Annotated in this window: 58 protein-coding genes and 2 pseudogenes (1 of these 60 only partly in view); 24 read left to right on the forward strand and 36 right to left on the reverse strand. The window is 51.3% G+C overall.

The genetic code is table 11. The features are described 5' to 3' along the window. The 8 genes from D3261_RS02520 to D3261_RS02555 all read right to left on the reverse strand — a co-directional run. Window positions 1–1046, reverse strand: partial view of an AAA family ATPase gene (locus D3261_RS02520; RefSeq protein WP_120068491.1) — the 5' portion only. 196 nt of this gene lie to the left of the window's left edge; the window shows 1046 of its 1242 coding nt (coding positions 1–1046); the start codon lies at window positions 1044–1046; its stop codon lies off the left edge, out of view. 782 nt (window positions 1047–1828) lie between these two features. Then, window positions 1829–2104 (reverse strand): hypothetical protein, encoded by a 276-nt coding sequence (locus D3261_RS02525; RefSeq protein ID WP_120068494.1) that lies wholly within the window; start codon window positions 2102–2104, stop codon window positions 1829–1831. A 65-nt stretch (window positions 2105–2169) separates the two neighbouring features. Beyond that, window positions 2170–2646: a TRAM domain-containing protein gene (locus D3261_RS02530; RefSeq protein WP_120068496.1), complete on the reverse strand. Its 477-nt coding sequence runs from the start codon at window positions 2644–2646 to the stop codon at window positions 2170–2172. Window positions 2647–2649: 3 nt separating this feature from the next. Next, window positions 2650–2940, reverse strand: coding sequence for a PadR family transcriptional regulator (locus D3261_RS02535; RefSeq protein ID WP_120068775.1), 291 nt, complete (start codon window positions 2938–2940; stop codon window positions 2650–2652). Window positions 2941–3046: 106 nt separating this feature from the next. Continuing rightward, window positions 3047–3781, reverse strand: a complete 735-nt coding sequence (locus D3261_RS02540) for a hypothetical protein (protein ID WP_147464881.1) — start codon at window positions 3779–3781, stop codon at window positions 3047–3049. A gap of 104 nt (window positions 3782–3885) precedes the next feature. Next, window positions 3886–4326, reverse strand: a complete 441-nt coding sequence (locus D3261_RS02545) for a hypothetical protein (RefSeq protein ID WP_120068501.1) — start codon at window positions 4324–4326, stop codon at window positions 3886–3888. Next, window positions 4319–4900, reverse strand: a complete 582-nt coding sequence (locus D3261_RS02550) for a hypothetical protein (protein WP_233553837.1) — start codon at window positions 4898–4900, stop codon at window positions 4319–4321. Before D3261_RS02550 ends, D3261_RS02545 begins: the two co-directional genes overlap by 8 nt. Before the next feature lie 135 nt (window positions 4901–5035). Then, on the reverse strand, window positions 5036–5692 hold the full coding sequence (locus D3261_RS02555) for a hypothetical protein (RefSeq protein ID WP_120068507.1): 657 nt from the start codon (window positions 5690–5692) through the stop codon (window positions 5036–5038). A 198-nt stretch (window positions 5693–5890) separates the two neighbouring features. Here D3261_RS02555 and D3261_RS21000 point away from each other — a divergent pair. Next, window positions 5891–6315 (forward strand): annotated as a pseudogene (locus D3261_RS21000) (transcriptional regulator). Window positions 6316–6462: 147 nt separating this feature from the next. On the opposite strand, the gene D3261_RS02565 reads toward D3261_RS21000, so the two are convergent. Continuing rightward, window positions 6463–6927 carry an RDD family protein gene (locus tag D3261_RS02565; protein ID WP_233553840.1) on the reverse strand — a complete coding sequence of 155 codons (465 nt, stop codon included), beginning with the start codon at window positions 6925–6927 and terminating at the stop codon, window positions 6463–6465. 326 nt (window positions 6928–7253) lie between these two features. Between D3261_RS02565 and D3261_RS02570 the strand changes: the two genes are divergently transcribed. Continuing rightward, window positions 7254–7991 (forward strand): DNA-directed RNA polymerase subunit epsilon, encoded by a 738-nt coding sequence (locus D3261_RS02570; RefSeq protein ID WP_120068510.1) that lies wholly within the window; start codon window positions 7254–7256, stop codon window positions 7989–7991. 1784 nt (window positions 7992–9775) lie between these two features. On the opposite strand, the gene D3261_RS02575 is transcribed toward D3261_RS02570, so the two are convergent. The 4 genes from D3261_RS02575 to D3261_RS19545 form a co-directional block, all read right to left on the reverse strand. Then, window positions 9776–9958, reverse strand: a complete 183-nt coding sequence (locus D3261_RS02575) for a hypothetical protein (protein WP_120068512.1) — start codon at window positions 9956–9958, stop codon at window positions 9776–9778. A 198-nt stretch (window positions 9959–10156) separates the two neighbouring features. Beyond that, complete coding sequence (locus D3261_RS02580; RefSeq protein ID WP_120068515.1) at window positions 10157–10561, reverse strand: hypothetical protein; 405 nt, start codon at window positions 10559–10561, stop codon at window positions 10157–10159. Beyond that, a complete protein-coding gene (locus D3261_RS02585; RefSeq protein ID WP_120068780.1) occupies window positions 10558–11415 on the reverse strand; it encodes a ParA family protein in 858 nt (285 codons plus the stop codon). The genes D3261_RS02580 and D3261_RS02585 overlap by 4 nt, the downstream gene beginning before the upstream one ends. Window positions 11416–11608: 193 nt before the next feature. Next, the gene (locus tag D3261_RS19545) at window positions 11609–11947 is read right to left on the reverse strand and encodes a hypothetical protein (protein WP_147464882.1); all 339 of its coding nucleotides are present in this window, start codon (window positions 11945–11947) and stop codon (window positions 11609–11611) included. Window positions 11948–13148: 1201 nt separating this feature from the next. Here D3261_RS19545 and D3261_RS02595 point away from each other — a divergent pair. Both D3261_RS02595 and lrp read left to right on the forward strand, forming a co-directional pair. Further along, entirely contained in the window at window positions 13149–14438 is a 1290-nt protein-coding gene (locus D3261_RS02595) for an orc1/cdc6 family replication initiation protein (RefSeq protein WP_233553853.1), read from the forward strand. 775 nt (window positions 14439–15213) lie between these two features. Further along, window positions 15214–15669 (forward strand): HTH-type transcriptional regulator Lrp, encoded by a 456-nt coding sequence (gene lrp / locus D3261_RS02600; protein ID WP_120068521.1) that lies wholly within the window; start codon window positions 15214–15216, stop codon window positions 15667–15669. A 16-nt stretch (window positions 15670–15685) separates the two neighbouring features. Here lrp and D3261_RS02605 read toward each other — a convergent pair whose 3' ends face one another. Then, window positions 15686–16261: a TATA-box-binding protein gene (locus D3261_RS02605; protein WP_120068523.1), complete on the reverse strand. Its 576-nt coding sequence runs from the start codon at window positions 16259–16261 to the stop codon at window positions 15686–15688. A gap of 230 nt (window positions 16262–16491) precedes the next feature. Here D3261_RS02605 and D3261_RS20590 point away from each other — a divergent pair, with 230 nt between their 5' ends. Continuing rightward, window positions 16492–17220: a DNA-directed RNA polymerase subunit epsilon gene (locus D3261_RS20590; protein WP_120068526.1), complete on the forward strand. Its 729-nt coding sequence runs from the start codon at window positions 16492–16494 to the stop codon at window positions 17218–17220. 213 nt (window positions 17221–17433) lie between these two features. On the opposite strand, the gene D3261_RS02615 is transcribed toward D3261_RS20590, so the two are convergent. Next, window positions 17434–17871, reverse strand: a complete 438-nt coding sequence (locus D3261_RS02615; RefSeq protein WP_120068528.1) for a TRAM domain-containing protein — start codon at window positions 17869–17871, stop codon at window positions 17434–17436. Between the two features lie 112 nt (window positions 17872–17983). Here D3261_RS02615 and D3261_RS02620 point away from each other — a divergent pair, with 112 nt between their 5' ends. Beyond that, window positions 17984–18253: a hypothetical protein gene (locus tag D3261_RS02620; protein ID WP_120068531.1), complete on the forward strand. Its 270-nt coding sequence runs from the start codon at window positions 17984–17986 to the stop codon at window positions 18251–18253. A 371-nt stretch (window positions 18254–18624) separates the two neighbouring features. Then, window positions 18625–19400: pseudogene (gene nucS, locus D3261_RS02625) on the forward strand (endonuclease NucS). A 131-nt stretch (window positions 19401–19531) separates the two neighbouring features. On the opposite strand, the gene D3261_RS02630 reads toward nucS, so the two are convergent. The 5 genes from D3261_RS02630 to D3261_RS20260 form a co-directional block, all read right to left on the reverse strand. Next, entirely contained in the window at window positions 19532–20059 is a 528-nt protein-coding gene (locus D3261_RS02630) for a hypothetical protein (protein WP_120068533.1), read from the reverse strand. Between the two features lie 774 nt (window positions 20060–20833). Continuing rightward, complete coding sequence (locus D3261_RS02635) at window positions 20834–21538, reverse strand: hypothetical protein (protein ID WP_120068536.1); 705 nt, start codon at window positions 21536–21538, stop codon at window positions 20834–20836. Window positions 21539–21988: 450 nt separating this feature from the next. Then, the gene (locus D3261_RS19550; protein WP_147464883.1) at window positions 21989–22903 is read right to left on the reverse strand and encodes a hypothetical protein; all 915 of its coding nucleotides are present in this window, start codon (window positions 22901–22903) and stop codon (window positions 21989–21991) included. A 94-nt stretch (window positions 22904–22997) separates the two neighbouring features. After that, the gene (locus tag D3261_RS19900) at window positions 22998–23174 is read right to left on the reverse strand and encodes a hypothetical protein (RefSeq protein WP_158589328.1); all 177 of its coding nucleotides are present in this window, start codon (window positions 23172–23174) and stop codon (window positions 22998–23000) included. Window positions 23175–23515: 341 nt separating this feature from the next. After that, on the reverse strand, window positions 23516–24016 hold the full coding sequence (locus D3261_RS20260) for a hypothetical protein (protein ID WP_199693886.1): 501 nt from the start codon (window positions 24014–24016) through the stop codon (window positions 23516–23518). A 400-nt stretch (window positions 24017–24416) separates the two neighbouring features. Between D3261_RS20260 and D3261_RS20265 the strand changes: the two genes are divergently transcribed. After that, window positions 24417–25172: a hypothetical protein gene (locus D3261_RS20265; RefSeq protein ID WP_199693887.1), complete on the forward strand. Its 756-nt coding sequence runs from the start codon at window positions 24417–24419 to the stop codon at window positions 25170–25172. A gap of 82 nt (window positions 25173–25254) precedes the next feature. On the opposite strand, the gene D3261_RS02650 is transcribed toward D3261_RS20265, so the two are convergent. Next, window positions 25255–25617 (reverse strand): hypothetical protein, encoded by a 363-nt coding sequence (locus D3261_RS02650; protein ID WP_147464884.1) that lies wholly within the window; start codon window positions 25615–25617, stop codon window positions 25255–25257. Window positions 25618–26123: 506 nt separating this feature from the next. Between D3261_RS02650 and D3261_RS21005 the strand changes: the two genes are divergently transcribed. From D3261_RS21005 to D3261_RS02670, 4 genes are all read left to right on the forward strand, one after another. Next, a complete protein-coding gene (locus D3261_RS21005) occupies window positions 26124–26639 on the forward strand; it encodes a DUF4326 domain-containing protein (RefSeq protein WP_120068541.1) in 516 nt (171 codons plus the stop codon). After that, a complete protein-coding gene (locus tag D3261_RS02660; protein WP_120068543.1) occupies window positions 26636–28312 on the forward strand; it encodes an ATP-binding protein in 1677 nt (558 codons plus the stop codon). Before D3261_RS21005 ends, D3261_RS02660 begins: the two co-directional genes overlap by 4 nt. Before the next feature lie 64 nt (window positions 28313–28376). Further along, window positions 28377–28823 carry a hypothetical protein gene (locus D3261_RS02665; RefSeq protein WP_120068546.1) on the forward strand — a complete coding sequence of 149 codons (447 nt, stop codon included), beginning with the start codon at window positions 28377–28379 and terminating at the stop codon, window positions 28821–28823. Window positions 28824–29047: 224 nt separating this feature from the next. Further along, complete coding sequence (locus tag D3261_RS02670) at window positions 29048–30406, forward strand: hypothetical protein (RefSeq protein WP_233553841.1); 1359 nt, start codon at window positions 29048–29050, stop codon at window positions 30404–30406. A 78-nt stretch (window positions 30407–30484) separates the two neighbouring features. On the opposite strand, the gene D3261_RS02675 is transcribed toward D3261_RS02670, so the two are convergent. The 3 genes from D3261_RS02675 to D3261_RS19560 all read right to left on the reverse strand — a co-directional run bounded on the left by D3261_RS02675 (window position 30485) and on the right by D3261_RS19560 (window position 31451). Further along, window positions 30485–30772, reverse strand: coding sequence for a helix-turn-helix domain-containing protein (locus D3261_RS02675; protein WP_120068551.1), 288 nt, complete (start codon window positions 30770–30772; stop codon window positions 30485–30487). A 102-nt stretch (window positions 30773–30874) separates the two neighbouring features. Then, window positions 30875–31162 carry a hypothetical protein gene (locus tag D3261_RS19555; protein WP_147464885.1) on the reverse strand — a complete coding sequence of 96 codons (288 nt, stop codon included), beginning with the start codon at window positions 31160–31162 and terminating at the stop codon, window positions 30875–30877. A gap of 94 nt (window positions 31163–31256) precedes the next feature. Next, complete coding sequence (locus D3261_RS19560) at window positions 31257–31451, reverse strand: hypothetical protein (protein WP_147464886.1); 195 nt, start codon at window positions 31449–31451, stop codon at window positions 31257–31259. A gap of 129 nt (window positions 31452–31580) precedes the next feature. On the opposite strand from D3261_RS19560, the gene D3261_RS02685 reads away from it, so the two are divergent. Next, a complete protein-coding gene (locus D3261_RS02685; RefSeq protein WP_158589329.1) occupies window positions 31581–32411 on the forward strand; it encodes a DUF4365 domain-containing protein in 831 nt (276 codons plus the stop codon). Between the two features lie 1021 nt (window positions 32412–33432). On the opposite strand, the gene D3261_RS02690 is transcribed toward D3261_RS02685, so the two are convergent. Beyond that, on the reverse strand, window positions 33433–34434 hold the full coding sequence (locus D3261_RS02690) for a Cdc6/Cdc18 family protein (protein ID WP_120068559.1): 1002 nt from the start codon (window positions 34432–34434) through the stop codon (window positions 33433–33435). 142 nt (window positions 34435–34576) lie between these two features. On the opposite strand from D3261_RS02690, the gene D3261_RS02695 reads away from it, so the two are divergent. Beyond that, window positions 34577–35560: a DUF2971 domain-containing protein gene (locus D3261_RS02695; protein WP_147464887.1), complete on the forward strand. Its 984-nt coding sequence runs from the start codon at window positions 34577–34579 to the stop codon at window positions 35558–35560. Window positions 35561–35726: 166 nt separating this feature from the next. On the opposite strand, the gene D3261_RS02700 is transcribed toward D3261_RS02695, so the two are convergent. Next, complete coding sequence (locus D3261_RS02700) at window positions 35727–35975, reverse strand: hypothetical protein (protein ID WP_120068564.1); 249 nt, start codon at window positions 35973–35975, stop codon at window positions 35727–35729. 263 nt (window positions 35976–36238) lie between these two features. Between D3261_RS02700 and D3261_RS02705 the strand changes: the two genes are divergently transcribed. Beyond that, window positions 36239–36628: a hypothetical protein gene (locus D3261_RS02705; protein ID WP_147464888.1), complete on the forward strand. Its 390-nt coding sequence runs from the start codon at window positions 36239–36241 to the stop codon at window positions 36626–36628. A 59-nt stretch (window positions 36629–36687) separates the two neighbouring features. On the opposite strand, the gene D3261_RS20270 is transcribed toward D3261_RS02705, so the two are convergent. Beyond that, window positions 36688–37050, reverse strand: coding sequence for a hypothetical protein (locus tag D3261_RS20270; protein WP_199693888.1), 363 nt, complete (start codon window positions 37048–37050; stop codon window positions 36688–36690). A gap of 612 nt (window positions 37051–37662) precedes the next feature. Between D3261_RS20270 and D3261_RS02720 the strand changes: the two genes are divergently transcribed. Both D3261_RS02720 and D3261_RS02725 read left to right on the forward strand, forming a co-directional pair. Beyond that, window positions 37663–37983: a hypothetical protein gene (locus D3261_RS02720; protein ID WP_158589330.1), complete on the forward strand. Its 321-nt coding sequence runs from the start codon at window positions 37663–37665 to the stop codon at window positions 37981–37983. After that, complete coding sequence (locus D3261_RS02725) at window positions 37980–38264, forward strand: hypothetical protein (protein WP_120068574.1); 285 nt, start codon at window positions 37980–37982, stop codon at window positions 38262–38264. The genes D3261_RS02720 and D3261_RS02725 overlap by 4 nt, the downstream gene beginning before the upstream one ends. Before the next feature lie 327 nt (window positions 38265–38591). Here the strand turns inward: D3261_RS02725 and D3261_RS02730 are convergent, their stop codons facing one another. The 3 genes from D3261_RS02730 to D3261_RS02745 form a co-directional block, all read right to left on the reverse strand. Continuing rightward, entirely contained in the window at window positions 38592–39485 is an 894-nt protein-coding gene (locus D3261_RS02730) for a hypothetical protein (protein ID WP_120068577.1), read from the reverse strand. 955 nt (window positions 39486–40440) lie between these two features. Next, window positions 40441–41268 (reverse strand): ABC transporter permease subunit, encoded by an 828-nt coding sequence (locus D3261_RS02740; protein WP_120068579.1) that lies wholly within the window; start codon window positions 41266–41268, stop codon window positions 40441–40443. Next, complete coding sequence (locus D3261_RS02745; protein WP_120068582.1) at window positions 41265–42203, reverse strand: ABC transporter ATP-binding protein; 939 nt, start codon at window positions 42201–42203, stop codon at window positions 41265–41267. Before D3261_RS02745 ends, D3261_RS02740 begins: the two co-directional genes overlap by 4 nt. A gap of 338 nt (window positions 42204–42541) precedes the next feature. Between D3261_RS02745 and D3261_RS02750 the strand changes: the two genes are divergently transcribed. Continuing rightward, a complete protein-coding gene (locus D3261_RS02750; RefSeq protein ID WP_120068585.1) occupies window positions 42542–42889 on the forward strand; it encodes a helix-turn-helix domain-containing protein in 348 nt (115 codons plus the stop codon). Continuing rightward, on the forward strand, window positions 42886–43203 hold the full coding sequence (locus D3261_RS19565) for a hypothetical protein (protein WP_147464889.1): 318 nt from the start codon (window positions 42886–42888) through the stop codon (window positions 43201–43203). Before D3261_RS02750 ends, D3261_RS19565 begins: the two co-directional genes overlap by 4 nt. Window positions 43204–44222: 1019 nt before the next feature. Here D3261_RS19565 and D3261_RS19570 read toward each other — a convergent pair. Then, window positions 44223–44870 carry a hypothetical protein gene (locus D3261_RS19570; RefSeq protein WP_147464890.1) on the reverse strand — a complete coding sequence of 216 codons (648 nt, stop codon included), beginning with the start codon at window positions 44868–44870 and terminating at the stop codon, window positions 44223–44225. Between the two features lie 185 nt (window positions 44871–45055). On the opposite strand from D3261_RS19570, the gene D3261_RS02760 reads away from it, so the two are divergent. Beyond that, a complete protein-coding gene (locus tag D3261_RS02760; protein WP_120068590.1) occupies window positions 45056–46144 on the forward strand; it encodes an NAD(P)/FAD-dependent oxidoreductase in 1089 nt (362 codons plus the stop codon). Window positions 46145–46428: 284 nt separating this feature from the next. Here the strand turns inward: D3261_RS02760 and D3261_RS02765 are convergent, their stop codons facing one another. Further along, window positions 46429–47220, reverse strand: a complete 792-nt coding sequence (locus tag D3261_RS02765; protein ID WP_120068593.1) for a winged helix-turn-helix domain-containing protein — start codon at window positions 47218–47220, stop codon at window positions 46429–46431. A gap of 313 nt (window positions 47221–47533) precedes the next feature. On the opposite strand from D3261_RS02765, the gene D3261_RS02770 reads away from it, so the two are divergent. From D3261_RS02770 to D3261_RS02785, 4 genes are all read left to right on the forward strand, one after another. Then, window positions 47534–48292 (forward strand): hypothetical protein, encoded by a 759-nt coding sequence (locus D3261_RS02770; RefSeq protein ID WP_233553842.1) that lies wholly within the window; start codon window positions 47534–47536, stop codon window positions 48290–48292. Between the two features lie 593 nt (window positions 48293–48885). After that, on the forward strand, window positions 48886–49974 hold the full coding sequence (locus tag D3261_RS02775) for a lysylphosphatidylglycerol synthase transmembrane domain-containing protein (RefSeq protein ID WP_120068596.1): 1089 nt from the start codon (window positions 48886–48888) through the stop codon (window positions 49972–49974). Then, window positions 49971–51638 (forward strand): DUF3604 domain-containing protein, encoded by a 1668-nt coding sequence (locus D3261_RS02780; RefSeq protein ID WP_233553843.1) that lies wholly within the window; start codon window positions 49971–49973, stop codon window positions 51636–51638. The genes D3261_RS02775 and D3261_RS02780 overlap by 4 nt, the downstream gene beginning before the upstream one ends. 372 nt (window positions 51639–52010) lie before the next feature. Further along, complete coding sequence (locus D3261_RS02785; protein ID WP_120068600.1) at window positions 52011–52844, forward strand: winged helix-turn-helix domain-containing protein; 834 nt, start codon at window positions 52011–52013, stop codon at window positions 52842–52844. A gap of 629 nt (window positions 52845–53473) precedes the next feature. On the opposite strand, the gene D3261_RS02790 is transcribed toward D3261_RS02785, so the two are convergent. From D3261_RS02790 to D3261_RS19580, 4 genes are all read right to left on the reverse strand, one after another. Beyond that, window positions 53474–54217: a halocin C8-like domain-containing protein gene (locus tag D3261_RS02790; protein ID WP_158589332.1), complete on the reverse strand. Its 744-nt coding sequence runs from the start codon at window positions 54215–54217 to the stop codon at window positions 53474–53476. Between the two features lie 317 nt (window positions 54218–54534). Further along, a complete protein-coding gene (locus D3261_RS02795) occupies window positions 54535–55473 on the reverse strand; it encodes a UbiA family prenyltransferase (protein ID WP_120068605.1) in 939 nt (312 codons plus the stop codon). A 545-nt stretch (window positions 55474–56018) separates the two neighbouring features. Next, window positions 56019–56288 carry a hypothetical protein gene (locus D3261_RS19575; protein WP_147464891.1) on the reverse strand — a complete coding sequence of 90 codons (270 nt, stop codon included), beginning with the start codon at window positions 56286–56288 and terminating at the stop codon, window positions 56019–56021. Then, window positions 56285–56467 (reverse strand): hypothetical protein, encoded by a 183-nt coding sequence (locus D3261_RS19580; RefSeq protein ID WP_147464892.1) that lies wholly within the window; start codon window positions 56465–56467, stop codon window positions 56285–56287. The genes D3261_RS19575 and D3261_RS19580 overlap by 4 nt, the downstream gene beginning before the upstream one ends. Between the last annotated feature and the right edge of the window lie 390 nt (window positions 56468–56857).

Consider the following 56857-nt stretch of genomic DNA (forward strand, 5'->3'; position numbering starts at 1 on the left):
CGCTCGGGGTCATCCATGTACAGACTCTCGTCTTGGAGAGCTTCACGAAGGAAGACGGTTACGTCGTGGTAGTGCATCGGACCGAACCGCATGATCGGGCCACGTGAGGCGTGTTCAGAGCCATGATTGATACCGTCGTAGTCACGTTCGAAGAGGTCGAGGAGTTCGGCATCGTCGAGAAGCGGGATGTCCTCGAGGTTGCTCTCGATCCAGCCGTTGAACAAGGCCCGTCGGTCCTTGTCGTCGTACTCGTCGAGTTCGATCATCGCAAAGCGTCGCGTGATCGCGTTATCGAGTTCGTTGACCGTCCGGTCCGACATGTTCATCGTGCAGATAATGCTCAGACGCTCGTCGAGTTCGATGGTTTCGCCGTCGTCGGTCTCGATCAGGGTCTGGTTTCGGTTCTCGATAGCAGTGTAGAGCGGCCCGAATATCTGTGAGATGTCGGCCCGTGTGATCTCGTCGAGGATAACGGAGTAAGATATGTCGAAATTTCGAGCTCGTCTGACTCCCTCTGAAACAGCACCAAGCTCGGTTTGATACCCCAATGATTGCATACCAGTCGAGCCGGTGAGCTTCGGACCGATTCCACCGATAATGTCCTTTGCCGTCCAAGATGGAGTTGCAGTATGTAATGAATAGCCTACGCAATGCTGGAGAGCGAGCTGCTTTGCAAACGTGGTTTTCCCAGTTCCAGTCGGGCCATAGAGAACGACGGGTTTGCCAGTTCGAAGTGCTGTTCGAGCGTTGCGCTCCACGTCGTCTGGAACCAGCATTTGCTTAGGAGTATCATCACCACGAGTGATGACTGTCCGTTTCAGTCCCTGTGAGGCATGTGGCGATTCGAGAACGGCTTTTCTAATTGCTCCGATACCCTGATCCCCTTCGTAATGAATGTCTAAATTCTGCTCGCGAATAAGGAAATCCAGGACATCTTCACCGGCTGCCTTTTGGATGGCACTAACGACGTGGTTCGAGCCAGCACGGAGGACTTTGAGATTGTCTTTCGCGTCCTCTACCGTGTAGTTTCCCGTGGAACCACTCATTTGTTGCTTAAACTCAGTCTATCTACTTAAATCACCGTTCGAGATAGACAATGAATTAGAGAGCCACCGGATCAGATGGTTCGCTAGTACAGAGATGGTAGTGCATTCCTTCTCCTCGAAGAGATTTCGCTATTGCCCTTGGTAATGAGCTCGGAACGAGGGCCGTTTATGTCGATTATTCTACTGTCGAAAAGGTACTCCTTTCTGAAGATGGTGGTTGAGAGCATCTTCAGTCAGTCCCTCAAGCGACACTTCCCCTCACCCCATTTCATTTCGGCTGTGGAGGACCACACATCATAATCTAGAAACTAACCGACATCTGCAAACATCTCCAGTGCTATGCCTGAACATCGTGACTGTCTACCACCGCTGTCTCTTCTGTCAACAAACCTTTGAGATCGGCGCTAAGGGCTACAAACCCCTAAAGAAGCACATCAGACGCGAGCATGCCGAAGAAAAGCAGAGAATCCCTCTTGCATAATGCACTCCATGCTATAGATCCATGTCGAACAACGTGAGGAGCACTGAACTATCTGGGAAGTTGAACCCTAACGCTCCGAATCCTACTTCTTTCAATGGTACTCTTTCCAGATACAGAGTTGGAGATGCAGCGCTCCTCCTTTTCCTCCCGAAAAACGAAACCCGCTGCAAACCTTTTGGGTTCTCCCCACAGGATCTGTCCCAGCATGTTCTTACCTAACAAAGAATGCTATCCTCGATCCACTGTTAGGTAAGACGCTCCGGAACCTCCGGAAACAGTGGTGTGTCCTACTTGGTGCTTCTCAATCATCGGTTGGGGTGATGTAGACTTCGTCGTCGACGTAGTAGATATGGCCACGCTGGAAGAGCACCTCCAATGCATACGTCGCATCCCCTTCAGTGAAATCCTCATCTGCCACGAGGATAGCTGTAGCCTCATCCTTCGTGAAATCCACCTTCGAACCCCCACCTTCATCGCCACCATCCTCGTCGTTAGATTTGGTCTCGTCTTCAGCCGCTGCAGCAAGGATATCGAGAGCGTCCTCGGCGAGCGGCGGTAGTCGACGCTCCCAGTCCATACCGAATGTTCGTCCCCAGTAACATTGAATGTACGTCCGACGCGCGTCAGACGTTCTTCAGCAGGCTATTCGTCATCATCGGGGATTTCAGCTGCGAGCGTTTCTCCTGATTCCCGCGACGGTGCATTCCTACTCGTAGAATCGGATTCGCGAATTTCTGCGAACGCGACGTTCTCCCTCGCGTTTTCGATCTCGACGGTCACTTCATCGCCTGGACGGGCTCCTGGGACGATGACGACGTATCCCCGTTCGACTTTCGCGATACCGTCGCCTTGGTCACCCAGCGATTCGATGATTACCTCACGGATATCCCCGCTCTCGACCGGCGGAGCCTGCTCATCAGGCTGGCTCTGAGTTGATGTAGGCGATGTCGATGACGTCGGTGGCTCCGGGCCCTCCAACAACACAACACGATAGGTTTCGCCTGCTGTGAGCGAGCCTTCTTCGAGTTCCGAGCGAGGTACTTCGAAAGTATAGGAGCCGTTCTGCTCTTCGAGTGACGTGGTGAACAGACACTCAAGGGAATCAGGAATTTCGACCATCGGCTACCCCTCCACCGTCAGATACTGATCTTCCCAGTCCCGGCGAGCGTCGATCTCGCGCTGGCCACGCTCAGTGAGTCGGTACCAGTTTGTCCGGTCGTCGACACTCCCTTTCTCGAGGAGGCCCATCTCAGCCAAGTCATCGAGGTTCGGATAGAGGCGTCCGTGATTGATCTCACCCGAATAGTGCTTCTCGAGTTCTTCTTTGATCGCCAAGTCGTATGGTGGTGATTCCTCATCGAATCCTGCAATCACGTAGAGCACATCTCGTTGAAACGCAGTTAAATCGTCCATCATAGCATCGGAATATGACGCGGAATGAATTTATGTGCACTGATCTCAGCATTTCAGTGAGTCCCATCAGAAACCACTCACTGACCGTTCTCTAACCGGCCGAGCCTCATGGGTCCCGATCCTGTACCTCAAGCTCACGGGCGCGCGCCGCTGCTTCGATCAGTCGAGTGCCGAGTTCACGCGCGTCCGCCTCTTCGATTCGGAGTTCAAGACTCACATGCTGGTCGTCAGGGCTATCCCATATATCGACAGTGACTGTCCCTGCCTTGCTATTCTCAGTTGGGGTACCCCACACTTCGATATCGATCGGTCCATTGTAGCCCTCTACGGGCGAGCGAACTTCCATCTCTCCAGGGAGCAGAGCCCCGTGAGCACTGCTTTCGGAATCGAAGTCGGCGACGCCATCACTCTCGGGCGTCGGCCGTGTTTGAACGATCCTCGAAAGGCTGCCATGAACGAACTGCACATCGTATTCCCAGCGCTCGCGGGTCTCCGTCCCGACATCGAACGACGAGTGGACCGAGAACGAACCGTGCCAGTCGGGAAGTTGCTCCCACCACTGCTCGGCCGTCCGCGTCGGCTGATACGCTATCCCCGATAGCGGGTGGTCATCTTCGACCTCAGCCCGTTTACGGACCCTCTCACGCTGTTCGGGAGTCCACTCGTCTTCGGGAATCGGCTCGGTCTCACAATTGTACTTCTCCAGCGAGCCATCACCGCCGATCCGGTAGCGCTCCATTCCCGGGTGGCCGAGGTTCTTGGTCTGCCACTCGGCTTCGTGGGCTGGGACCCCGAGCCGGCCAGCATCGTAATTCGGGAGACGCTCTCCGATCTGTGGCATGAATGCGACTCGATCAAATACTCCCATCGAAAATCCTCTCTGTTCGTTCTCATTCGGCTGCGAGGATTCAACGTTTTCGCCTCTTCAAGTCTGAATTACTGTCGTCACGCCCAGAAGGCTTTGATATGAGCATCCAGTTCGTCGAGTATCTCTATCACCATCTCACGCCAGTCCTGTGAATAGGACGCATCGGTTCCAGGTGTCGCCGCATCCGATGGCGGGTGGAAGTGGTCTCGTGAGTTGTGCGTGTTCGGGTGGCGGTCCCAGCGACACTCCCAGCGATCACCACCCTCCCACTGCTCGGCGTAATGGAAACTGAAGTCGTCGTTCTCGTACCATCGGACTTGGAGAGAGGCCCGTTCCACCTCAACTGGGAAGTATCCAAGATCGAACCTGAGCACGACCGAGTTGGGTGCATAGTCCGGCCGATACTCCACGTCCTCGAATCGCTCGCTCCCCGCAAGTCGGTGACCCAGCCGGTCGAGGACATCGTAGTCTATCGGTGCCGTGTCTTCGCCCGAGTCGAACCCTCCGCCGTCAGGCATCGATACGATGTGGCGTTCCGCCAGCGAAGGGTTCGTCACGCCGGGCGGCATCGAGGATTTCAGCCCGCTTCTGCACCGTTTTCCATTCCGAGAGCGTCTCCCACATCTCCGTGACCTCGGCGGCGCCGGTGCTCTCTACCAGCGATACCTCGTCCGGGTGTGTGACTCCGAACTGCTCTCGATAGCCTTCGAGTTCGCTGAGTGCTGTTTCGAGCTCGCTCACGATCTCTTCGTCGGTGTACTGAGTTCGGATGCGCTCAACCCGTCGCCACCGCAGATACGACCGATTCGATTCGTACCGGACTGGGCGACCCGGATACTCGCGAACGAACCCAGCTTCGGCGAACCACTCGAGATAGTCGCGTGCAGTCTCCGTATCGCAGTCGACACGGTCTGCGATTTCGGCGACCGGTGTCGGCTCTCGGAGCTGGAAAACGACGTCCAGCATCCGCTCGCGAATTGGTTGGTCCCTGACGAGAGCCTCCGGCTCTTCCCAGTCATCGAACGCCGGTGGATCCCCATCTCGGCCGGAAGGGGTGCTATTAGCGGTCATTAGATCGAGTCCGTCGATCACTACGGAATACTCTGTAATATACGCTTTGCTAACTGTATTATTTCTGCTTCAACAAAGGCCTTGAGGACATCGCAGTCCAAATCCCTGAGAAGACTATCAAGAGGCGATGGTCCAAGGGAAGCCAGCAATGACTGCTCAGAAACCGCCAGCGCCACCACAGGTACCGCCAGCCGCACCGGCACCCGCCGCACCTGTTCCAGCACAGGTCACCGCACCCGCACTCATTCCTGTGGCCATCATCGCTCCGTTGGTCACGATCGCGGCGTTTCTCGTTTGACTGTAGTTCTTTGATTCGCCCCATGCCACCGGCGCGATGTCGTCATCAATGTCGTCTGCCTCAAGAATCGCATCTCGTAGTTCGTCGACGCCGAACCCAGCATCCGAGACGAATCGATCAGCGAGGTCCGGCGTAACAGCGACCCGGCGGCACTCTTCAGCCTCGAACAGTTCGTCGCCATCGAACGTGAACTGGACGTCGTAGTGGCGCACGAACACGTCTTCGAGTGCTGGCTGGAGCGCGTGGAGTCCTTCACCCACGAGCTCCCACACGAGGTCATAATCGGGGTCCTCGACGCTCTCGCCCAGCGAGAAGCGTGCTATCGGCACTACGATCGGTTCGTCTTCGGGACCCTCGTTCACGACTGCGATACCCGTCACCGCACACTCGTCAATGCCGTATGCCGTAGTGTCGACGCGCTCGGTGAGCATTTCGTCTGCTTGGTTCTGGCGGTCTTCGAGGTCGACCTGTTCGTCAGGCGTGTCCTCTCCGAGAAGCCGGTCAAGTAGTGACATTACACTCCCCTGTAGTGCCAGGCACTCACTTCGGTGTTTCCTGTTTACCCTTGGAAACCGAGGAACATTACCCAGAGCCAAAGGCGAACTATTCCCCACAGAGCCGAAGCGGCAGACGCCAGAAACCATCGAAGCAATCGAGTTCCCCGGCATGATAGGATTCAGAGACCGTTTCCTCGGAGAAATCGAAGAGAACCCATGACAAAGAATACCCTCAAAATCACATTCGGGGAGCAGATGATCACCGTAATACAGCACGCGAGCGCCTGCGCCGGGCCGAAGCTGGCGTAACTGGTGACGCCATCGAACAGGACGCACGCTTCGTTCTCGACTTCGAGAGTTTCGGCGAGGTCGAACGACTCATGCGACGCTCGAGTCTCGAGCTCGTTGAAGCGATCGCGACCGAACAGCCATCGAGTATCCGAGCGACTGCCACGGCCGTCGACCGCGACTACAAGGATGTCCACCGGAACTTAGACGAGCTCGAATCACTCAGCGTCGTCGAGTTCGTCACAGAGGGGACGAGCAAGAGACCCATTCTCCGAGCAGGGACGACGGAGATCGACTTCTCGTTTCGGTGGGGAGATCCCGAGATCCGGAATCAGAACCACGCTGAGGCGTGATTATAGCTAGGGTTCCACCAGTTGTTCTCACAATAGCAGAGAGGTTGGGTACCTAAACCACAGAGATTACAGCTGGTCCGCCTACCTTGCTCTGAGCGGCGCGAGGGCGCACTGTGAGCGTCATGATATTCCTGTTGGCTCGTCCTGCTACTGGACTTCGTTGGCGGCGTTTCTGGCGTCCTCTGGTTGGCCGTTGTCTTTCGGTGTCTCGCTGACAACGACTGTGTTGGCAAGACGATCACCGATCCGCTGTCGCTTGTCCGTGGCCGACATTGCAATGAATCCGACAAGAAAGTAAAAGAGTGAATCAACTATGTAAAGTAGATTCCGCACCACTGAGGAACTCAGGGAACACGGGCCGCCGTCTTCCTCTACGACTTTGATGCCAAATAGCTTCTTTCCGATGGTGTATCCGTCCCAAAACCCTTCCAGCAAGAACCAGTAGAAGATGAGAGTGGCGGAACCGATCAAGAATATAATCGCGCTGATTACGGCCCCCGCATTGCCACCTATTGCACCGCCAAGTATGGCTATTGCAAAAAACATGACTGCAAATATGACCGCTGTGAGTATTTGGTCAACTATCTGGGCCCCGATTCTAGCACCGACCACGCTAGTGTCGTCCCGTGTTGGGCGGGTTGGATATCCTGCTATGCATAGCCATCTGCAATAATACACTTAGATCCACATGAACAAGTCATGGTAGTACCTCAAATTACCAGTTTTGCCCAACTTAGTCATCTCTTGATCCGGTGCAGCAGAATTCTAAAAGCTGTATCATACGTGATTACATATGAGAGCTGATTGTGAGCGCTGATTCTTTAAGTGCTTCTGGCGACAAGGTATAGATACGAGGGAGGAACGCGCTGGTTTCTCGGTGGAGGATTACTGCACGTAGCCATGCCTTTCAACTACGAGCAGCCAGTACTGGCTGCGTAATGACCGATGAGGATGCTGGTGGATATTTACTCCCAACGGTCGAGGACCGCCGCCCGGAACTGCTCAGCGACCGCGATATCTCGCCGCTAAGCCAGCTCCCTGGGGATAGTACTGTCTCACGAGCGGACCTCCAGCGCGACGAAACCGTCCGGCGATGGGGGCTCGTCACGCCGAGTGCGACGCGTATCGGCCGAGCCGACGCACCCGAGCACGACCTCAGTGAGAACGTTCGGCGGCTCCACGACGAACGCCATCCCGCGATGGAGGGCTACAGCCGGCGTGCTCACCGGCTCGAAAAGCTCCGATTGACTCACGCCCTCTGTAGCAGTCTGGATCTCACCCCGTGGCAACGCGACCGCGCTATCGGCACCATGGTCGACCTTGACCTCACCGCCTTCGGGAGTCAGCGTGCCATCCCAAAGGTTGCGCTCGTCGTGATCCGCCACGTTGTCGACCGTGAACGTGAGCATCATCTCGGTCTCCACGACAACGAGTGGATCGCCGATCAGCCCCCAGAGAAACTCGCAGCCCTCTACGAGCAATTCCGCTCCATCACCGACGAGGAGCGATTCACGAGCCTCTGCGAAAACCACGACCTCGATACCACCAGCCTCAATCGGCTCCGCCGAACCCTCGTCGACCAACTCGACGAACGCGACCTCCACGATGCGGTCTATGGCCGCAATCCCTACCGCGACCCAAGCCTCCCGAGTCCCGAAATTCGCTCCTCGGCTTGATCTGGTACCCTCGCTCGATGTCAGTCACTCTTTGGCACAGGGGTTAGTGTCATTCACTCACCCTGTGAGACGTCGACACCGTTATTACTCACAGTTTCAATGAGCCGCCAGAGGTTCTTCGACAACGTCTCTAACCAAGCGCGCCGCTGAGGACGACTACATCCTCATTGTGGGGAGAAGCTTCCAGAAAGGAAAACTGAGGTCTGATGCCCATGAGCTATTAGTCGTCGTTTCTAATCGAGCGAATTTCTTGCATATTATCTCGCAATCTCTTGTTAAAACTTAGGCGGACAATTCTGTCTACGGTTTAGTAGGGACGTTCAAAAACTACACAGGTAGTAGACCTCCACATAACATTATTCTGAAATCCTGACTGGCCGAACGCTAAACTGAACCACTTGAAAACAGAATCAGCTATGTGCCAAAGCAGACTGTCGACAAACCATTTCTTATCGGAGTTGAGTCCGTTCAGCTACCCCCATCGCCATGCGGCTCTTAGTCCACTGTACTATCGGAGTAATCTCGGATAGTCACCGTATCGCCTGTATGGACTAAAACAGATTCGTCATCCAATAGTTGTTATGAATGATCTGTGGTTGGTGGTATTCATACCTTGCCAAATTCAGTGTATTTCTCACTATTCCCCTAATTATTTCGGCATCTCTGGATTTTTCTCCCATTGATGATCGAGTCGTAGAACCAAGACACTCGATCTATCCACTTAAATGTAGATATAGTGATATCAGCAGCTGGTTTAGCTGCGACAAACCCAACTACTACAGACAGTATTCGGCTTTGGAATAAGAAGGGTGGCGCACTAGTAAGGACTAGCACTGCTCCAATCATTGCGATTGGTGTAAGACAGTACTTCGTCATTCGTTTGATAAATTGTGGAGCCCGCTCTTTCGCATCGCGTAGCCAAGTTCTTATTACGTCTCTTGAGACCCACTCTGTTTCTAGAAGGTTGTTTTTCAACAAGACAAATGAAAATGTATTATCATTTGGGTGCAAACGGGAGGGAGATACGGTTGTCTTTCCTACTGATCGCCCGACCTCAGCAATGCTCTCGGAGTCAGATATGTGGCGACATGTTGTTACCACTATCGACATAGCAACGATCATTCCGGGTATTGTGTACGCCATCTCAACTATCTGATTTACTTTCGTGCTGGTTAAATCTTGATGGCAGCAGTTCCCGGTCTGACTCCACAGTACCCGAATCAGGTTTTCTCTCTGGTGAGTAGATCTACCACGCTGAACGATTATCTGCGATATCATAGTAATGAGTCTCCTTGATCAGGATTTCTCCACTCAGAGTTCCGCCTTCCACCGAAAAACTATACTACTTCAGGAGATGCAAACCATCCGTTGAGGTCTGGGCAAGACGCTACGAGGAAGCGGTCAATTCTTAAAAGGTTCCCCTTAGATTAGTCTCGGGATCCAAGTTGGCACACTCTTATTAGAACGGCTGCTCATCGATCGACCAGCGGTCTGTTTCGCCACACTGGTGATACTAGATTATTCGTCTGCTCCTCGAACGAGCCACAGAGAAGGCCCCCCACGGCGTTTGGTGTACTCCTCGACAATGAGTCCCCCATCAAGAGGGGAATCGTCCCTGAACCTTGGAAGGTAGAATCCAATAACTGGTGCCGAAAGGTCGTCGTCTTTGTCAGTAAGATCAAAAGCGTGAAAGTACCGATAGGAGTTGCCGTGTGGGTTATCGTTCATGAAGCACCTGAGTGCGTTCTCGACGCGCTTACGGTTGCTCTCGGTTGGCCTTGGACTCATAATCTGCTGGCCTCCTCGTGGCGCTCTCGGCCGGCTGCACGGAGCTTGTTGAGATAGGACTGCAGGATACCCTCATTTTCGGGAACGATGTTCTCGCACTGCTTGTAGCGCTTGCATGCCTCTTCTGGTACTTCCTCGTTCCCGCTGAACCCTTCGAAGACCGACTGCTCCGCGCTCATGGACTAGCTTCCCCAACAATAGGTACAAAGTAGCTATGATTGCTGGTGTTCAAGGGTTACGTTGAGCAAGTAGACCACTTCCGAATTTAGCTACTGAGACACCTTTGTAACCCATGGCTTCTAGTCACTCTAGAAGTGGTACTTTTTTTTTACCCCGTTCGGATAGCAGCGTCCATATATGAATACATACAGAGTATCCTATAGCCGCTTTGCGGCGTCTGCAACGGCCTCACGCCACGCCTCGACCAATTCCGGGTCGGCATCTTGAAGCCCTGACCGGATAGCTAACTGCATGATACCGGTGCGGTCAATGTCCTCGGGGTTAGGGTCACGATCAAGCGCATCCTGCAGCGCCGTCCCAATTGATTCCATACGGTCAGGGTTTTCCTCTAAAGCGTCAAGAAGTGCGGCGAGTTCACCATCCCATACCGAGACGGTTCGTTGTGCACCGGTTTTCTGACGCTCCGAAAGCGCGGTGCGAAGCGACTTCTCAAATGGATCCACTTCGCTCTCGCTGCTCTGATTATTTGCGTCCTGACTGAGGCGGCTGCCAGTGTCTGTTTGTTCTCTAAGCGCGTCAAGATCGGGATTGTCGCCACTCATTGACTCACCCCCGTTTCGATCGTCTCGATTCGCGAAAGCAGCTCACGAGCATTCGTTTGGTACGCCTCTCGTGCTTGCTTCGCGGTTTTTGAGGGACTCTCTAGTGCGAAGATAGTCTGCCCTTGCTCCTGAGCGTTCGTTACGTCTTGCGAACCAGGGACTTGTTCAGGGGCTAGCTCGTCAGGATATTCCTGGCTCAATCGCTCGAACAGTTCGCGATCTACGGTTTTTCGGCTGTCGTACTCGTTGATGATGAGCATGGTAAGCGAAACGTCGACACCCTGACCGCTGCGGATTTCACTTAGGTCGGTCTGTAATTGACTGGTCTGTTCGGCTTCGAACGGACCGGCGCGAACGGGAGTTATGATTCGGCGAGCGGCCCATAACCCATTGTAGGCAACGTTCGACGTGCTCCCAGGAAGGTCAAGAAGAATTACATCGTAGCGATCATCCAGATACTCTGAAAGGAAATCGTCGAGTCGAGAGTACCGGTCAGCGACATCGTCAATGCTCCCGAGGAGACTCTCTAATCCATCGAGTCCTTCGTCAGCTGGTATTAGGTCGGGACCCTCGTCAGTACTCATGATTAGCTGGTCCACCGCATTCGGTAGCTGGTCAACGATCGAGGCCCACTGATCTTGGAAGACGGTCGTGATATTCGGCCAGGGGTCCTCGTCGCGAACCTCCGACCATAGCCCGAAGTGCTTGGTGAGGTCGCCCTGCTTTCCGGCGAGATCGATCAGGCAAACATCCAGGTCCTCGTTTGCGAGCGCTACACCCAGGTGTGCAATCGTAGTGGTCTTGCCAACGCCTCCCTTGTCAAGGAAGGCTGCTGCACGGGCTGTCTGATCCATACGGTAATCCATATATGGATTCATTTGGTTATAAAAGTAGGGGGAGATGTGCCATTGCTTCGGCAGCATGAACTCGTACATGTATTCATATATGAATTCATAACGGAGGGTATATTCATAGGATCCTCTGTCAGTAGAGCGCCGAGCTGGCAAGGAAAATTGAAATTAGCTTAGTGGAGGCGGGAGACTACATTCACTCCTCAGTAGCTGGGCCGATATACTCCCACGTCAGCTGCTTGCCGTCGCGATGAACTCGGTACTCGTAGGGCCCATGTGGACATCCACCACAGTCCTTCCCGCACGGAACTTTCTTCACGACTTTCGTGCCCGCTGTCTCAGTGTCGTCCTTCTTGATCTCAACGAGTTCTTCGTCATTACCGACTTCGATAGGACGAGATTCACGGTACTTAGCGAGATCTTCTGCCCATGTAGCCAGATTACGAAGTGTCGTTGTATCTTGGCGTTCGACACCTTCGCGAACGTACTTCGGGATACTCTCTGGAGCAGTGGGTTCACTGGTTGCTTGATTCATGAGTGACTCCCGGACAGGCTCAACTCAGCCTTCCGTCTTACCTAACATCATACCATCCTCGCTATTAGATGTTTGGTAAGATGAGACCCGATGAACTAGGCACTATGGAATCATATATGAAAGCATGTTTGGCTACAGAGCTTTGGAAGTGAGTCTAGAGGCCATATATGAAAGCATCTATGTACGACGTATCCTGCCGTTGGTTCACGAAGTGAGGCGGATATGAAATCGGATGGAAATATCACTTGAGTCCCCCTTTAGCTCGTAGGCAGCGATAAGTTGCCTGAGTAACAGTACTGGAGTTACCAGAGTGGTGTACTCATACTGGTTCGCTGTTCAAAAAAGACTCAACCCCCAAACTCACTCACACCCCGCGTATCCATTTATGGATCCGTAAAAAGAATGAAATAGGAGTTCAAATATGAATTCATATATGCAGCAGCAAGCCGGCAGAAAGCAGCTTTCTCCCACATCTCAAACCATGCTATTGCATGTAGCTATTTGGTTCGGGCCACTATCGAGACGTTTTATGTAGATAAAAAGAGGAGAGAGTAGGCATATGGAACCTCGTAATGGACCTAACAATGGCTCGGCCATAGAGCATGTCGCAAGTAACCGACAACCCATTTTGGTGAGCCACTTTGATTCATGAGGCACCGACAGTCGATAATTAGGAGACCCCCCGTCATCGATGTGTAAATTCATATCTCAGCAATTGTTTATTGGATGTTTAGAATTGAACTGCGAATAGAAGTGGAGAAAGCGGAATATGACTACTAAGACAACGGCCGGGAAAACATCAATGTACGTCCGGGGATGAAATTGGTTGCCCCATAGAGAAAGACTAGATATGTCATCTACGAAGTGAGGGATGGAGGTAATGTTTACACATCGATGACGGGGGGTATGGCAAGGATGCTCTCGAGAAATACTTCGTTAGCGGTATAGAGTTGCTATGGCGAATGGGCTAAAGTCGCGTACTAGGATTCCTATAACGTCAGAATAAACATCGAGTGGGGTGGGTGTTTATGTGGCTCCAGAATGCAACAAGTGTATGGCTGGAAGCGACCAGGGAGGAGCAGATCAGTCTACCCCTGAAGAAGAAAAAATCGAGGTCGCTTTAGAGAATGTCGCCGCTGACTCCTCCTCGGCAAGTGATGGTGTGAATTCAGGAGAGGATTCACAGCGAACGATCAGGGATATGCTCAACGAGGAGGGGGGTACATCAGTTTTCGATAACAGAGATCTTGTTGAGCCGGACACAATTATTGACGAGGAACGCATTGTCGGTCGCGACGACCAACTCGAGTCAGTTGTTTCATTTCTAAAGCCCACCCTGCAGGGTAATCGGCCACCGAATATGCTACTCTACGGACCCGCAGGGACTGGGAAATCACTCATAATTGGAGCAGTTACGCAGCAGATCGTCGAGCTTTGCAAATCAAAAGGTGAGCGCTTCGGCGTCATTACGATCAACTGTCAACCTATCAATACTCTTGATCAAGCGGTGTATGAACTCGTTCAAACAACTGCGAGGAGCATTGACACAGAGGTTGGTGTTCCTGAAACAGGAGTGTCGACCAAGCGTAAGTATCGACGTCTCTACGAGCTCATCAACAGAAACTACGACTCGGTCATTTTCATTCTTGATGAGATAGACCTCTTGGTCGGGCGCCACACGAACGACGAGCCAGCTTACTCGAAGCTACTCTATCAGCTTTCTCGTGCGAGCAACACAAATGAAATAGAAGGGCGTGTTTCAGTTGCAGCGTTAACGAATGATCCGAAATTTATGGAAAACATCGATGGTCGTGCGGAGAGTTCGTTCAACCCTCGAGATGTCTACTTCCCGGATTATGATGCCACCCAGTTGCGAGAGATTCTCAGAAATCGACGGGATGCTTTCCGTCCAAACGCCCTTGAGGAAGACGTGATCCCACTTGTTGCGGCATTTGCAGCTCAGAGCCATGGTGATGCTCGAAAAGCGATCGATCTATTCCGTGGCGCCGGAGATCTCGCTAACGAGCGGGGTGATGAGGAAGTTCTGGAAGAGCACGTCCGGGAATCTCAAGAGGAAATCGACAAAGATCGGTCACTGAAGCTTGTTGAAGGGCTGACGACACAGAAGAAGATATCGCTCTACTCAACTGCGGTAGTCGCCCGATACTCAAAGCGATCCGGAAGTTCAGTTCCAAGTCCGGTCGGGTTCAAAATCTATCAGTGGGTTACCGACGAGCTTGATGCAGACCAAATGACTCGCGAGACATATGTGAAATACGTCAAAGAACTCTCCACATACGGCCTAATATCAACATCGAGGAAGAGTCGGGGACGGGGAGGAGGCATGTACATGGAATTTACCTTCACAGGGGATCCGGCGGCGATTATGGAGCGGATCGTGACGGATACGAGGTTGGGAACCATCAGCGACCGAGAAGAGATTCTTCGGTCAATCGTGAATGCTCAGCTAAGAGAATTTCACGAGAGTTAGTAGAGACTCGTTATTACCTCCCTCTCCCCCCGTCATCGATGTGTAAACTGCTCCTTGAGGTTCCTCATTACGAGCACTAATTGATGAAGACGAGCTGCGACTCCCTCCCCCCGTTATCGATGTGTAAATCTTCGATAGGGGACCGGTACAAAGGACAACAGGCTATGTATGGATTGCCAGCAGAAGGTTCGTAACAGGCAATTATGGGAGAAAGAAGAAGTAGAGCTAACGAATCAAGATGTATCTTAGCTCTATTCGGTGCGTCGGAGTAAACTCCTCCGACCCTCACGATATCTCTATTGCGGTTATCGTTTTAGCGGCTAGTACATAAAGATGCGTCAGACAAGAATCAGTCGTAGAAAGTGGAACGATTTCTTTGGATAGGCCTCGCTCTATCTTGTTTTGGCCTCTTTCGTACTATCTCAAGTGTTTCACTCCACAATACTCTCTCCTCCTGATAGCGTTTACACATCGATGACGGGGGGGGAGGGTTCTGAGAGAACTTGGTTGATAATGACGACATAATGTAGTGTTCCTGCTAAATCACTGTGGCTCCGCAATCGGTGCGTGTAAGTGTATAAGGTAGTGGGAACATCTTCTGTTTAACCAAGATACGCACAATGGCCCCACGCAGCCTCGGCGGACTCGTGGCAGTACCAGCAGTGAGACGTGTTCCCCCAGTGAAACACATAATGTCCGCAACTCAATAGAACTGCCAATGTACTCCTGAGAACAATTCGGAAAGAACTCATATCTTCATAATGTACCTCATAAAATGGCGTACGAAAACTTGGACACGGAGCTCATCAATGTGCTTCTGGACGATGGTCGTGCAAGCCTTCGAAGCCTCGCTGAGGACCTCGATGTATCGGTTACGACGGTTTCGAACCATCTCGCGGATCTTGAGGAAGACGGCGTTATCGAGAGATACTCTCCCGAGGTGAATTACGACATGTTGGGATACGATGTAACTGCAGTCATTCAGCTCAACATTGAGGGAAGCGCGCTCGATGAAGTCACGGAGGAACTTCGTGAGCACAACCAGATCACGTCGATCTACGAAGTTACGGGTGACTACGATGTCATTGCAACCGGCAGGTTCAAAAACACCGACGAAATGAATGACCAAATCAAAGCGCTCCTGAGCAATTCAGGCGTCAAGGAATCCAACACCAACGTCGTGCTGAATACCGTCAGCAAACACAAGCAGTTCGAGCTCAACGTCAACTAACTCGCCGTACGAGCGTTCATCCCACGAGTCCAAGATCGCTAAGACGTTCACTAATCTGGCTGAGTGCCTTTTCAGCCTCATCAAGTGTTCTAGCACCTGTAATCACCAGTTTGCCCGACCCAAATAGTAAGACAACTGGATTGGATTCTGGGAGTCGATAGATGAGCCCGGGAAACTGTTCAGGTTCGTATTCAACATTCTCAAGCCCAAGCCCGATCGTGATCGCCTCGAGATGGAGTGATTCGCCGAGGTCGGCATCCGAAACGATGTTCTGAACGGTCACATCGGGAGAATCAGCCTCAAGGCCGAGTTCTTCAAGCGCTTCGACCGTAGCATGGATGGCCTCATGAACCCCTTCGACGGTTGCTGCTCCAGTACAGGTCATCTTTCCAGACCGAAAGATAAGGGACGTGGCTTGTGTTCCCTCAGGTCGAAAAATGAGTCCCGGAAACTGTCCAGCGTCGAATTCAGCACTCGGAAGATCTGCGGCGACTGAACGAAGGTCGACTTCCTGGCTGATAGCTGAAGAAGCAACAACATTCTGGATTTCGAGTGATGAGTATGGTTTGTTCCGTGGCGTTTCGCTGCTCATATGAGTAGGCCAAGCCCGGATCGTATGCCATTTACGGCGAACCACTTCTCCAAACCGTATGAGTAGACTCTAGCTGCTCTGTTCGGGAAGCAAGAGGAGCTGGTCACTCATCACTCCTTTAAGTGATTCTGGCGATAAGGTAAAGATACGAGAGGAGTTCTGGATTCTACGCGAGATAGATTTCTACACAGACGCATCTTTCAACCGTGAGCAGGTAATGGGGACCAGCTATGACCAACGGTGGAGCGGTTCCACAATTGCCCTCCTCTCCTGTAGAGAAAGACGACGAGCGTGAAGAGTTCGTTCAATTGAGTCGGCGACCTGGCGACAGTACTGTCTCCCGTGCGGACCTCCAGCGCGATGAAACCGTCCGTCGGTGGGGTCTCGTGACGCCAAGTGCGACGCGTATCGGCTGGGCTGATTCGCCCGACCATGACCTCAGTGAGAATATTCGTCGACTCCATGAGGAACGCCACCCAGCGATGGAAGGCTACAGCGAGCGAGCTCACCGCCTCGAGAAACTGCGCCTTACGCATGCGCTCTGCAGCAGTCTTGAACTCACACCCTGGCAGCGCGACCGCGCTATCGGTACTATGGTCGATCTCGATCTTACCGCCTTCGGAAGCCAGCGTGCCATCCCAAAAGTTGCACTCGTCGTAATTCGTCACGTTGTTGACCGAGAGCGCGAACACCATCTCGGTCTCCACGACGATGAGTGGATTGCAGAGCAGCCACCCGAGCGACTCGCCGACCTCTACGAGCAGTTTCATTCCATCACAGACAATGAGCAGTTCACGGCGCTTTGCGACCAACATGACCTCGGTGTGACGAACCTGAATCGATTGCGCCGAACACTCGTTGACCAGCTTGACGAACAAGGCCTGCACGACGCAGTCTATGGCCGGAATCCCTACCGAGACCCGAGTTTACCTGATCTCATAGCCGGTTCCTCAGCATGACCCATCCACCGACGAATCAGTTGTTTTCTTTAAGTGGTTCTGGCGACAAGGTATAGATACGAGAGGAGTTGGATGGCCTTCCATCCATATTCATTGCTTCTAACGAATCAGACGCTTCAGTATGTACTGAGAACGCACTATTGAGTGACATCCCTCGGCCCAGAACGCGGAGATAAGCTCTTTGGACGAAGAACCCTGTTTTTCCAACCAGATTTACTCTTCCTCGCTAGCAGTCGATGACACGGTTCCGATGACTTCTGCAAACGCGACGTTCTCGCGAGCGTTCTGGATTTCGACCTCGACTTCATCACCCGGACGAGCACCGGGGACAATGACGACATAGCCTCGTTCGACTTTCGTGATACCATCGCCTTGGTCGCCGAGTGATTCGATCGCTAGGGTGCGCTTGTCGCCCTGTTCAACTGGCGGTGATTGTGTTGTTGTCTCCGAAGTATCAGGGTGTGATTGCGAACGAGAATCGCTTTCCTCGTCTGTTGTCGCAGTTGAGAGAATCGCGACACGGTAGGTCTCTCCGGAAATGATCGAGCCGTTGTCGATCTCGCGTTTCGGAACCTCGATTCGATATGATCCTCCATCCTGTTCGATAGAGTCACTGAATAGACATTCCAATCGGTCTGAAATTTCAACCATTGTGTAATCTCCTCGTTTTCCAGCGAAGGTCTTGAATCCTTGTGTTCAAATGGTCGATATCAGCTGATATGAAATATCCACGGGTTCATGCTCGTGGAGGCGTAGATTCTGTATGAGCTGGGAGCGCCGACTATCACCGCTCGCTCAGGATGCTCTCGATATCTTGTCCGAAGCAGCCCAAGACAACCAAGAAGGTGAGGACGCTGATAATGAATATGACTTTTCAGAAGCGGACTTCACGACAGAGGAAGCTCAAGCGGCTCTGGTCGCGGACGAAGCGTTCACTGAAGCTGACGCGACCTACGCATTGGACGTACTCTATCGTCGTGGACATATCTATTACGTCAATGAGGAAGTTTACATTACACCAACCGACGATTGAGCAGTCTTCTTTGGAGTCACACACTCGTTCTGCATCCACTTTCATTTCGACTCAGAGGATCATGGGTGGTATCCCCAGACATTCTATGAATCTCAACCAGATTATGCGGACACAGTGGGGGGGGGAGGGACTGGTGAGTTCTTGACGAACCTTCCTTGTATTCGACTGATTATCCGGACGTGGTGGGGGGTGAGGGAGGAATGGGTTCTACCCAATTCATCAAGCTCGCAATTAGTTCCTATATTCTTACCTAACATTGTTACTTAGACCCATACAGATGTTAGGTAAGATCGGATAGCTCATTTGAGATGCAGCACGGACTAACCAGCACTTGGGTTGTCGTACTTGTACACTCCTCTCAAAAGAGAACTATGCCAGTTTCATCACTCTCCGATCCTTCATCCGAGAAGGCTCTTGAATACCTCCAATTCAGCCTTGAGAGCAATGCAATGGTGACGCTTGTAGGGAAATGTGAAGTCGAGTACGATGGTCGGGCAGCGAGTTACCTGCCTCCAGGCGAACGCGTAGTCATGCTCAAACCAGATGGGACACTCCTCGTCCATCGCGATACCAGCCATGAACCCGTGAACTGGCAACCACCAGGATGCACCCACTCTGCAAGGTTCGATGCTGAACGGGAAGCCCTCGTTGTGGAGAGCGTTCGCTCGAATCCACACGAGGAGGTCACAGTTCGGTTTCAGACAGTGCTCCAAGTGTCGATTCTTGAACTGGAAGACACCCCCGCTCTTGCGTTAGAAGGTAGCGAAGAGGACCTTCGCCAGCAGATCCTGGCCGAACCAAGCACGCTGGAAGAGGGATTCGTCCCACAAATGACCGAGCGCGAGACGACCGCTGGAGCGATCGACATCTATGGAAAGGACGTAACGATGTGCCAACAGTAGTGGAACTTAAGCGCCGTCGTGTTGGACCGGATGCCGTTGGCCAACTCGATAGGTATGTTGAGGCGCTGAGTCGCGATCTCCCCGTTGCGAGGTCAATTCGTGGGATCTTGGTCGCACCATCAGTCACCGACCGTGCAGAGCGACTGCTCGCCGAGAAAGAGCTTGAGTTCATCGCGCTCGACCCAGAGCCATCGCGCTCAGTGGGAACCGAACTTTCCGACTTCGGTTCGAGCGATATTGATTAGGTCGAGACTGAGCGCTGCTATCCCGGATTTATAAGGAAAATAAGATGGTAGAAAACATGTCCTCGTTAGCGGATTGTAGCTCAGCAGCTATTAGCGAAGAGAGTCGCACATACTGATACGGGAAAGGATAACTACGTTGTTCGGAATCGGTCAGTGGATTGTTCGTAAATCTCACCTTCGCGACGAAGCGATTCAACAACACTATCGAACTCACTCCTTTCGATACCTTTCTGCTCCGCCCTCTCGGCCACCCGGTCTATCGAAGCGCCTTTGCCCTGCTCTTTCGCGATCCTGCTAATGATACTCTTAACTTGCTCCTCTTTGTTTCTCGAGCTGTCAGAGGCCACGCTCGGTGTTGAGTTCGAAGCAGTAGCCGAGGATTGGCGTTCGCTAAGAAGTTCGATGTTCGTTATCTCTGCCTGCGTCAGTGCATCCGATTTGTAGGTATACTCGTTTTCGATATAGAGGGTTGCGACCAGAATGTCACGACTCCATTGGCGAATTTCCTCGTGTTCGGGGTTCTCGTCGACCCACTCCTCAATTTTTTGGACGCGATCTATGAGTTGAGCCGTTGCATCATCCATGTTGGTAAGATTTGGCTCCTCGTGTTCGTAATCCGAGTGGAGGTCGTCTCCACTGTTTTCATCGAAATCCACCATTAGGAGCCGGTAGTTGCCGTAGCGCAAAAAGAATCGTTGCTATTTGAGGGGGTTTTGAGAGCAGCTATGATACCCCAATTATCCGAATAGGTTGGGTAATGTAGTTATGATCCACTACTGTTGTCAAGTATAACCTACGTTTGCTCTGCCGGTTTCCTCTCTACGATAGAAATATCCTAAATCTAATTCCTGAAACGGTGGTGGGTGCTCTTTGGGTGAGTGCCGTTATCCGGTCGCTTGGCGTCGATCTTGAACCCATTGAGTTTGATAAAGATATCGTGGAAACCGGTTGGTCTAGTTCTCAATAGCTGAGTTCCTCTACATCCGCCTTCGATACGGTTCGGAGAGATCACGAGTTCCTACCGAGCCAGACGAGTAGAGGTCGCCAAATCTTACCAAACAATACAGAGAACTCTTCAAATTGTTTGGTAAGACCGGTTGCCGGCACATTCACCCACTCTCTAGTTTCTACGCAGAGTGGACAAGACCGAATGGCCACAGAAGACAGCTGCAGACAGGATTCAACGATTCTGAAGATGCTCCGATCTGCTCCAACGGACCACCGAACCAAGAGAACCTAATCACACCGTGGTGGGATATCGTTCCGAGAGCGAACGCCGAGAACCTGTGGCTTTCAGTCACACTACTACTGAAAACCAAGGAGTCTCTCTTTGCCTGTTGCTACACAACCACTGCGTCCATCCGCTTCGTGTCGTGGAAGTTAGTTCCTGTAGAGAGGGGTATCCTTCTCAGGGTGGGTTTAAGGGGATTTCATCACGTCCGCCCTCGTGCGAGGATCACACCACAGGGTGTTTGGGGTGGGATTCCCAGTCCGTACTCTTCAGCGGCGTCTTGGTCGAATATCGCGATGCGGCGTCCCTTGTGGATCTTCGTCCGAACTTCGTCCTTCCCGAACGTCTCGAGGAAGTCCATGATCCGGCTCGTGGTTTCCGTGTGTGGTGTCTGAGTCTCCTTGGCGTGGATAACGTTCGAGATCTCCTTACTATCGATAACGTACCCCTCCGGCGATTGCTCACCGTACTCCGTGATATCCTTCGCAACCTCCCGGGCTCGGTGGAGGTTCGCGTTGAGCTCTCGCTCAGCCATGTCTTCGGTGAAGTTCGTGATCTGGTGGAGTGGGGTCTTGTCCTTCGTCAGGGACGGCTCATCGGCTGTCTCTGAGTCATCTGCTGAAAGCGACGAATCTTCGAACCGCTGGAGCTGGGCGAAAACGGATTTGTGCTGCTCGCGGTTTTTGTGCTTGAGGGTGTCAATCCGATCGTGGGCGTATTCGATCGCGTTCGATTTCTGCTCGATCTCTTCGCGAAGCTCTTCGTTTTCGGTTTCGAGTTCCGCGATACGGTCGTCTTGCTCGTTGAGCCGCGCTTCGAACGCTTCGACGCGGCTGAGTAGTTGCTCGTACTGTTCACTATCCGTCGTTCCGGTAGATTGAATACCGGTGGCTCCTTGTGTCGTCATAGAGGTTAGCTTTCCTCGGTTTCGGGGGTGTCTTCAGCACCCCCGGCCCGCGTCGGGTTTTGTTGCGAGCTACTGCCAATTCTGTAGGGGGAGGACTTGAAACTATCGAACTTCCGATAGAGCATTTCGTCTGTCTTTTTTCAGCGCCAGAAGAGCAATCTCTCGTATCGAATACGACAAATCATATGGCAAAGTATCTCGGACCTAGCTATAGTTTGCTGCCTGTTTCTCAAGGTTGCTGTCCCGTTGCACGTTAGCTCTATAGGATTTCTAACTGACGTGAGGGACCGCTAGCTGCTTATTGGCGCTGCCAGTTCTCTAGCTGGTGTATACCACAAAAGAACACACAGTGAGGGACTCTCTACACATTAGAGAACCAATTCACCGTGCAACAAGAGAATGAACCAAGAGCAAGGACCGATGGTCTCCTCGGCGGACCCGGACCTATTATTAATCATCTGTGGTCTCAAACATATTTAAATAGTCATGACATGCATCGCAGTTAGGACAACGCTTCCACCCCTTATACCGTGGCTTGAATTCATGACTACAGCGATCACAAACTATCCCGACTATACCTTCGCCAGAAGCGGTCATTGTGGACTTTTCTCGGTCTGACCATTTCGTGGGAAGCCGCTTAGAAGAGTGTCTCAGTGAATAGTCTGTGTACATTTGGTAGAGTTCCTTAGAGTATAACTCCGCAATCACACCTAGTCCACAGATGAATGCATCTCTGATTGTTACTTCATCCAACTTTTTTCTCAAGGCATACTGTTTCCAGTCGTGAGCGTAACTATTCCGAACAGGTGCCAACTTCTCTAGACGGTATTTCATGCTCTCCGTGATTAAATCCTCTCCACGATATGCGCAGTCTACACATAAATGCCAATTGAGGAAATCACCGTCACTGTCTTTCCACACTCCCATTTTCATCTTGAAGAGTGTTTCAAGAAACGCTGATTGACGAAGAATTCCCATATCATAGTCCGACTGGTCTGACAACAGCTTTTGTTCTAATAGTTCATACCTAAACATGGGGAGATATGGACCGTCTACTATAGAGGTCTCTTTAGTAAGAACTTGGAAAATAGCGTACTCAATCTGATACATAGTCTGAATATGTTTGGTCATATGGAATGAATATGGGTACTTCATCATTTTCACCCGTCTAACCGGAGTTAATTCTTCGCCAGAAAACATAGTTTTGAGTGACCACTCACTAGCTTGAGTTCGCTCTGATTTGCTTGGCCTACGACAACCAATGGAGATCTCGAAATACTCCTCACAAAGTTTCAGAAGTTGATTTTTATCAGCTGAACGGTTTAGAAGCCCATCTCCACTGATATACACGCTGTCATCCAACATACTGGTTGCTGCAACTTCAACCTACTCAAGGATACCACCATTGGATGTGGTCTTACTATTCAATTGGCACGGCGGTACGACGGGAGAAGAATCACTATTCATCAAGCCGTTCGGCGCGCGGGTAGTCCATCTGACTGTTCTCAGGCTTTCCACCAAGATCATCGGCGAGGGCTTCACGAAGTTCGTCACCGTTCCTCACTTCGTGGAGTTCCTCTATTTCTTCGTTCCTGAAACACTGGTAAGCCGTCGGGTCATGACTTCTGTTGGACATCGAAGTCGCTGTAGGCGTCAATTCGTCGAATCAGTAATGTGGACCCAATTGCGCTGCCGTGCTCGCTGTGCGCGGCTTCAGACTACCGGCTCCAGTTCTCCGAGCCGTTGTCACCGCGACAGCGCCGCTGAAGAATCTTCGCCCTCCAGACTGGCCAAAGCCCGATCACGTATACTCTCCCTCTGCGTCCGCCCCACCTCTACGGGCCAGCTCGCGCCCACAGGGCGCTGTGCGGGCTTTCGTAGGTAGAAAGGAATCCAGCTTGTCACAGCACGCTCACTTCTGGGTGCCGTCGACACAGGGGTGTCAAAGCAAAGGCTACTGTTGTAGAAGGCTGGGATTCAACTCAGGTCAAGTCGTATCCCGCTCTTCAGGGTGTATTCATATCGTGCGTTGTGACTCCGAGAAGCCTTGTCTGTGATTTTTTCCCGGTCTGCATAGCCATCTCTGCAAGCAGCACTGAGTACCTTTGATGCACCTGATCGGTCCCACTTGCGATCAGTGAGAGCGGTCAGTACTGGTGCTACTTCCTCACAGTCGTGGTATCCTTCTCGCGCTATAGCCACACACGCTGCCCATGGATCGCTCCCAACTCGAGGCGAGGGTGGCATATCATCTTCATTCACTATTTCTCTGAGTTCTGAGAGTAGCTTTGGATTACCAGTTCGAAGCACGTCGATATCTTTCGGCAGCTCTCTTTGGATTTTGTTTCTAACCCGTGATGCTGCTTGATAGCGGTAGGATTCATCGTCTACTTCGTCTCCGCCGATGATTTCTCGTTCTCGTTTGGTTAAAATCGCCCGTCGAAATTCATCACTGTCTTCTTCAGTCTTCATTGCCATATCTGGCAACTTCCCATATGGGCATAACTCCAGCGGAATCGGCATTTTAATCGTGCAGGCTGCACATGTCCTGTTTCGTCGTGAGTCCAGTATGAATAGGAGGCTCCCATCTACCCCATGGCAGGGGAAAGATTGCGGAGCCTCCGTAGGGCAAAACCCTACAACTGAGAGAATTCGCTCAACGAGTCAAAAGCGTTCGGAAGCAAAGGAGCGTACAGTGACTGAAAAGATAGACAATCGTTTCAAGCGGTACAACGGCGCTGTTGGTCGTCTAGAAGCCTTAGTAGAGCCTATACCCTCACGAGGGAGCATATATCTGCTCGGGACGTGGCCCATTGGATATGGACCGGCAGGCGATCTTGGAAGACAAGAAACCGAAGATACACCGGAGATGTAGCTGATGAGCAGCAAAAGCGATCCCGAGCGTCTTGAGTCTCTGGCTTCGCTAGACCGATTTACGCCACTTCTAAAACGATACAACGTCGCCTTCTACATCATCCCGGTCACCTACGGATATTGGTACTATCTCTATGGAACGTTCACAGCACCGTACATAGGTGAAGTGAGCCTCGTGTGGCCGCTACTGTTCACACTAGCAGTCTCATCTTACTTCTATGTTGAAGCGGAAGCCAGACAGAATGTCCCTGTTGCACGGGAGGACGTTGTCGGGTGGAATCAAGTCGAATTCGTGCTTTTGATTCTCCTTGTGCTAATTGCGCTGCTGAATGTCTATGTATTCGCGCTCGGTATTGACTGGCGAAACGACCCAACTCTTGCTACCCTTGGTTTCCTCAATCTTGTATGGGCAGTAGGGGCTCTCGTTGACCGTATCTACCGAATCAAATTCAACCGTCACTACCGAGAGAAAGCCATCGCCGAGGGACAAATTCCCAGTGACACTGAAGACGACGGACATAAAGGAGACAGCACTAACGGTGGCGATGGTGGCGATGGTGGCGATGGTGGCGATGGTGGCGATGGTGGCGATGGTGGCGATGGTGGTGATGGTGGCGATGGTGGCGATGGTGGCGATGGTGGCGATGGTGGCGATGGTGGTGATGGTGGTGGTTGTAGCACCTCATCCGCTGATAATGAGGATACCCCAGCAGGCGCGAGGGGGAGTACGCAAAACACAACAAGGGAGCCTGAGACATGAGGGCTCTCAGATATATTGATAGACTTGAGTACTGTGGCTAATGCCTGAGAGCTCGGAAGAGCTAGCCACGCCGTAAGGTGGTTTAGGCCAGTGTGAAATACCTTACATTCTCCCAATCGTGAGGAATATCTGAATCCTCTGTTGCAACGTTGCGAGACTCTACGTCCCCTCGCTCTTCCAGCCGCGAGATCTCGGATCGGACCCTGTAAGTAGTCATGAGATCGAACATTACGTCAGCACGGTCGTCCTCTGTCTTCTTGATTGTCCCCGTACGCTCTTCCTCGTGAACCCTTCCCCAGCTCGTATCTGCCACTTTGTCAGTCAATTCTCGTGTGTGAAACGCTTTGTTTGGATTCGACTGAAAAACATCCATCAGTTTCTCGATTATCGTGTCTCCACTAGGTTCAGCGTCTTGCCAGGCCATGGATGACGTGTCGATCGGCATATCTCAGATGAGGCATTGCAGTATTTAATGTCGCCGGCCAAGAACAGTGGCAAGCGGTCAATTCACCGCTGGAGCAGCCGACACACTCTCTGCTGGGCCGAGTCGTGGTAATTGAATCCCTTCTAAGAGATGGTTTCCTCAGTGCTGGCAGGGCAACTACCGACAGTTTTATCTCCAGATGCCTATACGATATGCATAGGGGGAACCAACCCTCATCTACCCCATGGCAAACGACACCGAGCGGTACGAAGAGAAGAATAGCAATGCGCCTCTGGCTTGCTTTAAAGCCGGTCAGAGCGCTCCTGGTCGCGAGAGCGACGATGACGGGGCGGTGCGATGCCCGTGAGCGACCAGGCAGACCTCAGTACGTACGATGTCGAGAGGGCCCCGGAGAGGGCGTGCATCCGCTACCAGGTCTGTGGGAACGTCGTTCCTGGTCGGGGACGAATCTGCGGGCCGTGTCTCGACGAGGTACGCGCTGCTGACCGCAAGAAGCGTGGTCACCGATGAACTCTCGAACACCCGGGAGTTGGCCGCTCTGCAATGACTGCGGCGAGCGCCGCCCCAAGGGCTTTGTCCAGTGTCCGGTCGACAATGAGGACCTCCGTGTGCCCCTTTGTGAGGAATGCTCTAACGAGCGTGGGCCGGGTATTGAGGTCTGTCACGTCCGCTATGACTCGGACTGGGAAGTCAATGGAGGTCGTATCTCAGCGAACGTCCCGGGTAGTGAGAAGCGCCACCTCGATAATACCTCGTTCCCAGCGCCGGGCTGGCTCGGGAATCCACACCAGATGGAAAATGAAAGCGGCGCGGAACGTTGGCGCGTTCTGAGGGCGTATCGCCAAGACCTTCTGAACAAACTTCGCGAGGACAGCCTTTTCGCATTCCACCTTGGCGAACTGCGCGGTTGCCGTGTTGCCTGCTGGTGCCGCTCGTCGCTTGAGACTTGGCCCGGCGATAGGGACCCGTGCCACCTCGACATCGTCCACGCGGCGCTAATGGGGGTGTATGCAGACCGATGAGTACCCATAGCCCTGGCAGCCGCACGGAGGTCGGTGATGGAGGAGACAGTGAGATCACAATCTCGACCGACGGGCAGACGGCGCTGCCGCTTGCCGAGGTCGTCACAGGTCGTGGTGCAATCCTCGGGAAATCAGGGAGTGGAAAGAGCAATTCCGCGATGGTCGTGATCGAGGGCCTCCTGAACCGAGGGATCCCAATGCTCATCGTCGACGTCGAGGGCGAGTATGTGAGCCTGAAAGAGGAGTACGAAGTACTCCATGCAGGAGCTCACGACGAATGCGATGTCACCGTTAGCGTCCATTCGGCCTCGACCATCGTGAGTACAGTCTTGGACCGGAGCGTACCGGTGGTCCTCGATGTCTCGGAGTTCTTCAACGACGAAGACCTCACCGAGCTGATCGCCGAGGTTTCGCGTCGGCTGTTCAACCGCCAGAAAAGCGAGCAGAAACCGACGCTCCTGGTCCTCGAAGAGTGCCATGAATTCATCCCGCAACGCGGGAAGGACGACGCCTCGGAAACCCTGATCAAAATCACGAAGCGGGGGAGAAAGCGGGGACTCGGTATCCTGGGGCTGTCGCAGCGCCCCGCCGACGTCGACAAGGCGTTTATCACCCAGGCTGATTGGCTGGTCTTTCATCGTCTGACCTGGCCCAACGACACGGCTGTGGTGAAGGACGTCATCGATGCCGATCACGCCGAGGCGGTCCAGAGCCTCGATACCGGTGAGGGGTTCATGCTCACTGACTGGAACAACAGCCTCCAGCGCATCCAGTGGCGACACAAGAGAACGTCCGACTACGGTGCTGCGCCGGCGATCGAGCGAGCACTCGGGACGACGCCGGACCACATCAGCGCTGATGTCTATGCCGAGTTCGAACCCGTCGGTGAGAACGATCTCCCCGAGAGCGTCGCCGAGTATCTTGACCACCTACTCGACGAGATCGCGAGCCTCGACAAGTACGAGCAGTATATCCTTGACTTCGTTCGCGAACACGGGCCGAACGACCCCAAAGAGGGGTACGTCCTCGCGGGCGGGAAGCCCGGTAGCAATGCGGCCTACCACAAGATGCGGAACCTTCGCGACAGACGTCTCATGAGGAGAGCCGGTAGGGGGATCTACGAGTACTATCTCCCGCAGCGAGTCGAGGACCAGCTCCGATTCAACCCTGAAGCCGAGGAGAAGCACATCGCGGCGGTGGTCGACCGCGTCGAGGAAGAGTTCACTGGGCTCTCTGATGAACCCGAAGAAAGCGAGCCAGAGCTTGTCGCAAACGGGGAAACACTCGGCACCTACGCCGTCCACAGTAGGCAATCAGGGGCGGCCTACGCTCAACCAGGAAAGCCAGTTTGTGAGTACCTCGGGATCGAGCAAGACGACACTGTATCGATTCAGGAAAGGGCGAACGATTTGGTCATAAGCAAGGCTGAAGACGGTGCTGATGCCGCGATAGAGTACTCGGTGTATGAGCGCGATGGACGGGAATACAGACAATTCACGCTTAGCATGGAAGGCGATCGAGGTACTCGGAGCAGAGCCCGGCGATACCCTAAAAATGGATGCCGATGCCGTCCGCGTGACGATCGCGGCGGTAGAGGGAAGCAACTAGTCGGTAGCAGGCGGTTCGCCCACGCAGGTGCTTCGGCGGGGTTCGATCCCCCGCGTGGGCTTTAGGGAACCAGGCCCTCGTAATCTGGAGTGAAAGAAGATCTACCCCATGGCAACCACATCACCGCTTATGACGGACAACGAAGACGTCGAAATCACAGAGGTACAGACCGTTGCATTGCGACGCCAGCGCGCCGATAGAGGGACTGTCATCGTCTCGATTCCGGAAGCCATTCAGGCCGCTGGCCTCGAGGACGGTGGGTCGTTCCGCTTCGACCCTGGCTCTGTCGAGGAGATCGGCATGCTCGCGGCTGTCGGGGGTGAGGAATCGGTCGACGGTCGCAGTGAGCCCCTGGCACGAAACATTCGGAAGGAAGGACGAGACGGAGAAACACTCCGGCTCGTGATACCCCAGAAGGCGCTTTCGGAGCTCGTCGACCCCGAGAGCATTGACTGGGAAGACCCGCCTGAGGTGAACGTTTGGGCGGGCGAGCGGCTGCTGGCGTTCGAGATAGCTGATACAGCCGAGCGAACCATCAATTTCGATCGCGGAGAAGCTACAAGCAGGGATGAATGATCTGTGAATTTCAGAAAGTTTTGAGAACTGATGTCGTCGCCGAACTCTGTGCCCGCAGTCGTTCACACCCTCAGCATTTTTCATATTCGTGAAATGGTGGACATGGACAGCCTGCACAGTTGAAAAGTATAAATGGGCTGGCCCGGTCAAGTTCGACCATCCACCAGCTTGCCGGCACCAGGACCGCGGCTACGGTATCGCTGGCGTGACCAACCTCAAAAATGATGATTACTGCCGTTCTGCTCCAGTTGCTGCCTCCAGTTCCCAACGCCGTGAAATGGGTTGGCGCGCTGCTGGCACCGCTTGCAGCCGTTATTGCGGCCTACAAATTCCTCATCCAGCGGCCTCAGCTTCGGTTGATCACTGGCGACAAAACAGATAGAATGATTGACAACCAAGTGCGATCTGTCATGCGGTTCAATATACTGAATTCGGGCCTGGGGCTCGCTGAGAACGCATACGTTCAATTCGCTCTTGATGATTGGAACTTCAGGGGGACCGGAGAAAAAGAGCCGGCAGACGATGAAGGAACGAACACTGGCATCCAGCTGTCCGAATCTATACTCGAGACTAGGCACAACGACACATACTACATCGGAACCAGAGGCGAAGTCGATCAGATATTCATTGACGATGTTCTCCATATGGAATCCGAGTTCCAACTTTTCTGGGGGACAGTGACATTAGAGCGATTCCAGACCTACACCTTCGAATACTCTGTAGCGTGCCGAACGCATGGAATGAAATCGGGCCGAATCACGTTCCATTCCGGTTACGATGATATCACCGTGACTCACACCCCGCCTAAATTTTGGTGGGGCCCCATCGCCAAGGCTATCAAACGTCTGAGAGGGGCAAAACTTCCGCTGAATGTCAAATCCGAGCAAGACGTTTGGATTGAGTCTGAGGATATAGAGGAAGAATCGGCGCCAAATTCTTCCAATATCATTCTCAGACCGGTGGCGACCGTGCGAGCTTCAAGTACGGACTCGAAATTGATGACTGTCATAGCCAAGGCAACGCTGTATATGGGAGAGAAAATCAATGAGAATATCGTCGGCACGATCACCCACACCGCTCAATCCCTGCAGTGGGACGAAACGTGGGAGACGCGGTACCCGGCGCAAAATCGCCGGAGAGCCACCACTCACTGGGAATCAGATATTGAGCGCTTTTCGCTTGACCCTCCAATTGAATGGTCATCAGACTTGGAACCATATCCATCGGAGCCAAAAGAACAGCTACACGTAGAATGGTCGGTGGACCACTTGGTGTCGCAAGATAAGGATCCGCGCGGGCTGGAAATTTCCGAGAGTGAACTGATCAACGTTGATACAGACGAGGAGGGGCAGAGTCCCATTCGAATAGAGGGAGTCGTTGAAAACGAGAATGTTCGCGACGAATCCATTTTCGTGATTGCCAAGTTTTGTACAGGAGAAGATTTGGTGCTAACTACTAACCATAACCGGGTTCAGATCGATGGTGGCAATACGGCGGATTTCCGGATTAGGGCGGGCCTATCACCAGAGCAAGAGTCACGCATACGCGACTGCGATCTTGTCACACGTAGGGATCTGGGATGAACCATCTCAGTGAAACTTGTTCAGTAGGTAGCCGGGAACTCCAATTCTATGACCTATGTTCTCGTATCGAATGACTTCCTATATCTGCCCTTCAGTATCAGAATAGAGCTCTTTCCGCTCCAAGATGCTTGATAGAGTTCGTCGCGGGATTCCTGTGTGGCGAGAGGCCTTCCGAACGCTCCAATTTAGCTCGTCGACTGCCTCGATCGCTCTTCGTGCGGCACCGAAGTTCTCGTTGGGGACGAGGTAGACATTGTCGGTCCCAAACCCGTAAGGGGGTCGCCCGATGTGCTTCCCGGCCTTCTTAGCAATTCGGTGAGCTTCGAGCCCCTGCTCTCGATACAGATCCTTCTCTATTCCAACCACCTGTAAGAGTGCACTTCTAAGAAGGTTCGGTCCCGGGTCCCCCTGTCCCCTTGCTGTGCAATTCCAATGTCGTCCTTGAGAACATACAACCCGCTGCCGGCGTCAACAATCTCGCTGACAATAGTGTGCAACTCCCGCATATTTTGGGCTATCTGGAAAAACTGACCACACAATTACGTGTTCCACGTGCTCTTCGCGAAGCAGCTCCAGAAAGTCGCGGTGACTACTACGCTCTGTATTTTCATCTGCCAGCCGACCTTCAACGACCGAAACATCCTCTGGGTGGACCTCAAGGTCCTCGATCGCGTACTCCCAGAGCGTCTCCCGCTGCTGGTCGAGGTCCTGATCAGCAGTAGTTTGGTGAATGTAGATGAGTGCCGACTCAGCCATGGTCTACCCGAGTAGTTGTATTTTCAGGCCGTATACCCATCGGGGTCTTGGATGTCGCTTGAAGGCAGAAGTGGTCGATTACCGGGGAGGAAAATCAGTCCGAGCTAGAGCTCGGATCGGCCATCTTCACCAGAGCACTGGTCCGCTCACCGAGTGTGTGGTCCGTGAGGAGGTGTTCTCTGAGCTCCTCCACTAGCATTCGGTGTTCAGGCTCACCATCGATGGGGCACACACATTCAGGCGCGAATTCTGTTCTCTCTCTCTCTCTCTCTCTCTCTCTCTCTCTCACCAATCGTAGATTAGGTCGACATTGTATAAAACCAGCAAAAGCGGTTGATTTCAGTCTCCTGAGTCTTCTGTGTTGTTCGAGATTCCTATGACCCTTTTGCCTCTGCACCTACTAACTGTGCATATCTCAATGACTAACCACGAACGCGAGCCCCGAGGTCATTCACCGACCGATGAAGCGGAGAGGGCAAGCACCTCTCTTCTGGAATATCACATGGTGGGGTCGGGACTGAAACCCGAGATAGAGAGAAACGACAAATCGCCGAGCGAAGACGGATTCATACATGTGTCTGAGGGCGGCTCACCGCTCGGAAGAGTCGTCGTTCAAGTGAAAACTATACACGACGCGAAGCAGGGTTCACCCAAACACCAAACTGACGTTCGGACGCTGTTCTACAAGTACATTCGAGAGGAGCCTTTCATTCTGATCGGGGTTGACACAGACGCCAATAGCGCCTACTGGCAGCATATTACGAAAGAATACATTCGCTCGCTGGATATCAGACTGGATCAAGAGTCAAAGGTCGTCCATTTCCCCGAGGAAAACGAGATGATAGGGAATATGGCGCGGACAGCCACGGAATTCCGGAAGATAATCAAGAAAAATCGAGCAAAGTACCCTGTCAAAAGGATTGGCGAGACCCACAGGGCGGTTAAAAGTCTCATTGATTTAGGTCAGCATGATCGTGCAGTAGGAGTGATTCGGAGTGAGATAGACGACGCTACGAAAAATGTACTTAGAATCCATGAAATAGATTTCCCCCATTTCTACAAGTTGAGGGGACTGCTCAAGTTCCATGGTTTAGCAGACGGTCGCCGTGGCAAGGTGTATCGTTCTATCACTGATCTTGACCACGACCATCCCCGAGACGTGAATTTAGACGTGGTGAAATGGGCTGAGAAACACGGTATAAGCCTACTCAGCCACTTGTACAATCAGCAATTCCGACGTGACATTTGACACAGCCGTCGCGCGAGTGTGTCATCATGTGATTAGAAGTCAGTCAGACCCCCCGCAGACTCCTACAGGCGCATCCCGCGAGCGCCGATATCTCCGCGAATTATCCATTTCTTGCTGGCGTCCGCCAGCGTTTCGACGGACCACCTGAAGGTTTCTTCAGACAGCCCGAGACCGGCTGCGGCGGTCAGGGCTCCAGTAGCACCGGCAGTGAGCAACGTCCGTCGTCTAATTGATAGTGTCGGCGTTCGACTCTGGTCACTCATTAGCGTCTATGAAGGGGATTCTTCGGCATCCGATTTAACAGCTGGTTATGAATAACGAAATCATATTCACATAGACTGGTATGCCACAAAGCATATTCCGGTATTGATTGAGAATTAGAGGTAGATGACATTATTTCGCCGCCGATTCTGTGCTATCGCGCTCTCAACTGGTGGTATCTCTGTTGCTGGCTGCCTCAACGGCAACTCACAGACGAACAGTCCGGGCCAAACTGAGACCCAAAGTGCGACGAATGCAGAGCGAAAAGAGACGGCGAGTCGGACTGAAGCCCAGAGTCCAGCGAATACAGCGGGCGAAACCACTGCTACCAGAACGTCCGGCACTACACTCTCCCTAACGAATACGACGGCCAGTCCTGGTGAAAGCGGAGATCTCACTATCGAAGCGAGGAACATCAAATGGTTGGAACTGCCAAATCCATTCGACGGGCTTGACCCTACTACCACTGATACCGACCGTGGTAAACCGGTCCTTGATTTTGAGGGAATGACTGCGAATCCACATATCGAAATGGTTCTCCAAAGCTATCCACCAGAACTGCAATGGTCTTCGGTACAGAGACGCGTAACCGTCGAAATTCCGTATCGAGTTCCAGAAAAGTCGCCTGCGCGAGAGTACCCGTACACAGTGGCTGCGTCTAAGAGTGTATCTGGGGGGACCGAAACTGCGACCAAGTCGGCTTCATTCGTCGTTGCTCAGGAATAGCGTGCAGAGGCGAGATTCAAGCTCTGACTTCCTACTAGACTAGCGAATAGGTCCGACCGCGGCCCTTTCCGTGCTTCTCGATCAGGTTATAATGAGCGAGTTTCGTGAGGTGATTCCGGACGGTACGCTCGGCCCGTGGCTCTGCAACGCGCTCGTTGTACTCGGCGTAGAGCAGATTCGGTGCGACGCCATCGTTCTCGCGAATGATCTCATAAAGCACCTTCTGATGGGGCGTAAGTTGGTCGATGTTTTTGTCTTTCACCTCCTGACGGCCTCTCGGAATGGCCGCCTCGACGGTCTCATCCGGGATGGTCTCGACGTCATCCTGCTCGGCCTCCCGCGCGGCACTCCGCAGGATTCCGATCGCAACGCGCGCATCGCCAGCAGCGGCATCAGCGATCCACTCCAGCTGCTTGCGGCTTAGTACATCCTCATCGAGTCCCCAGCGCACGCGGTCTTCCAGAATCGATACGAGTTCGTTGAGTTCGTACTTCTCGAAGCGAATTCGGGTGGCGGCATGAAGACGTGAAACCAGACGATTGTCCAACCGCGCGAAGAGCTCCTCCTCGCGGTTCGCGATGAGGATCATCGAGATTCCAACTGTCCTATAGAGGTCATAGAGGAGGTCGTCGTCGTGAAGCTGGTCCACCTCGTCAAGGATCACCACGAACTCTGGACCGTCGTAGGTCGCGAGTCGTTCAAGAAGAGCGTCGGTCGGGGTTGATTGGCGGTGGATATCTGCCGTCGAACCAATCCCTTCCAGAATCCGATAGAGAGCGCGAAAACGAGTGTAGTCCTGCCAGCAGTTTACGTACTGGTAGTTGAGATCGATCACGGCCTCACGGAGCCGGGCAAGTGCATACCGGGCGAGACACGTTTTCCCGGCCCCCGAAGGCCCAAATAGAAACGCGGTCTCAGCGGGCTCGTTCGCGGTAACAGGGGCAAGCGCTCGACTGAGCGCGTTCATTTCATGATCGCGATGCTCGACCTCTCGTGGGATGAATTCGTCCTGAAGAACGCGAGCATCCTGAATCATACCTCAGGATGTTCCTACGCGCCAGTATAAACGGAGGGGGCAAGCTTCCACTTCTTCCAGAACTCTCGTTTTCACCAGCTTGTCACTAAACGACCTGCACTGACTCCCAACACCTAAATTTCGAGATAGACTTTCCCTTGATATGAACGAAAGTGAAACCAAAGAAGACCGCCGGAAGGTACTTCGCGAGCGTGTGAAGGATCTGGAAAATGCTCCAGTCGACAATGAGACGGTACGACGCACTCGCCGAGTCATGTCCGCCGAGCTTGACCAATTCGACGACCCTGTCGTGGATGCGTCTCCGGACCTAGCTGATGAGACCCTGATACGGCACTATGTATCAGTGTCTCAGTTTTTGTCTATTGTTGAGGGCGAGCACCTCTGGCTCAGTTCGGTAGGTGGTTTTACTGACTCGTTGGAAGGGGCGGCTACGGATATGGGTAAAGACGCCTTCGATGATATGGATGAGCTGATCGATGAAGCAAAGCAAAGAGAAATGGCGGACGAGACCACAGAAGCGCTACTTGACGAAGCCTCTGCTGAGAACGTGTTCAATCTGCGGAAGACGATACGCAACCATTGCTTAGTCAATTGCTGGCGTTTAGGCGAGGATGCAGAGTCGTACAAGGAATCAGCAGTCTTCTGGAATAGCTATGTGCCCGGCGGAATCGGTGTTGCAATTGAGTCGCGGGTAGGGAAGCTCAAAGACCTTTTTGAACAGCACATCGAAACAGAACATGCCAGTTTGACTCCCTCCGTGGGCCCCATCGGAATGGTAGGAGAAGTCTCGTATATCGACTTTGAGTCAGCGTACGATCTGGCTGGGCATCCAGCCAGGCTTCTCTGTAAGCACGACGGATTTGCAGAAGAGAGGGAATATCGCTTGATCGTGAATTCAATTGGGCCCGATGAAAGAGCCAAAGCAATGGTCGGAGCAAATGTCGATGCCCCTTTTGGCGAGTATATGTATGTCGACCCAGCACAGCTAATAGACAAAGTGTACGTCGCCCCGAACGCCCCCCAGCATCTGATGGAGAGTATAAAGAGCATCTTGGGCGACCGTTCGGGATTCGATAGCGACTCAGTGCAGTGGTCTGAATTATATCGGGACGATCCGACCTACTGAGTTAATCAAGCGCTCAGGAGAGCAACCATCTCAGAATCCTGAATATGAGCACGTATCCGGTTTGAAGCTACATTGGCGACAACTTCTGGAAGGCCGTAGTGGTGGTAGTCAGTGGACTATCCGTACTTCTGCTCAGCAGCCAAGCATTGTACAGTTCGTTGGCGCATCATTTTCGAACGTTCACGCTGCACTCGACGCGGTATTCGACGTCGACTATATTTGTGCTTAGTATCTCAGCGAGGTCTTCGGTCATGTCCTCGTGTTCGCCAGCCTTCGCGAGCGCTGGGAGCATTTGACGGGTGAACTCAGCACTTGCTTCGACTGCTCCGACCCGGGTGTTTTCATTGAGCAGGTCAGCGATGTCGTCGACGAGGTCCTCACGGTAGGCGAATTTGCCATCAATCCGTATTCGCATGATTCGCTCGTACACACGAGACTCTCAAAGCAATTCTGCTCGGGTTGCTAACCCGGTTGTCGTCTTGCTTTTGGCGTGCGCTCGTCTGACGCCTTTCGGAGAGTGGACATGAACTGAAGGGCTGACCTGGCGAATATACACAGGAACGTACATCTCGTGTGTATATTCAGGATCGTGCTGCTCTCGACGCGCGACCCCGTGGAAAGGTAAGCAGTGTATTTCCCGGGGGAAGATTCAGGGAGGCGGATATACTAGTCACAATTATGGAGCTAAAGGACCCGGATTTGGAGGCCAGAGCGGCTCTCGATCACGCGAGAAATTGCAGTTACAGCGCTTCGTATAACGGGAACTACATCCGATGCGATATGTATACTAAGAGGGATGACTCCCCTCGATTGAGGAGTGTTTTGGTAGCTGTCTATCCTGAACCGATTGAAAAAATTCCTCAATACCCGGATGATAGCGCGGGAGACTCGGTGCTCGCGTCGTGGACTATAGATATAGAAAGCGGAGATGATGTCCAGTCGGAGGTAGCGCGGGGAATTGGAGCGGCTAAGCAGTTTATTGACGAAAAGGAATACTCAACCGATAAAATGATAGAAGATATCAGAGCTGGGTTCGACGAAGTGCTACCCGGTGACCACACAGAGTAGTCGTCGGTCAAAGGCGCTGCTCCGGGCCGGACCGCGTCATTAGTTCACTACAGAATCGGCTAGTCAGCGTTGTCGTGCGAGTCTTCTGAACCTGTCAGAGGGCCGTGCCCTCCATACCCGATGATCGCTGCCTCTTCCGTCGGTGCGATCTCGAACTCCTCAGCTCCTCGATCGATCTCCTCGGGGGTAGCCCCAGTCGCTTCTGCGAGGACTTCGCTAAGCTCCTCGGACGAGATGCTTTCCTCTTCGATGGGAGCTTTACGACTCATATCTGCTGATACCTGATCCATGCTCATAAGCCTGTGTGTCGGTCTACCTCCATCTGGAGACCAGTGTGGGGGGCTGCTGGGCGGGTGGCGCTCCTCGAAGACATCGATGAAGTAGTCTGCCTCATTGCGGAGGTACTCATCGCACGCTTTCACGACAATTCCTCGATTAACCGGAAGCGGGCTATGTCGAATTTGGAGCTTCACTGTCCGCTTTGTTCGCCGAGCAACGTCGACGTGAAGCCCCTCTTGATAGACATCATGCCCATGATTTGGTGTTTCGTTATGATCCATCCGAGCGATTTCCGTCCACTCAACAGGATTAGTTGAGGTTCGGTAGTGGAGAAGGAGAAGAAATCGTGGGATACGTCCTTGGCTGCGATCGAAGCCGATGGTGAGGTGACAGTCCGACCGGCGACAGGAGCGGTGATATGCGACATCGTAACCTGACGGGCGCGAAGGGGACGTCATTGTTTGCCCCTGAAACCAGCTAAGAGCAACATAAACATCGACAGTCCGTTGTCACTCATTGCAAACGACCTCTCGAAGCTCCTCGCCTAGAGACACATGCGAATCTAGAGCTGGGGGATCGTCATCGAGCCGCTCGATCTTGTTCCGAACCCGGGAGACCACGACTCCATAGTATTTCTCAGTCACATCCTCCCCGTCGCTTAGCAGAATCTCGCGCTCTCGTTTTCGGGACGGCGCAATCGTCGAGGTGTCCGGCCACGAGGTCGACCCGACCGGCGACGTGCCACGAAAACGCCCATGACGACAGAAACAGAGATCCCGAGGACCGCAGATGAATGGCGTGAGCAATTCAACCCAGCGACGACCCTCTCACCCGAAGAAGTAGGCCGTGCGATGGGGACGCTGAGCAGTGACGGGTTTGAGCAGATGAACCAGATGGCCGAAGGCGAGAATGATATTGAGACCGCCGACCGAGTGCTCGTCTCACTCGACGCCGAGCTGGCCGAGCGGGTCGAGCAACGTGCCTGGGAGTGCGAGCGCGGCCCCGAAGCGGTGATCGACGCGTTCGTCAAGCACGGATTTCTCCCTCACGAGGAGCTTATGGACAGTTGCCAATGAGAGATGCAGAATCGACCATCGAGACGTCTGAGGAACAGGACTTGCTCGATAGTGCCGCCGACATACCGCCGGGGTCGACGGTTGAGCGGTCGGAAGACGGCGCGATCACGATCATTGGGACGCCGGAAGGCCAGATGCTCATTGAAGTTGACGAAGACACCGAGCTCGGCGATCAACTCGAAGAGATCGCCGCCTATGAAGGCATGACCGGGAGCGAGGCACTTCATGACGTTATCACTGAGTTTGCCGACAGCGGCGGTGAACCGACCGACTGGCCATAGTAGTAGAATCAAGTGAGCACGCTAGACAATTCCATACACCCTCACGGGTTTGATAGAATCTGCTGCAGTCTAATACACAAAAGGGGTGGGGAAAACGCGGTCAAACTATGGTCGCTCTATAAACGCACTGTTTCCACTAGGTTTATGATAGGCCAGTGCCTGCCTACATCAGAAGACAATGGACATCAACAGGACCGTCCGTAGACTGGAACGGCGGTACAGCCTCTCTGGTGGAGACTACTACCGGGAAGTCGGCCGGTCGAACGCGCATCTCCAAGATTAAACCGGCTTTTTCTTTTGCGGTTGCTTAACGACACAGCGATAGCGCTATCTTGATGCTCGCTCTGCGAGTAGCGATGCGAACTCCTCTTGGTTGAGGCCTTCTATGTTGCTGAGCTCAGGCGCCCCGCCCCGTTTTGCCACTTCTTCTGCGAATTCAGTACACAATTCCTCATGCTCCATAGCGTAGAATTCCCACGCTTTGGTGTGATTCATATCAAGTTCCCAGTCTTCGATATCTACAGTAATACCTCCTTTCCGAGAAACTGTTTTGCAGCCACGACTTCGAAGCGCATTGAATCGTACGTTGTTTCGTCGAACGGTCAAAATTCGCTTCGATTGGCGAATATATGGGTCAACCCACTCTCGCCACTCGAATTCCGTGGTATGGGTTTGCGGCATCGAAAAATCCGCCTCTCTATTGAGAGCGCAGAATTCCAGATAGATCTCTAGCATAGATATGCTGCACCGATGGTTTGCATTTGGAAGAAGATGTTTCAATATGAAATTGGACATCAATTGTCCCGCTGTCTTCGTTGCTGTCCCTTCCCAGTCGACCTCGTTGAGCGTATCTGGAATACGCTCTAATTCAATTTTCTTGTAGACCTCTAGTCCATCGCCGTCCTCGGCCTCTTCTTCCAAAACACCTTCATAGATATACAACAGTCGGACTGCCACTGGCCAAACTGTGTCTCCCATCCTATCGATGATGGCCTCAACTTCTTCGTCGGTCGTTTCGAGGTCATCCGTAGTACCTGAAACTCCCGTGTGGGTGTATATCCCGTAAACCGGGCCTTCTGCGAATGAGTAGCCGATTGCTTTCACCTCGTCTTCATCGTATTGTTCGTATCTTGGGAGAAACGATTCGTATTCTAACCCAGCATATTCTAATGAGTATCGTTTGTCAATTGGGTGATGGTAGTATGCATGCTCATGGGGCATCTCAGAGAAACCTAAAACAGTACACAACGTAATTTTGTCGCCTTTAGTGGCTACGTTTACCAACTCGTGAGCGTCAATGTCCTTGGTGCAGTCTCACTCACTGTACTGGAACAGCAATCTGAGGTCATCTCCGTTCGATTTGAGCCAGATGCGATCCCAAAAACGGTACCTCGTTGCTGGGGTTGACCCACGGCGTGTTGTTCCACCGACTGGACCTGACTCGCCACAGCTCGAAGTCCATTAGAAACTAACACCACCCAACGACGAATTCAGAATCGACTACGCGGATCCTAATTCGAGATTTCACTGTGGCTGGCATCAAGATGAAGACCACGATAGTCCCGGTGCTGCACACTTCTAGTATCAGACGGCTTCTATGGAAATCCCACATCGCGAAGGTGCCGAGTTTGAGGTGGAGTCTCCGCCGAGACTTCTTTGGGAGTACTGTGACACCCTCTTTGAGACTGTAATTCCAGATCGTACGACAGAATTCTGATTATACCCTCACTGAGCCAGCAAATGGTACCACTCATCCTCAAGTAGGTTGCCTCCTACTCTCCTTATCCTACATTCTCTGTATATATTACCCACGAACGCGTCGCAGGGGGTACAATAGTTGTAATACGAACAGTTCGACGCTCTCCAGAGTCTAAATTGATTCGTTGGGTCTTCTGTCCAACTGTCCGCCCCTTGCCCAATTCCCTTGCTCGGAACTTGATAGTAACATCTGTCACGCTATCAGAGAGAGGTCCGTTCCGAAGGTCGATGACGAAGGTTGTCTCACCGGAGAGTGGGCCTTTTCGATTCCAATCTACAACTTCTGCCCCACCTTCGATAAATGGGACGCTGTTACATCCCGCGAGCAAACCCGCTAGGACGGCTCCTCCGCTACGAAGAAGAGAACGTCGTCTGAATGAGGATTCTTTTTGATCTGAAGATGCAGGATGATGTTGGCTCATCCAAGATCCTCCCGGTTGAATCGCCAATACCCTATTACAACTGGCAATACAATCCACACGACCAACATAGTGATCCCAAACATATCGACTGGCGGGACGGGGGCACCGGTTTCAAAAATTTGTGAAAATGAGTACGACCCACCTTTGAATGCCTGTGTCGGATTCAATCGCTGGAAGTAAAGGTACCATGCTGGTTCGGTAGCTATCTCGACCGGTTGAAGCGATTCGGTTGATGCACTCCCAGTAAAAGCGTACGCGGCAAGCGGTAAGATGAGGACCTCCCAGAAGACGTTACATAGCGCATAGATTCCGACGGCACCTGCCATTGCCCGAAACTGCGTGGAAACTATTGATGAGAGGCCCACGCCGATACCAACCCATGAGAGCCCGTACAGCAGCAAGAATATCCCGGTCCCAATGAAGGCTCTGGGGTCAAGCCCACCATATACGAATCGGACGACCGCACCAGAGCAAAGAATAGCAACGACTGCCGCCGCTACGAACACTACTGAGCGTCCGAGAACTTTCCCGAGTACCGCATCGCCGCGAGTACTTGGTAGTCCGAGAAGAATGCGGAGGCTTCCTGATTCCCGCTCCCCCACGACTGCTTTATAACCCACGACGAGCCCGACTAACGGGATAAGCGGCATGAAATAAATGGCAAGACTTCGTGTCGCTTGTGGGACCGTCATACTTAGCGCCGTCAACGAGAGAATCTGTGGCACCGTTACAATCACGAAGACACCTACCAGCAACCATACGAGACGGGACCGAAGTGCGTCGACGACTTCTTTCCTTGCAATCGTTATGGCTCGTGTATTCATGCTCGAATTTCTCGCTTATATTCTTCACTTCGATCACAATTTTTGGTGTATTTTGCAAAGATATCCTCAAGTGTGCTATCTTCGATAGAGATGTCTTGAACCGCCACATCTGCTGCTTCTACAGATGCAATAATCGCTGCCTTCATGTTGGGATCAGAGCATTCAACCCGAATGGTAGAATCTTTGCAATGAACGTCAGTCACTCCATCTAATTTGGCAAGCGAATGGCATTGCGGAATTCTATCAACCAAGAATACAAGCGTTGAAACGCTACCACTCGCTGCCTGAAGGCCGTCGACAGTGTCTACTGTGAGTAGATTCCCGTCCCGCATTATCCCGACTCGGTCACAAACTGCTTCTACTTGCCCAAGAATATGGCTCGAAAAGAAAGTTGTCACTCCCTGTTCTCGTTCTGTGCAGATGATATCACGCATCATTTGTGCACCGTTTGGATCCAGCCCCGACGAAGGTTCGTCAAGAATGAGCAGATCAGGAGAGCCAACGAGGGCTATCGCCAATGCAAGCCGCTGTCGCATTCCTTTCGAGAATCCACCAACACGCATGGTTGCGTCGTCAAGTAGGCCTACCCGCTCAAGCAATACTTCAGGATCATTATCACACCGTTTCATCTGAGCAGCGAAGACAATGTGTTGGCGGGCACTCAACCGATCGTAAAGGCCGTAAGTGTCAGGTAAGACTCCAATCCGTTCGCGGAACTCACGTGGATTTTGACGGGGCTCCTCACCGAAGACCTTGACGACGCCACCAGTTGGGCGAGTAAAGTCGAGGAGCATGTCGATGGTTGTGGACTTTCCAGCGCCATTCGGTCCAAGGAAGCCAAATATTTCACCATCCCTTACAGAGAGCTCAAGGTCATCTACCGCGGTGATGTCACCGTAGCGCTTCGTGAGACCCCTCATCTCTATAGTGGTCATTGCTGCTGCTCCTGGAGTATTCCGAGCTGATCGGTGTAAGGTATCATCAGATGAATACGTGGCCAAAGCCGTTCGGAGATAGCTTGAACGGGATATGCTGTCGAATATCTCACCTTTGATTGGTTGACTGTTGGTTGGTGTCGTCTCGATTGAGGGCAACTCGGATACATGAGTCACCTGAGCTTACTATGTAGGCGATGATAAGCCGGCACGTACGTTTTCTGACTTGGAAAGTCTACCACTTGATTTTATAGTTAACCACTGGACATACCGAAGTAACGTGGTTTCCACACGCAGAGGTCCATCAGAAAATACAGCAAGGGAGGTCTGGTCTATCGATGACCGCAGGCAGTGACCTCGACGAGATTACCGACCTACTCGACGATCCTTACGCGCGCGATATTCTCGCTGAAACGAGTAAGGAACCCCTCTCAGCAAAGATGTTGACCCAGCGATGTGAAGCGTCATTGCCGACAATATATCGGCGTATCGATCGGCTCCAAGACCACGATTTGCTTGCAGCTCACCAGCAGATTGACCCAGGAGGTCATCACTACAAAACCTACCAAGCACGCCTCAAACGCGTTGTCATCAGCCTCGACAGCGGCACCTACACCGTCGAGATCAACCGAACGGAGCAAGGTGCGGCGGATCGTTTCTCTGACCTTGTGGAGGGCTTACGATGACTGCTGGAAGCGTGATTGTGCAGATTAGTTGGGGTGATACATCTCTTGTATTGACGAGTTTTATCAGCTTACTCGTTGCAGTCATACTTTCATTTACTATTGCAGCAAGAGCCATTCGAAGTTATAGAACGACCCGTAATCGGGGAATCGCGTTATTAGCACTCGGGATAGTACTACTGAGCGGCATTCCGGTTATAGTTAATATAATCCTATCAACAGTAACAACAATGCCATGGTGGGTGGTGGCGATGACGATAGACTTGATTCGTCTCGCTGGCCTTCTCATCATCCTTGTAACCATCTATGACAGCTAACACCCGGCTAAATGACAACGAGACGTACAGCAACTCCCTCACCAACTGGTACTACGTACCGGATACTTGCAGGGGTGGATCTAATGATTGGTACTAAGACTCTACTTGGAGTTAGTATTTCAGGGACAGCGCCCCTTGTCACGTCGGCCCTTCTAGCAATAGTGGGCCTATTTGTGGCGTACCAGGGTTACCGCGGTCACAGGCGAAACGGGAACCGAACGCTGTTATTCCTCGCTGTTGGGATCATATTCCTAACGACTGTCCCGTTCGTCATGCAGGCCTTTCTTGGAGAGATTGCTGGAACGAATGCTAAAAGAGTAATTATCAACCAGATAACGACAATTATTGGGCTTTGTATCGTTCTTTATGGATTCATCAGCAACAGTCGCGAAAAGGAGGCTTCAAGCTAATGAGCGAATCAAACGACCAGTCTACGAGCCGTAACCTATCGTTCATGAACAGTATCCGGAGACTGCTATTTGGTGTGAACCTCCGACAATCTATATGGATCTGTATCATTGGTATCCTTGGTACTATTGGTGTAGTTGTTTTCATCAAAGTTGGCGTAATACAGTATACCCCGACTGGTGTCGGGACGAGTGGGCAGATAGCTTTGGAATCAGCTTCATATTCTCGATTGGTGACATTGCTAATCGATACCTACACCGGTGAGACCAATCAAGTACTGTTTATCATTGTGCCACCCGCTCTCTTAATCGGAGCGATCATCAGCGCGTATCTAAATGAAGGTCTAGTTCCCGTAGCCATGTTGGTTATGGGCCCGATATTCGGATTTTTCATCAACCGTGTTGGAATGCCTACGGTTCCGGGGTTGGATCCCGAACCCTTACCACTCACTGAGGGGATTATATTTGCGCTTACCGGTACCCTACTTTACGGTATACCGCTAGTATTACTGGGATTTTTCATCGGACTACTCTGCCGGCGAATTGGTACACGGTTATCGTCAGAGGTGCAAAGTAACACTTAAATAACGTATGTCTAACCTTACAAAGAGGTCAGCAACCGCAGCTGGATAAATTGCGGCACTTACCGTTTGTACGACGCTGACAGACTGTCTTCCGGAAATTACGTAGTGCGCAGAGCGGAGCGCTGGTACAAACACATCCACCGCATGCTTGTATGGTGACGTCGCTTTCGTGAACTTCCGGTTCGTAGTCGTTGGCCTCAGTGTAGAGAATACGCTTCGTGCCACCCTCCGTAGTGAATACCCCTACAGGTGAGCCTTCACTCGGAAGATTGATACTCAGGTCTCCACTGGCAAGTGTATCACTGAATTCGAACTGGCCCTCTTTTGCTCCGTTAACTCTGTACTTTCCCACGCCATCGGGTGAATCTGACGACTGTGCACTTGATGGGAAAGCATCCGCTGAAGCTTCGGGGATGTAGCCTTCACGTACGAATGCTTTTAGCAGGTCCTCCCCACGTTCGTCGAGTTCCTTCTGAGCAGCTCTCACATCAACAGGCATTACTTGGACATCAGTAACACCCCCCTCTTGAGAATCGCTTGATGTTGCCGCCCCGATACCAGTGAGGCCAACTGTCGCGCTGCCCGCCACGCCGAGTGTTTTAACGAAGCGGCGTCGGTTGAATGATTTTTCATCGCTCGATTCCCGTTCGTCTTTGCCGAAGTGGTCTCCCAACATCGCAGGTAAAGTGAGAGTGGCCAATGTAATACTCTCAACTACACAGAAATATAATTCGAGTGAGTAGGACGGCTGTGAACAATCATTGAGTCATCTCTGATAAATTGTTCACTACTGGAATGTCCATCATCTATACTTGCGATATATGGTTTTATAAACACATCCATCTACGATGAAGTACTAACATGGATTGTCGTTACGATGTGCATAGAGATGTAGTAATAATTGGCGGTGGACAATCTGGACTGGCAACCGGGTATTATCTCACCCAACGAAACATCGAATATGTCATCTTGGAGGCTAGCGGCCGTGTCGGTGATTCGTGGCGACACCGGTGGGACTCTCTACGGCTCTTCACGCAGGCGAAGAACAGTAGTCTACCGGGAATGAGGTTTCCCTCCAACCCCGAGAGCTATCCGACGAAAGACGAGGTAGCCAACTATCTTGAATCCTATGTCTCCTGTTTCAGTCTCCCGGTGCGCCTTGATACTAGGGTGAAGGGCGTCGACCGCGCCGGTGAAAGGTATCGGGTCGAAACGGATGATGGTGTATACCACGCTAAACAGGTAATAATCGCTACTGGCCCCTTTCTTGATCCGTCGCGACCCACATTTTCTGAAGATATAGGTGACGCTATTGATGATTATCACTCTTCTGAATATATGAATCCAAGTCATTTCGAAACTGATGGTGATATTCTAGTAGTAGGGGCTGGGAATGCAGGAACGGAGATCGCCCTTGAACTGGCATGTACAGGGCGTCGAACTCTACTAGCTGGTCCAAGTGTAGGATATGTTCCAATGCGCGTGTTCAATAGCCGATTTTTCTGGTGGCTTGCTACGAACCTGCTCACGGCCGAAAACGTAGTCTGCCGCATGATAGAAAACTATAGTCGGTCGCACGGCGACCCCCTAGTACGATACTCGGAAAGCACTGCAAAACAGGCAAACGTTGAGCGCGTTGGCCGAGTTACTGGTGTAGAAGCAGGCTATCCGGTGATCGAGAGCGGACAGCGCCTCAACGTGTCGGGTGTAGTATGGGCAACTGGCTTTGATCTGAATTATGAATGGCTTAATATACCCGGCTTAGAAATCGATAGCGACGGTTATCCAATCCATGACCGCGGTATCGTCCCTGGTGAACTTGGACTCTATTTTGTTGGTTTACCCTACCAAACAACGCTCGTGTCGGCTTCTCTCGGTGGGGTGGGTGTCGATGCCGACCGCATTGCATCGACAGTAGCGCAGCGCCTCTCACCACACACCGACTTTTAAACCCTAAGGCGACTCCCATCAAATTGTGAATTTCCATTTATAATACTGAAAATATAAATTCTACAGCAAAGATTTGATAATAGTTGGTATATCGACAAATCCATCAAAATGCCAAATCTAGATCTGGTATAAGCCCTTTCTCTACTATTTTCCGGGTATCTACTGCTCTAATCTGACTCACTAAGTAGAAGAAGATTGCAGGTGCTGTCGAGTAGAATTATCTATCCTGTTCGATGCTCTCTTCCTACATCGCGACGGCTCCAAATAAAGCTAGAAAGTGTCTATTATTCTGCAATGATACCTTTTGTACTCGTATTTGTAGCAAGACCACGGTATCTCTCATACTCACTTTCTGCCCAGTCTATGGCTTCTGGAGAGTCATTCATTATCATACCACTTACACCCCCTTCGTTGTATGTTGTAATCCCCGCGGTTGTTTCTTTATCAGTATCCATAAGCCACAGAGCATACGGAAGGTCAGCACTGGTCGTAAGGATCTCAAGCATTCCATCGTTGACGAGTTTTATTAGCTTAGCACGATCTAGCTCTAGTATTGAGTCCAAAGCATCATTCTTGGCAACTATCTCAACAGAAAGACCGTTAGTCGTCGCACATTCATGAATAATAGTGATATAAACCATCATACCAACAGGAGCGAGACCGCGTAATCGCGTCGCGGTCTTGAGAATACGGATTGATGGTTCAATCACGTTTTCAGGCGCTACAGGGTCGGCTGTTCGAACATGTGCACCCTGGAGAAATGAGGTATCGAGCGGTGTAGACCGCGACAATTGAGCGAGTATCTCTTGCGATTCATTTAAAGCGGTCACATTGTCTTGGAATTTACGATACCACTCAGACGACAGCTCTCCAAGCAATGTGGTGTAATATTCATTTTCCCGTCGTTCAATACAACCAGCTGTTTCTAATTCGGTGATGGCCCTATCAACCGTTGATCGGGAAGCTTGGACCTCTTCTGTGAGGCCAGGCTTCGCTCGTGGTTGGTTGTTGATGGCACAGAGTAGCTCGCCTCGTTGGTAGACTGTTTTTTCTAGCGAAGAGGTATTCATGCCCATTCTATATGATCATTAGAGGGTGAATATAAAATCTTGTGGTCACTACTGCTTCTACTATTAACAACAATCCAGTCGAATCCAAAACTAGAGCCTTGATGCACTGTCGTCGAAGATGCTGGGGGTACAGTGTCAGTCTTCGTAGATGGAGGAAGAAGTCAATGTTGGGTGAATGCCCGGCCTTGAGTACTATATCGATAGCTGATGTGAAGCTCTCGGCTTTCGTAGGGTGCAATCGATGAGCCTAGCCGACCGAGTACGACAGCCGGAATATACCGGCGAGAACCGTTGTATTCCCTGCACAATCGTCAACGTAGTGATAGCGGCTATCATCAGTACTGCTACTGCTGTAATCTCAACCATCGCTGGTGTTGGAGTATTTGCCCTGAGTCTAGCCGCAATTTATCTGCGTGGGTATCTTGTGCCAGGCACGCCAATACTCACAAAGCGATATCTTCCTGACCGTGTTCTACGGTGGTTTGATAAGGAACCTGCCCCGTCACTTGAAAGAAATAATGACAATATTGAAGTAAGTACTGAAGATGTGTTGGTCTCTGCTAGGGCGGTGGAGCCATGCGCTAGCGAAACGGATCTCTGCCTTACCTCTGGGTTCCGGAAATCATGGCAAAATAAGATTCAAGGCCTCGCGAAAGAAGATATCAATCAGCAGCAACTCAAATCAATTCTTTCGATACGATCGGACCAAAATAACCTTTCCACCGAGGAAATTGGCGAAGGGATCGTGGCATATTACGACGATACAGTGATTTCTCAGTGGAGCTCTAACGCTGCAATTACTGCAGATATAGCTGCCGGAGCTGAACTCGATGTGCGGTTGCCCGGAGAGATTAAAATGAATCCCGCTGAAATGGCAAGGGTTCTGATGAGTCTACGTGTTTTCATAGAGCGGTGCCCCCAATGTGGGGGTGAGGTCACCGTCGATCAAGAGGTCGTGGAATCATGTTGCCGTTCTTATGATGTGATAGCTTCCACCTGCCGGGAATGCGACACTCGCCTCTTCGAGCTGGAGTGGGATGAGAGGACAACTTCTTCTTCTGAGGGGGCCTCAGCTTAAGTCTTTGAGACAGCAGATCTGAGATTTTACAGATTGAAAGGAAAGCTGACGTTTGGCCGCAATAGAGTCCTGTACTGTCTGAGCCTGCTCAATTTCACCTTCTCTCACTACAGTGAATGGGCCTGCGTAACTATTCAAACTGGCTATTAAACTCACAAATAGCAACGGTAGTGTCCGGATATATTGTTCAATACCAAACAAGTACCACTCAAAGCACAGCTATTGTTCTGAAAGAACTTGGTAATTTACACAAAGATGGGGGGAACGGTGACCCTTGTCACTATTAAGGATCAATGGGTACTGATTCTGATTCGGAATATTACAATATATTCTGAGTGACGGCTTTCTGGGCTGGAAAGTGTGCTCTCCGGTTTACCTTTCCAGAAGGTGTCGGATACGATGTAGTATGCATACAGTTCGTCATAACTCATCCAGCACGAAGCGTTTGGAATCTCCAGCTCAGACACTAGCTCGGTCAAAGAGAGTTGACCATATCTCGTCGTTTTGTGATGGATATGTATCTAGTATCAAACTGGACAATAGAGAACAACGCGATGGTAGCATGAAGATCGTTCTGTACTATCTATGTGTGAATGATCTGGTTAACGCTGTTTCAGATAGGTGCTTGTATGGAGACATTTGAATACCCTCGTATCCGTGCGGTTGCCCTTAGCGTTGTTATTGCTCTGTGTACCCTTGGGATCGGTATTCATCTTGTAGGGGCTGAGAGCATCTCTCAAGCAATATCATCTGTTTCTACTACCTTACTTGGGATGATCATACTCATCTCTCTCGGTTGGCTTGCCGCGTGGAGTCTCTCTTTTCGCTCTATTCTTGAGACACTTGACGTTCAAGACCTGGGATTGAAAACCGGATTAGTTTTTCTGATGACAATGTTCGCCGATTATCTCACACCATCCGCACAAGCCGGTTCAGTTCCTATTGGTGGATTGCTTGTGTCTCGAGCGACTGGCGTCGGATACACTACAGGTATGACAGCGGTTGCGACGTTTGGCATTCTCAATATCGTCCCATCTATGGTAATGATTGCCGCTAGTGCAACGTACCTTGCTCTAACCACAACGCTTGATCCAGAGCTGAAGTTCGCGGTGTTGTTGCTTCTCAGCCTGATGACTGGACTTGGCTTGGTTGGCTTGATTGGGTGGCGGTACCGCTATCGACTTGGAACGGTTGTGATTCCGCTCCTTGCGGCTTTCATTCGCCAAGTCAATCGTTTACTCCCTACTTCCTACTCTATCGATCCCAGACTTATCGACCGATACACTGGGAATATTACTAAGAAGATCGAGCGTATTGGGTGGAATCGACAGCAACTTATAGATTCACTGTGCTTTTCTGCGCTTGGTTGGCTCATTCTGTCAGCCGTGTTTTGGGCATCACTCTACTCAGTGGGTAATTCAGTACCGGTTGCTGTACCACTCTTAGTTGTTCCACTTTCAATGACAGGCAACGTTTTGCCGCTGCCGGGTGGTGTCGGTGGCGTCGAAGCACTGCTTGTTGCGCTCACGATCGGGACAGCTTCCATTTCGATACCAAGTGCGACTGCTGCAGTCTTGATTTACCGTGTTATGACGTTTGGGTTAGCACTCCTTTTAGGTGGGTTAGCAACTGCTCTGCTCGAGTTTCATATAAGAAACCCTTCTCTGGAGGATTCACTATGAATCTCCTCAATATACTAAATAACGGCCGAAAATCTGCTTATTCATTTTTACAGGGAATGCCATCTCTCCAACAGCTCGTAAAAAGTCGCGATAATAAATTCGCAGATACTCACTGTATCCTCCCATCGACTATGACTATTGGCGAGACAGCCGACATGACCATATTGGTATGGGATCATTACGAACGATTAGTTCGTGATTTCGAGGGTACATTTACTATAGAATGTACGGATCCAGCTGTATCGGTACCAGACCAGGTACGCTTCGCTGCCAGTAACAATGGTATTGTGACTATTCAAGATATCTCATTTGAAAGCACAGGAATTCACTACATTCGACTTACAAATATTCATACTGGAGAAATTGCTGTGAGTAATCCAGTCAAAGTCACAGATGAACCACCCGAATACCGGCTCTACTGGGGCGATATCCACTTCCATTCGAGACTATCTGATGGTGTCGGTAGTATCGAGAAAGGGTTCCGATATGCTAGAGACGTTATGCAGCTCGATGTAGTGGCTTGCACCGACCATGATACGATGGGCTTTTTCATTCCGCCTAAGCTCCAACGTCGACGAATGCATCGTCGATATTTTCAACAGACGAAAGACGCCGTCACTGCATATCATGACCCTGATTCATTCGTCACGCTCCTCGGCTATGAATGGACAAAACAGCCGAATTCCGGGGGGCATATCAATGTTTATTTCAACACTATAAAAAATGCAGAGTTATTCGATTCACAGACTGTTGGTACAGATACATACGAAGGACTCTGGAGACAACTTCGTCAATGGAAACAGCAAACTGGTAATGATGTTCTGACGATCCCTCACCATAGCGCAGAAGCAATGTACCCTTTTGACTTTTCGAGGGTAGAATATGACGACGAAATGGCACCATTAGTTGAGGTCTATTCGCAATGGGGTAGCAGTGAGTACCCTGGCTCAGAAGGCAATACGCTCCCCATCGGAGGTATTGGCCAGGGAGAAATAGACCGTTCTGGATACTATGCACAAGATGCGCTCCAACTCGGGTATAAGATCGGACTAATGGCATCTTCGGATATCCACGGTCCGTGGCCGGGTCATTCGTTTATTCATGTACCACCTCATCTCCCACGACTCTCTGAGATATTACGTGATGGTATTGGTTGGGGATTCATCTGGCGTATTTGGGATGAGAAGAGCTATCCTGGTGGATTAGTTGCATTCTATGCTCCTGAACTTACGCGAGACGCGATTTTCCGAAGCCTAAAAAATCGCCAAGTGTATGGAACGACTCAACCCCACCGAATGATACTTTCACTTGCAGTTAATGGTGTCCAACTTCGTCAAGGGATCAGTCAGGTTACAGTCAACTCGTCTTCTGTAGAACGATGTGTCTCAGTGGGTGTTGCTGGAACGGCACCCCTTGAACAAGTGGAAGTAATCAAAAACAACAAGCCATGGAGAATATATAGCAACCCTGTTGATGATGTTTTTGACTTCGGAAAATACACGATGGAGCGAGAGTACATCGACCAAGATGATATTAACGAGATAATTCAGAATTCCTCTATGTCAGCCGATGACTTCTACTATATCCGTGCCACACAAGCGGATGGCGGAGTTGGATGGGCGGGTCCGATTTGGGTTTCAGTATCAAAATCCAGAAAAATCTGAAGTATTCCGACCTGAAGTCAAAGAAATGCGTACTGTTGTAGAACATTCGGGGTGAATTGGAGATAAGAGTACTCTCACGAGATCGGGTTTGAATGACTATCTCTTGTATATAAATAGTACCAGAGAGTTTCGTCCTCGGAAAGTGTACTCTCTGGCTTATCATATTCGCAACAATCTGATCTGATGAAGCATGGATTCGACTCAGAACATCGTGCGTCAAGGTTTGACTCGATCAAAGCCGGGGCCCGAAGCGACACAACACGGGTTGAACAATTATCAAAATCAGTTAACGGCTACCAGTAATGGGATGAGATGCGGTGATCCAGCATTGGTTAGTCCTCAAATAGCACCAAACACTACTAGATATTTACTATGATTTACGCAGAAAATATGTGTGATACAATACGATACCTTTCAAACTCTCCGCAAAGAGTCGACATCCTGAATATGCTTACAGAGGAGAGAATGGATGTCCGTGACATCACAAAGCAACTGGAGAGTCCACGGTCTACGGTTCAGCGAAATGTATCGATTTTAGAAGAGAAAGACTGGCTCAGGAGCATAGGATCAGAATACACTGCCACAACCACGGGAATGTTTCTTTGCGAGGAATTTGTATCTATGATTCGTACTGTAGATACGATTGATCGGATAGCTCCGTTTTTGGAGGCAGTAGACGATCCCGATGAGATTGATGTTGAACAGCTTAACGATATGGATATAACAACTCCACAGCCAGGACATCCACACCTTCCAACAGACAAGTTGTTTGAAACTCTTACAGAGTGTGGTCAGGTTCAGGGGTTACTACCAACCGTTTCATCATTGTCTGTTCGTTTGTTCCAAAATATGGAAGGTGATGCTCCCTCGAAGAGTGAGTATATCTTATCACCAAGGGGGGTTAACACTCTTTATAGACACTTAGCGACAGAGGAAAATGAAAACCCAGTGCTTGAATTCCCCACCAATCTAAAGTTCTGGTACTATAAATCAGAGTTACCTTATGGACTATTCCTCACAGAAGACACAGTCGTTTTTGTTGCATATGATGATCTTGGGAAGATGCAAGCAACTCTCCAATCGAGTTACAAGCAGACGTATTCCTGGGGACGAGGTATTTATGAGAAATATGAAAAAACTTCTCAGCGGTTAGAAAAGAGCCAAGTAGTAAAGAAAGTCAATGAAACCACGAATGTGGATGAGTGATCATATGTTTGAAATCTATTTCGCGTCAAATAAACTAAACTGTGTTAGAAATCATCTGGAATCTTCAAATGAATCTGGTGAATATGATGAAATTATTGTATATCTCCGAGAGATCTACAGTCAATTATTTAATAGCTTATCTGCAGTGAGTGATCCTCATCTCACGTCGCATGGCTTTGGAAAAGATATAATATGCAAGAAGGGTGGGTACTTGTGAATCTTATAAAGCTGATTGCGCAATTGATTTCGGGAATCGTAGGATTTGCCGCACTCGCTGTATTTCTCGTAATCGGGCTTAATATATACGAGAGTGGACAATGGGTTCCTCTTGAGATCGGTGTAGTCGCTGTTGCAGGAATTATAGCTCTCGTATCACTGCGAATTCTGAGCAGGCTTTAGTTATTAACCAAGAGAATCTAAAATTGTTTTAACTGTCTCTTATCGGACTATGAGTGAAACGACGAAACCGACTACTGCTACAAGCGCCGCTGTAGTCGCAACATCTTCTATGGCGGCTCCTCTAACCAAGAGATCAATTGCTACCCAACCTATTGCCAGGGCAATCGCGATTGTGATTGATTTTCGAACGCTTACCATAATTTAGGTGTTAAATGTGAATGGTTACTAGCTCAGCAAATACCAGATCGGTTGCAAATGTTGAATCTTCTGCAAGCTCGGTTGATGTTGCCACCGTATCGTCGGCAGAGTTCACTGACAACAGCAGCACATGCAATGCTGCCAACTGTACCGAATCCTGCAATAGCACAGATCGTTGCGCCTCCGAGACTACAGCCTCTGTTACAAAGAACAGTTGACACATCCCGGCAAATACCGCATCTACTGACTTGTACAGTCACATCCTCAGAGGAGCCGGACTCTACTTCTATCTGCCCATTATTGATAGTAAATAGCTTGATATCGATGTGGTCTTTTCTCTGGTCCGTAACAGATGCTCCCGCATCAAACAACGAATCGTCTTTTAACGTTACAACGAGATCGACGTTGTCTGGCGCTTCTTCTGAGTCTCGTTTTGGGGTGGGAAAAAATGAAACCGCCTGATATGGATTGCCGTATTGGTCAGTACTCTCAAGCACTTCAGACTCAGAAACGTCAATGTGACAGTCGTATTCTTCTTGTAGCTTAGCGTATAGTTGCTTGTACTGATGCGTACCCTTTGCAATAGCAATTGCCTTTTCTTTTCTGCTACCACTAAGCGCCTCCAAATCAATTTCTTCATCTGAATTGACGTCTTCCGCTGATGCGGTACCGAGACCAGCAATACCGACTACGCCCGCACCCATCATTCGTATGATGTTCCGTCGATTGGGTTTCCCTATACTATCGTTCTCACCAGTGCTGTTGTCTTTCGACATTGCGTTTTGGTCTACACGGGGCCTTTTCTTTACATTAACTACTAGTCTAGTAATTAAGCATTGGCGCGGTGGCCACCAGGTAGAACTTACGCGCTCAGCAATAGAAATTTCAGAGCTTTGGATGATACTCACTTGGCAATCAACGTCGCACCCATCTAAAATAATCAGAAATGCAGTTCCTCGGGAGTTCATGTTTATTATGAATTTGTGAATGATGCTGCCCATGACATTCTCTCAAGATGTGAAACTACATCACTGTGGAATAAATCTCTCAGAATCTCACAAAAATACCGTCCAATAGTGTGTACTCTCAGGTATCATTGAAGAAAGAGATCCATTGCCAATGTCGCATTTTGAATTAGTGCCCATATTCCAATGGAGAACCATCTTGAGATGAGATATGATTTTACTTGCTCTCTTTCGCCATGAGTCCAAGAAGCTATGGTAGCATATCCGAATGACAGAATAGCGAGGACTCCTGCGCTGAGGTAGGCCCCAAATGCGGCGAGAACGATTGTAGAGATCGTTGTAGCTAAACCCGCAAGCCACATCGACTGAGTAGCTCCAATCTCCTGTGTGAACGTTGAAATCCCATGCTGTCGATCATAGTACGTATCTGCCGCTTGATGTGCAACATGATAACCGAAAGCGTACAGACCCACTGCAACTAGAATTCCCCACTGTTGCATCGAGCTGACCCCCCTACCGGCTACTAGCATGAAGAATAGCCAGATACATGCCATGTCAACAGCAGTGGTGGTGAGATGGTTAGAAATGCCACGTTCTTTAATTCGTGGCGGATAAGTGTATATGAATCCAAAAACACACAGTAAGGTTCCTACCGAAAGTATTCTTATGTCACCGGTTAATTTCGTGATCCAGCCCCATAGCATCATTGCTCCAATCACAGACACAACGAGAAATGTCGCGGCACTATCGATACCAACACGCGCGAGTGCTGCGGGAATGCGCGACTTTGATGGATTGCTCCTATCTAAATGTCGGTCATGAATTACGTCTGCCAATGATGCTTGTACTTTTGAAAGCATGACTGCTATGAATCCTACAGCTAATAACCAGCAATTTGCAACAATCGTAGATAATTCTACAGCTTTAGTGGCGAGACCACCGGCCACACCGAGATATGCAATATTATAGCCCAATGTTTCTGGTAGACGACCAATAGCTGCGATGTCGCTTACGAAGCCTAAGTGGAAGTCAATTTTCGTCTCTGACGCCTCATTAGACGAACTCATGAAAGCTCGTTATTGAGATATGATAATCATATCAACTCTAACGAAATCAGTCAGTGATGACGATTTTCTCAGCGTTGAGCTATATCACTGGACGGAAACTGTCTATCACGGGAGTGAGTAGGTGCGCCCGCGGCCCTCCCCGTGCTTTTCGATCGAGTTGTAGTGAGCGAGTTTGGTGAGATGGCTCCGAACTGTGCGCTCTGCTCGTGGCTCCGCCACGCGCTCGTTATACTCTGCGTAGAGCAGATTTGGTGCGACCCCATTGTTTTCGCGAATGCCTGGGAGCACTCGCGCAATCGGTGGAATACTTGCAGGCTGAAAAAGAAGTATGGAGAGAACGACTTTGTAAATAAGAAGAATATCACCGGACGGAAAGCTTACTGCCTAAATCCAGAATACAAGGATGAATTGCACGACGCACTTCGTTGGAGCACTTACAACAGTGAGAGGGGGCTACCGTAGTTGGTACTCAGCATCAAGGGAGAGCGACAGCAATATGCTCTATGCCGATCTGAGACCCACAATCCACGGACTTGTTCTCTCGCTCACTCATCTTTCCTGCGAGCGACCCAAAGAGAAGATCCGCATCGGCGTTCGGTGTACTCCTCGATCATAACCCCACCATCGAGTGGGGAGTCGTCCCTGAGTTTCGGGAGGTAGGACCCAACGAGGGATGCTGAAAGGTCGCCATCTTCGTCCGTGAGGTCGGAAGCACGAAAGTACCGATGGTTGTTGCCGTGTGGGTTGTCGCTTATGAAACGCCTGAGCGCGCTCTCGACCCGCTCACGATTGCTTTCAGTTTGCCTCGCGCTCATATTCTGCTGGTCTTCTCGCGGCGCTCTCGGTCGGCTGCACGGAGCTCGTCGAGACACGGCCCACAGATACGTCCGTTCTCTGGAACGATGTTCTCACACTGCTCATAGCGGATGCACGCCCCGTCAGGGGTTGCCTCGTTCCCGCCGTACGCCGCGAGGTCTGATTGGTCCGCGCTCACGGATCAGCTCGCCTCCTCATCGCTGGCATCACTTCTCTGACCTGGTTCGGTGGTCACTAAATCTCTTGTAATGAGTTTGAAGGCGAGTATTCGGTCACCGGCCCTCACCGTCGACTTAGTCGGGTTCTCCGGATTAGTGGTTCGACATCGGGGAATCCGGAATTTTCTCCAGTACTTTACATGGTAGCGTCACTCGGTACTTGATCATGGAGCCCGTGGGAAACTCGTCTGGACGAAAAACTCACACCTTGGAATCGAGAAACGCCAGCACCTCCCAGACGACTCGACTGGGATTCATTGATGAGAACGTCTGTGGCTCATACGAGTACTCAGCGCTCGCCATCTCGCGTTCTTGGTAATGCCCCCACCCCTCAACGTGTGGAGTCGGTT

Origin of the sequence: Halococcus sp. IIIV-5B (genome assembly GCF_003602035.1) — an archaeon.
Lineage (GTDB): Archaea > Halobacteriota > Halobacteria > Halobacteriales > Halococcaceae > Halococcus > Halococcus salsus.

Bases quoted from the DNA above. Each gene is read 5' to 3' on its own strand.
- D3261_RS02595 (WP_233553853.1), top strand. From the start codon at position 13,149: ATGCTCAACGAGGAGGGGGGTACATCAGTTTTCGATAACAGAGATCTT.
- D3261_RS02750 (WP_120068585.1), top strand. From the start codon at position 42,542: ATGACCGCAGGCAGTGACCTCGACGAGATTACCGACCTACTCGACGAT.
- D3261_RS20265 (WP_199693887.1), top strand. From the start codon at position 24,417: ATGAGCAGCAAAAGCGATCCCGAGCGTCTTGAGTCTCTGGCTTCGCTA.
- D3261_RS02530 (WP_120068496.1), bottom strand. From the start codon at position 2,646: ATGGTCGAAATTCCTGATTCCCTTGAGTGTCTGTTCACCACGTCACTC.
- D3261_RS02765 (WP_120068593.1), bottom strand. From the start codon at position 47,220: ATGGGCATGAATACCTCTTCGCTAGAAAAAACAGTCTACCAACGAGGC.
- D3261_RS02670 (WP_233553841.1), top strand. From the start codon at position 29,048: ATGATTACTGCCGTTCTGCTCCAGTTGCTGCCTCCAGTTCCCAACGCC.
- lrp (WP_120068521.1), top strand. From the start codon at position 15,214: ATGGCGTACGAAAACTTGGACACGGAGCTCATCAATGTGCTTCTGGAC.
- D3261_RS02775 (WP_120068596.1), top strand. From the start codon at position 48,886: ATGATCTGGTTAACGCTGTTTCAGATAGGTGCTTGTATGGAGACATTT.
- D3261_RS02695 (WP_147464887.1), top strand. From the start codon at position 34,577: ATGAACGAAAGTGAAACCAAAGAAGACCGCCGGAAGGTACTTCGCGAG.
- D3261_RS02570 (WP_120068510.1), top strand. From the start codon at position 7,254: ATGACCGATGAGGATGCTGGTGGATATTTACTCCCAACGGTCGAGGAC.
- D3261_RS02635 (WP_120068536.1), bottom strand. From the start codon at position 21,538: ATGACGACACAAGGAGCCACCGGTATTCAATCTACCGGAACGACGGAT.
- D3261_RS02780 (WP_233553843.1), top strand. From the start codon at position 49,971: ATGAATCTCCTCAATATACTAAATAACGGCCGAAAATCTGCTTATTCA.
- D3261_RS02575 (WP_120068512.1), bottom strand. From the start codon at position 9,958: ATGAGCGCGGAGCAGTCGGTCTTCGAAGGGTTCAGCGGGAACGAGGAA.
- D3261_RS02540 (WP_147464881.1), bottom strand. From the start codon at position 3,781: ATGCCACAGATCGGAGAGCGTCTCCCGAATTACGATGCTGGCCGGCTC.
- D3261_RS02705 (WP_147464888.1), top strand. From the start codon at position 36,239: ATGGAGCTAAAGGACCCGGATTTGGAGGCCAGAGCGGCTCTCGATCAC.
- D3261_RS20260 (WP_199693886.1), bottom strand. From the start codon at position 24,016: ATGGCAATGAAGACTGAAGAAGACAGTGATGAATTTCGACGGGCGATT.
- D3261_RS02785 (WP_120068600.1), top strand. From the start codon at position 52,011: ATGATTTACGCAGAAAATATGTGTGATACAATACGATACCTTTCAAAC.
- D3261_RS02525 (WP_120068494.1), bottom strand. From the start codon at position 2,104: ATGGACTGGGAGCGTCGACTACCGCCGCTCGCCGAGGACGCTCTCGAT.
- D3261_RS02555 (WP_120068507.1), bottom strand. From the start codon at position 5,692: ATGTCACTACTTGACCGGCTTCTCGGAGAGGACACGCCTGACGAACAG.
- D3261_RS02585 (WP_120068780.1), bottom strand. From the start codon at position 11,415: ATGGATCAGACAGCCCGTGCAGCAGCCTTCCTTGACAAGGGAGGCGTT.
- D3261_RS02615 (WP_120068528.1), bottom strand. From the start codon at position 17,871: ATGGTTGAAATTTCAGACCGATTGGAATGTCTATTCAGTGACTCTATC.
- D3261_RS19575 (WP_147464891.1), bottom strand. From the start codon at position 56,288: ATGAGCGCGAGGCAAACTGAAAGCAATCGTGAGCGGGTCGAGAGCGCG.
- D3261_RS19565 (WP_147464889.1), top strand. From the start codon at position 42,886: ATGACTGCTGGAAGCGTGATTGTGCAGATTAGTTGGGGTGATACATCT.
- D3261_RS02545 (WP_120068501.1), bottom strand. From the start codon at position 4,326: ATGCCTGACGGCGGAGGGTTCGACTCGGGCGAAGACACGGCACCGATA.
- D3261_RS02630 (WP_120068533.1), bottom strand. From the start codon at position 20,059: ATGGTGGATTTCGATGAAAACAGTGGAGACGACCTCCACTCGGATTAC.
- D3261_RS02620 (WP_120068531.1), top strand. From the start codon at position 17,984: ATGAGCTGGGAGCGCCGACTATCACCGCTCGCTCAGGATGCTCTCGAT.
- D3261_RS02725 (WP_120068574.1), top strand. From the start codon at position 37,980: ATGAGAGATGCAGAATCGACCATCGAGACGTCTGAGGAACAGGACTTG.
- D3261_RS02650 (WP_147464884.1), bottom strand. From the start codon at position 25,617: ATGCCGATCGACACGTCATCCATGGCCTGGCAAGACGCTGAACCTAGT.
- D3261_RS19550 (WP_147464883.1), bottom strand. From the start codon at position 22,903: ATGTTGGATGACAGCGTGTATATCAGTGGAGATGGGCTTCTAAACCGT.
- D3261_RS02740 (WP_120068579.1), bottom strand. From the start codon at position 41,268: ATGAATACACGAGCCATAACGATTGCAAGGAAAGAAGTCGTCGACGCA.
- D3261_RS20590 (WP_120068526.1), top strand. From the start codon at position 16,492: ATGACCAACGGTGGAGCGGTTCCACAATTGCCCTCCTCTCCTGTAGAG.
- D3261_RS02605 (WP_120068523.1), bottom strand. From the start codon at position 16,261: ATGAGCAGCGAAACGCCACGGAACAAACCATACTCATCACTCGAAATC.
- D3261_RS02685 (WP_158589329.1), top strand. From the start codon at position 31,581: ATGACTAACCACGAACGCGAGCCCCGAGGTCATTCACCGACCGATGAA.
- D3261_RS19900 (WP_158589328.1), bottom strand. From the start codon at position 23,174: ATGTCCAACAGAAGTCATGACCCGACGGCTTACCAGTGTTTCAGGAAC.
- D3261_RS02660 (WP_120068543.1), top strand. From the start codon at position 26,636: ATGAGTACCCATAGCCCTGGCAGCCGCACGGAGGTCGGTGATGGAGGA.
- D3261_RS02795 (WP_120068605.1), bottom strand. From the start codon at position 55,473: ATGAGTTCGTCTAATGAGGCGTCAGAGACGAAAATTGACTTCCACTTA.
- D3261_RS02700 (WP_120068564.1), bottom strand. From the start codon at position 35,975: ATGCGAATACGGATTGATGGCAAATTCGCCTACCGTGAGGACCTCGTC.
- D3261_RS02580 (WP_120068515.1), bottom strand. From the start codon at position 10,561: ATGAGTGGCGACAATCCCGATCTTGACGCGCTTAGAGAACAAACAGAC.
- D3261_RS19555 (WP_147464885.1), bottom strand. From the start codon at position 31,162: ATGGCTGAGTCGGCACTCATCTACATTCACCAAACTACTGCTGATCAG.
- D3261_RS02665 (WP_120068546.1), top strand. From the start codon at position 28,377: ATGACGGACAACGAAGACGTCGAAATCACAGAGGTACAGACCGTTGCA.
- D3261_RS19545 (WP_147464882.1), bottom strand. From the start codon at position 11,947: ATGAATCAAGCAACCAGTGAACCCACTGCTCCAGAGAGTATCCCGAAG.
- D3261_RS02720 (WP_158589330.1), top strand. From the start codon at position 37,663: ATGACGACAGAAACAGAGATCCCGAGGACCGCAGATGAATGGCGTGAG.
- D3261_RS19570 (WP_147464890.1), bottom strand. From the start codon at position 44,870: ATGTTGGGAGACCACTTCGGCAAAGACGAACGGGAATCGAGCGATGAA.
- D3261_RS02760 (WP_120068590.1), top strand. From the start codon at position 45,056: ATGGATTGTCGTTACGATGTGCATAGAGATGTAGTAATAATTGGCGGT.
- D3261_RS02730 (WP_120068577.1), bottom strand. From the start codon at position 39,485: ATGCCCCATGAGCATGCATACTACCATCACCCAATTGACAAACGATAC.
- D3261_RS02535 (WP_120068775.1), bottom strand. From the start codon at position 2,940: ATGGACGATTTAACTGCGTTTCAACGAGATGTGCTCTACGTGATTGCA.
- D3261_RS02745 (WP_120068582.1), bottom strand. From the start codon at position 42,203: ATGACCACTATAGAGATGAGGGGTCTCACGAAGCGCTACGGTGACATC.
- D3261_RS02690 (WP_120068559.1), bottom strand. From the start codon at position 34,434: ATGATTCAGGATGCTCGCGTTCTTCAGGACGAATTCATCCCACGAGAG.
- D3261_RS21005 (WP_120068541.1), top strand. From the start codon at position 26,124: ATGAACTCTCGAACACCCGGGAGTTGGCCGCTCTGCAATGACTGCGGC.
- D3261_RS02790 (WP_158589332.1), bottom strand. From the start codon at position 54,217: ATGTCGAAAGACAACAGCACTGGTGAGAACGATAGTATAGGGAAACCC.